The sequence below is a fragment of the uncultured Winogradskyella sp. genome, from assembly GCF_947495255.1.
In the GTDB taxonomy this organism is placed as follows: Bacteria; Bacteroidota; Bacteroidia; order Flavobacteriales; family Flavobacteriaceae; genus Winogradskyella.
The window spans coordinates 461,371-519,041 of record NZ_CANLYI010000001.1 but is presented as its reverse complement, the minus strand read 5'-3'; the positions used below and the strand labels follow the sequence as shown (position 1 = coordinate 519,041).

Genomic DNA, 57,671 nt, shown 5'->3' with positions numbered 1-57,671 from the left:
AATATTAGATGCTCAGGTTACTAGTCCTGCAGAAGGACAAGTGATTTTAGCAAAGTATGATCAATATACTGAGACTCCAGTAGTAGGATTGGCAGACTTAGTTGCTTACAACTTCGCTGGAAGTATGGAAGGCTTTACGATTGGTGAAGAGTTTGGCGCTGATGAAGTTTGGACATCAGAAACAGGTTACGTTCAAGGTAATAGTTATTTTGGTGGACAAGTTGCAAATACGGAATGGTTAGTCTCTCCTTCGATAGATTTATCTTCTGAAAGTGATCTTAAGTTTCAAATTACTCATGAACTTGATTATGCAGGTGATGCATCATTACTTAAAATAATGGTTTCAACCGACTATACAGGTGATGTTTTAACAACAACTTGGGATGAAATTACATTAGCTAATCCTGCAACTGGTGATATGGCTTCTTCAGAAGATTATGATTTTTCTGCATATGATGGTGAAACAATCAATATAGCTTTTAAATATGAGTCTACAGATTCTGATGCTGGAAGATGGAGAATTGAAAGTATGGCTATTAAAACTTTAGGAGCAACAGGTGATACTAACTCTAAAGGAGAATACTTTATGTATTCAGGTGGTTCTTGGGAAGCAGTTGAAGGTGTTTATTACTTAAGCTCTAAAGATTTTGATTCAATGGGTGAAGGTTACAATCAACCAGGTCAATATGACAACTTTGGCAGTTCTGTGCCGCCTGATAACTATTTACCAACATTCTTAAGTTTAAACTTCCCTTATGCACAAGAGGATGAAGAATTATTTGTAATTTATGATTATTACTCTAGTTCTAGTGGAGCACAAAGAAGAGGAAACTTATATACTGTAACTGGTGGTGAATTCGTTGGACATGAGTCAACTATTTCTACGACTTTACAGTTTGGTTTTGAAAACGGTCTTTGGGTACCAGATAATACTATTAGATATACATTAACTGCTGCTGATTATACATTAATAGCTGCTGAATTAGGTGAGACTTATCCTGATGCAACAAGTAGTATGAGTAACTACGGTAATATGGATAGAAGAGCAGGAAACGTTGCAGAGTGGACAGACCCAATGGTTTTAGAAGCAGTAGCTGTTGTTTTAAATGACATTGATCCTTCTGCTGCTGAAGAGCAAAAGTATATCGTTACTATAGAGATATATAACGGAAGTAATACAACAGAAGACTTTGCTGTTATTAAGATGGGCGGAGAATGGGTTTACCAAAACTAAGGTAAGTACTAGATATTATTTTATACATAAAAAAATGCCACTGAATTTCAGTGGCATTTTTTATTACATGTTATTTTTAATTTATTCTTTCCAATGAACACTCTCCATTATATGCTTAATATCCTTTTTTAAATACTCTGACGCAGGATATATAGAGTCATAATTAGGTTTAGCATAGAAGTACAAAGAACCGCTTAAAAAGTGCTTAGTGCTATCTGTAACGTAGAATTGAGATTGTGATGCTGCATCACCTCCAATTTCGTATAACATGCCGTAAACCTTGTTTTCTTTACTCTCAAAATCCTTGTAAGAAATCTCATCAGCCTTAATGGTATGTTTTTGTGTGAGGTTCTGCGCATCTCGCAACAAACTATCTAAATTTCCATTTTTAACCTCTTTATAAGTTAAGTAAATAGTTGCTTTTAAAGCAGGATATTTAATATCAATACCATTAGTAGAACCAGCAGTTTGCACTGTGCTAATTGGTTTTGCAAGCTTATTCTTTTCAAAAGAAAATGGTAATGGAACTATTACCTTTTCATAGCTAGCATTGGGATATTCTAATCTTAAATAACCTTTTGGTTTTGGCAATGGATCATTACCACAACTAAGCATTAATAGACTTAATAAAGGAAGAGCTAATCGTTTCATTTGTTTATTTTTTTGTCCGACATAAATGTTTTATCAGTAATCATTCTTCTTAATAATACTACTTTCAACCTGTCGTTTTATTCTAGTTATTCTAATAATGTAAGTTTAATCTGCTTTATACGCTTGCGCTCCAAAGACTCTATTGTAAATACGTAATTTTCAAAATTTATTTTACTTCCTATTCTTGGGAAACCTCCTGAGATTTCTAATACAAATCCTGCCAGTGTTTCAGCCTCACCTTTTTTGGCTTCAAAAAATTCAGCATCAGTATCAATACCAACTATTTTGTAAACATCTTTTAAAGGTGTTTTACCTTCAAAGCTATAGTTGTTGTCGTCTAGTTTAGTGTATATTAAATCTTCATCATCATACTCATCACTAATATCACCTACAATTTCTTCAATAATATCTTCGAGTGAAACCAAACCAGAGGTTCCACCATATTCATCTACAACAACTGCTAGATGTACTTTTTTGGTTTGAAACTCTACCATTAAGTCATCTAATTTCTTATTTGCAGGTACAAAAAATGGTTCTCTTAGAATGGTAGTCCAATCAAAAGTTTTCTTATTTAAATGTGGAAGAAGATCTTTTACATAAAGTACGCCTATAATGGTGTCTATACTTTCTTCGTATACTGGAATTCTAGAATACCCATTATCAATTATTTCTTTTATAATAGTTTCAAAAGGTGTATCAATACTTAGCGCAAATAAGTCCATTCTAGGACGCATTACTTGCTTGGTATCTGTATTACCAAAGGAAACAATACCTTGTAATATCTTTTGTTCTTCTTGTGTTGTGTCTTCTTGATTGGTTAATTCTAAAGCTTGTGATAATTGATCTACACTAAGGTTAGAACGTTGTTTTCCAAATTTATTCTGAATTTTAATCGTGACATAACGCATCGGAAGACTAAGAGGCGACAACATAAAGTCTAAAACCTTTAAAGGCCTAGACATAAATGAAGAGAATTTTACACTATTTCTACTTGCATATATTTTCGGAATAATTTCGCCAAATAATAAAATTAAAAAAGTAGCTGAAACAACTTCAACTAAAAAACGAACAAGTGTATTTGTAATGCTATCAAAAATGGTTTCACCAATAAAAGCAAATAACAATACAACGGCAATGTTTATAAAGTTATTAGCCACTAAAATTGTTGCTAATAACTTTTTTGGACGTTCTAATAGCTTGGCAATAATTTGCATTGCTGGCGAATCGTTTTCTAAACCTTCATTTAAATCCGATTTGGTAAGTGAAAACAATGCAACTTCAGCTCCTGAAATTAAAGCAGAACAAATTAGTAAGACAATAAGTAAAACAATACTCGATATAAACGAGGTATTGATAATTAGAGAATTTATGAATAAAACCGTGGGTTCTGGGTCCAAGACAATGTTAGTTTAGAAATTAAAAAGGTAAATCATCATCACCTTTTGGTGCTTCATTTATTGGAGCAGATTGTGGTGATTGAGGATTAGAAGCTGGTGTATTTGTTTTTTGTGATTGTTGCTGATCCGTTTTTGGTGTTAAAAACGTAAATTCATCACATTGAATTTCTGTAGAATAACGTTCCATGCCTTTATCATCTGTCCATTTTCTAGTCTTAATACGTCCTTCTATATAAATTTTATCACCTTTAGATAAATACTTCTCACAAATTTCAGCTGCTTTATTTCTTACAACAATATTATGCCATTCGGTATTAGTAATTCTCTCATTAGTTTGTTTACTAACATAAGACTCACTTGTAGCTATAGGGAAACGACCAACACAATTTTTATCATCAAAATAATGCATTTTTACTTCGTCTCCTAAATTTCCGATAAGCATTACTTTATTTAATGTTCCAGCCATAATATTCAAATTTAAGTTGCAAAGTTACTCATTTGTATAATCACTACTTTAAAAGTACTAAAAAAATGTGATTTCTTTTAGATTCTAAAATTTGAAGCTTTCAATGAAGTCACTAATTAGAACAGGAGCAGGATATTTAGTGAGAGAATTAATAGGAATTGCTTCAATAGGTAGCTGTTCTGCCTCGATAATCCAGAATTTAGTATACAGATGCTGATGTGACAATTTATGCACAATATCTGTTTCATTATATAGAGCATAATCTTTAAATGAGGTTTTTAATAAAGTATCTTCAATATTTAAAAGTTGAAATTCATCTGAAGTTAGACTCTTTTCAGATTCTATTAAGGGAAATTGATAGAGGTTTTGCCAAATACCTTTATGAGTTCGTTTTTCAAAGAGTATTTTATTGTTTGAATCAATACAAACTAAAAAGTTGAAATATTTAGTCGTGACCTTCGTTTTTTTCAATTTAACAGGTAGTACATCCACTGTTTTTTTCTGAAGAGCAACGCAACTCGCTCTTAAAGGGCAGCTATCACAGTCTGGATTTTTGGGTTTACATTGTAAAGCACCAAATTCCATAATTGCTTGATTATAAATATCTGGTTGCTCAGTATCTATTAAAGTAGATGCTAATTTTTTAAATTCTTTGATTCCTAAAGTTGAATTTATAGGCGTGTCAATTCCGAAGTAACGCGACAGAACACGGTACACATTGCCATCAACCACGGCAGCAACTTCATTAAATGCAATAGAAGAAATTGCGCTTGCCGTATAATCACCAACACCTTTTAGTTTTAGTAAATCTTTATAATTGTTAGGAAACACACCATTTAGCTCATTTACAATATGTTTTGCAGTAGTATGTAAGTTTCTGGCTCTAGAGTAATAACCTAGACCTTGCCATAATTTTAAAACCTCAGTTTCTGAAGCAGAGGCTAAATCAAAAATTGTAGGGTATTTAGACACAAAAGCTTCATAATATGGTTGGCCTTGTTTTACCTGAGTTTGCTGTAAAATTATTTCTGAAAGCCAAATGTTATATGGATTTTTAGTTTTTCGCCATGGTAATTCTCTTTTGTTTATTGAATACCAGTTAATTAGTGTAAATTTGAAATCCATTTTGCTTTTTAAGGGTTAAAGCAAAATTAATTGTTTATAGGCTTAAATTTTAATTAATTACGTTTGAAATATTGAAATTAAATTACCTATATTTGCAATCCCTTAGAATTTTTATAGTAACCCTAAAACTAATAATAATGACAAAAGCCGATTTGGTAGCAAAAATATCTGACAAGTTAGGTATTGAAAAAGGTGACGTTCAAGCAACGGTTGAAACCTTTATGGAAGAAGTAAAAACATCTTTAGAAAGCGGAGATAACGTTTATTTAAGAGGTTTTGGAAGTTTCATCATTAAAACAAGAGCTGAAAAAACAGGTCGTAATATTTCAAAGAATACTACAATAAAAATACCAGCTCACAACATACCAGCATTTAAGCCTGCTAAAGTATTTTTAGAAGGTGTTAAATCTAATGTTGAGGTTAACTAAGAAAGCATTTAAAACAAAATATTAATTAAAAAGCATTATTTATTATGCCAAGTGGTAAGAAAAGAAAAAGACACAAGGTAGCGACGCACAAGCGTAAGAAACGTAGACGCGCTAATCGTCACAAGAAAAAATAAATTGAAAAAAGTAGTTTTAAAAACTACTTTTTTCAGTTTTAAAGAAACGTTCTTTGATATAGAATTTGCGGCATTTAATAGAGTGAGGCAAATTTGTTGGATATTACATCCTGTGTCAAATAATTTAGTAAACTCCATCTATCTCAATTAAGAGTTAGATATAAATTAACATTATGAACAATGAATTAATCGTAAGATCGAGTTCAGATATTGTTGATTTTGCTTTATTAAAAGATGGAAAACTTATTGAATTACACAAAGACGAAGAGGATAACAACTTTGCGGTAGGTGATATTTTTATTGCCAAAATTCGCAAGGTTATTCCTGGTTTAAACGCTGCGTTTGTTAACGTTGGCTATGAGAAAGATGGTTTTTTACACTATCATGATCTAGGACCGCAATTGCCTTCACTTTTAAAATTCATTAAGCGTGTAAGCACAGGGAAACTTAAGGATTATACCCTTAAGGACTTTCCTATGGAGAAAGATTTAGATAAAAATGGTAGCATAGCAAATGCTATTAAATCTAATCAATCCTTATTAGTACAAGTAGTAAAAGAACCAATCTCTACAAAGGGACCACGCATTAGCTCAGAATTGTCTATTGCTGGAAGATACATTGTCTTAGTACCTTTTTCTAATCGTATTTCAATTTCTCAAAAGATTGATTCGCAAGAAGAAAAAGATCGCTTAAAAAGACTAGTAAAAAGTATCACACCTAAAGGTTTTGGAGTTATTATTCGTACAGTAGCAGAAGGCAAAAAAGTTGCCGAGCTCGATAGTGATTTACAAAATTTGCTGGATCGATGGACAGCAATGTGTAAAAAGTTGTACAAATCACATCACCCAACTAAAGTACTGGGAGAAATGAACAAAGCATCCTCAATTCTGAGAGATATCTTTAATGATTCATTTTCTGGTATTGTTGTAGACGATGAAGAAATGTATGTACAAGTAAAAGATTATGTGCAACAAATTGCACCAAACAAAGAGTCTATAGTGAAATACTATAAAAATGGTGTTCCTATTTTTGAAAAATTTGGCATTGAACGTCAAATAAAAACATCATTTGGACGAACCGTATCTATGGCAAAAGGCGCCTATTTGGTTATAGAACATACTGAAGCCCTTCATGTTGTAGATGTAAACAGTGGTAATCGCTCTAACAAAGAGAAGAACCAAGAAGATACTGCCTTAGAAGTCAATATGATTTCTGCTCAAGAAATTGCTCGCCAATTACGTTTACGTGATATGGGAGGAATTATTGTTATCGATTTCATTGATATGGGCAAAGCAGAGAACAGAAAAAAGCTTTTCAATTATCTTAGAGATGAGATGAAGGATGATAAAGCAAAGCACAAAATATTGCCGCCGAGTAAGTTTGGTTTAGTGCAAATAACCAGACAACGCGTTAGGCCAGAACGCAATATTAAAACGAAAGAAGAAAATCCTAACCTCGTAGGAGGCGATGAAATCGAAGCACCAATTAAGGTGATAGAACGTATTAATCAAGACCTAGAGCGCATTTTCAAAAAAGACTATAAGAAGGTAACACTTAATACACACCCTTTTATAGCAGCCTTTTTAACCAAAGGGTTTCCATCAGTACGTTCAAAGTGGTTTGTTGAACACAAAAAATGGGTAAAAGTTTTACCTAGAGATGCTTACACTTATCTTGAATACCATTTTTATGATAAAGATGGTAACAAAATCAAATAATATCTATTAGAAAAGCCCAATTGAGAAATCAATTGGGCTTTTTATTTTTATAATAATTCTTTTATTATTTATATCGTCTTCTAGTATTCCAAATCAATGAACTTGTATTACTAAATATTTTAGTTTTTGTTCCGACCTTATTTTCTCCTACTGTTTTGATACTATTTTTCATGCTGTCTTTATTAAATCTATTTTAGCTTTTGCTTTTAAAACTGAGCTTGTATTTATTTGTAACGTCTTTTTGTATTCCAAACCATTGCACTTGAGTTACCAAATTTTATTGTTCTTGTTCCAACTTTACTTTCTGCTACTTTTCTATTACTTGTTTTCATAATCTATTTTATTTTTAATCTATTTGGGGTTCATTTTAAATCGGGTGCAAATTTACGTACCATATAAGCCTTAGAAAACAATAGATTTAATAGATATATGCTCTATATTAACCTTGTTCGCTTTTTTTTAACAAAAAATCGGTCAAAATAAAATAACTCAAACAAAAAGCCCAACTAAATTTAGTTGGGCTTTTTGTTTAATATATAAATTGTGATTAATCTCTAGACATAAATATTCTTAAGATATACCAGAATAATAACATCAATGAAGCAAATAACCCTAATGCAGCAGGTATATAATCTTCTACACCATATTTCTTAACTAAGTTCGATGTTTGGTATAATATAGAACCTCCAGCAAGTAAACACATACCTACAGAAAACCATAAACCTAAGTTAAAACCAAAAAGACTTCCAGCTATAATTAATCCAATAGCAATAAAGAAACCAATAGTTAAACCTGTCTTTAAGAATGAAAAGTCCTTTTTAGTTAATAACACAGCTGCAGATAGACCTGAGAACAATGCTAGCGTTACAATAGAAGCTTGATATAGAATTTCTGTACCAGAATCCATATATACCGCAGCAATGTAAATCATTGGTACAAAAATAAGAGCTTCAAAAAAGATATAGATACCATAAGCTAAATATTGTTTGTTTTTATCTGTTGTGCGTAATGCCATACTTTCGGCATAATTAGTAGCTAACATAAATCCACCAAGCATAATCAACCATTTATAACCTTGAGTCATAGAAAGCATAAATTCGATTAATGTTTCACTTTGCAATAATAAATATTCAAAAAGTATAAATACAAGGACGCCTCCAGCAACATGCGAATATGTTTTTTTATAAAATGCTACACGTTCTACTTCAGATAGGTCGCCTATTAGTATTTTTGATGATGAGTGGTTTGGGGTTTGGTTTTCCATAATAAATTAATATGATTAGTTATATAAATGTAGGTGATTTCGGAATTTAAAACAAAATAAAAGCCTTGAAAATCAAAGCTTTTATTGTTTATTGAAATAATATAGATTGTAAAATCTATAGAATTTTATCGTCTGTTTAGGAATATGCTAACAAAATAAAGTAGGGTTGCTAAGGATCCTAATGCAGCAACTAAATACGTTCTTGCAGCCCATTTTAAAGCATCCTTCGCACCAGCTTGTTCTTCTCTTGTTACCATGTTTTTATTCTCTAACCATGCTAATGCTCGGTTACTGGCATCGTATTCTACAGGAAGTGTAATAAATGTGAATAATGTAGTAACACCAAATAGAGCAATACCAATTAAGAATACAGTGTTGCCAAATACTGTACCAGAGGCAGATAAAAATAGTCCAGCCATAATAACAATATTAGATAGTTTACTACTAATACCAACTGCAGGTACAATTGCAGATCGCATCTTTAACCAACTGTAGGCTTGTGCATGTTGTACTGCATGTCCAACTTCGTGAGCGGCAACAGCAGCAGCAGACGCATTACGCTGATTATACACAACTTCACTTAAGTTAACTGTTTTATTTTTTGGATTGTAATGGTCCGTTAATTGGCCTGGTGTAGAAATAACTTCTACATCATAAATACCATTATCAGCCAACATTTTTTCAGCAATTTCTCTTCCGCTTAATCCGTTTCTTAAACTAAGTTTAGAGTAGTGCTCAAATTTGCTTTTTAATTTTTTACTTACAAAAGAACTTACTAAAAAGATAACTCCTGCAATGATATAATATCCCATCATAATTTTAATCGACTTTGATTTACAATTGTAAATATAGCAAATAGTAAGCCAAATTTTGGTTAGGCAAAATTGTCAGTAAAATTATGACGGGAAATGTGTTTATATAGCATCTACAGACCAGTTAAAGGCTTCTGCAATTTCTTCATATACAATTTTACCATCAACAATGTTTAAACCTTTTGCTAACATTTCATCTTTTTCACAAGCTTTTTCCCATCCTTGGTTGGCTAAACGAAGCACATAAGGTAAAGTGACATTAGTTAAGGCTAAAGTAGAAGTATAAGGAACTGCTCCTGGCATATTTGCAACACAGTAGTGTACAACATCATCTATAATAAAAGTTGGGTCTTCGTGAGTTGTAGCTTTGGTAGTTTCCATACAACCACCTTGATCTACGGCAACATCAACCAATACAGTTCCTGGTCGCATGTCTTTAAGCATATCTCTCGATATTAATTTTGGTGCTTTTGCACCTTTTAGTAAAACACCACCAACAATTAAATCATGATCTTTTATACGTTTTCTAATATTGTATTCACTTGAAAATTCAGTGACTACGTGGCTTGGCATCACATCGTTTACATAACGCAATTGTTTCATGTTAATATCCATCACTGTAACATGAGCTCCTAAACCTGCAGCCATTTTAGCAGCTTGTATACCTACAACTCCTGCTCCTAAAACTAAAACTTTTCCTGGTGGCACGCCTGGTACGCCTCCTAATAATACACCACGTCCTTTAATAGGCTTTTCTAAGTATTTGGCACCTTGTTGAATGGCCATTCTACCAGCAACCTCAGACATTGGTGTTAATAATGGTAAAGAACCATCTTTATCTTCTACCGTTTCATAAGCAATACAAACGGCTTTACTTTTTAACATGGCTTTGGTTAGAGGTTCGCTAGAAGCGAAATGAAAATAAGTAAATACCACATGATGCGATTGTATTAAAGGATACTCCTCAGCAATAGGTTCTTTTACTTTTACAATCATATCACTAGATGCATATACGTCTTCAATTGTGTCTAAAACAATTGCTCCTGCATCTATATAATCTAGGTCCGAAAAGCCACTGCCAAAACCAGCATCTTTTTGCACGTAAACGACATGTTTGTTTTTTGTTAATTCAAAAACTCCAGCTGGTGTCATACCAACTCTGTTTTCATTGTTTTTGATTTCTTTTGGGACTCCGATTTGCATTTTTTCGTAGATTTTGTGATTAATAGCTTTCGAAAATTACTATTAATAAATCTGTTGTTCCAAATTTCAATGTTAATTTGAAATCACTTTTACGGAATTAATATATTTATGTTAATATTTTGAAAATTCCTGAAAACAGTTCTGATTTTCAGTGTAATGTGATATTCGACAAATGTATAATACTTTCGATAATTTGAAATAGCCTATGAAATGACGTAAATATTTTAATAAAGAAAAAGTGAAAAAAGAATGATTTGGTATAGCAAGGGTCTCGATACAAAATTGTAGAAAAAACAATTTCACTCGAACTGACGATTTATAAATTTAGTTTTTAGTGCATTGTGTTACTTCGAGTAATTTGTAAGGAACGAGCAAATTGTATAGAGAAGCTGAAAACTATTAATCCTTACTCGGAGTTATTAAGGTTTGAATGACTCGGTTATTTTTAAAAATTATACTAAGCTGTTTAATGTCGCCATTATCATATATGTCTCTCTCGCCTACATAATAATTAAATTGGTTTACTTCGTTATAATTAGGTTCTTTTGGATAGCCTAATTGCTTAATCACCTCTCTTTTTGTGTCATTAATAAATAGATTTCTTTCAATAATGTCATCTAGCATTTCATAACGTCCCATAGGACTTTGTTTCCAGCGTTGTTCTGAAAAACGATTTTCAAAAAAGTAATGTAAAGAGCTGCTAATTATAAACGCAGAAAAGAGTATTAAACCTATTTGATTTACCTGATTATTTCGAAAATCAAAATAATCCTTAAGAGGTTTACGCTTGTTTTTAGGTAATGGTTTGTCTAATGTTGGTTTATCCGAAATCATGAGACTATTCTTTCACGAGTTCAGCATAACTTAAAAAATAAGCTTCTTCGCAAGGTGTCATGGCATGCGGATAATTTGGAATAAGAATAATGCCTTTAGGTGTTAAACTCCATGTTTTGTATTGCCAATAACTGTTATCAATAAAAGTTTCGCACTCTTCATCTTGTACGTCATTTTCAGATTCTTGATATTTGCTTTTTAATTTTTGAAAAAAATCAACTTTTGGGTATAATGCTTCAATCTCATCTACAACCTCTAAAGTTTCGAGATTAAAATTATAACCAACATTGCCATGAGAAGGGTGCGCACCACCACAATAAACGCTGTAATATTTTAAGTAGCTTATAAATTTATCATTGACTAGGTTGATTTCGTATGAAATTTCAAACCAAGAACTACAATCTAAATTATCTTTAGCATCAACAAGATGAATAGCATCTAAAATAGGATTGAAAACAGCTCTTTGTTCTTTTGTAAATCCATTACCTAATCTAAATAAGGGTAGTTTAGAATATTTTTCGTGAAACCAAACCAATTGTTTGTCCTTATAATTGGCGATGCTATCTTTAATAAAGGTCAGTTTAGGATTTCTAAAGTCTTCTAAGGGTTCTTGTTCTGTTTCGGTTAAGACGACTTTGTAAGTTTTATCTTTTAATTTAAAATTACCTACGAGTTGATTGCCTTTTTTTGTTAATTCAAAAACTTCGTCTGCATCAATAACCTTTTCAGGCATAAAATAATAACCATCTATTAAAGTGATTTTATCTTTTTTGAAATCACCAGATATAGGAATACTTAAAAGTTTAGAATCGTAAAAATAATAGCCTTCTAATTCGCCAGCAGTGGAATCTTTTTCGTGAGGATAAACATTAACTTCTAAATGGATAGGATAATTACCAATAGTACCATCATACGCTTGAGACCAACTAATAATTGGTAAGCATATGATGATATATTTTAGTAGTTTACCCAACAATATTTACAATTTTACCAGGCACTACAATTACTTTTTTAGGTGTTCTACCATCTAATTGTGCTATAGTTTTCTCATGAGCCATTACTGTTTTTTCAATCTCGTCTTTAGGCATATCCATTGGTAATTCTAGTGTAAAACGCATTTTACCATTAAATGAAATAGGATATTTTTTGCTGCTTTCTACTAAATGACTGGCATCAAAAACTGGGAAAGGCGCAGTAGAAATAGTATCGTTATTTCCTAATTGACTCCATAATTCTTCTGCAATATGTGGTGCATAAGGTGAAATTAAAACTAATAATGGTTTAAGTATTTCTTTACTTGTACACTTTTGAGCGGTTAACTCATTTACGGCAATCATAAAGGTAGAAACAGACGTATTGAAAGAGAAATTCTCAATATCTTCTTGTACCTTCTTTATGGTTTTATGTAATGTTTTTAAGTTGTCTTTTGTTGGCTCAGCATCATTTACTTTTAAACCATTTTCACCAACATATAATTTCCATAGTTTCTTAAGGAAATTATGTACTCCTGTAATACCAGCTGTATTCCAAGGTTTGTATTGTTCTAATGGTCCTAAGAACATTTCGTAAAGTCTTAAGCTGTCTGCTCCGTAATCTGCAACAATGTTATCGGGATTAACCACATTGTATTTTGATTTGGACATTTTTTCTACTTCGCGACCAACTTTATAAACACCATTTTCAAGAATAAATTCAGCATCTTTAAAATCTTCACCAAATTCTCCATCCGTTTTTAAACCTTCAATATCTAATTCATCGGAAGCATTTACATATTGTACTTTTACGTGAAGTTTATCAATGTTTGCAACATGAATATTAACGCTCTCGGCTGTATTGTGATTTTCTTGGTATGATTTGATTTTTTCTAAAACTTCTTTAGTTTCATACTTATCTAAATAGTTTTCTTTAAAATATTCATCAACCTCAATAAGAGATTTTTCTTTGACTAAATTTTCAGAAATATATAAAGATGGTAAAATGTTACTTATTTCTTCAAGATGTTTTTGTTGTTCTTCTTTATTAGCTATTCCTGCAGAATTTAAAGAATGATTGACACTAAATTTCACCCTATAAACAAAAGCACTAGTCCCAAGTATCATCCCTTGGTTAATCAACTTTTTAAAAGGCTCTTCAACATTTACAAAACCTCTATCTTTTAATAATTTCACCCAAAAACGAGAGTAGAGTAGGTGACCTGTAGCATGTTCGCTACCACCAATATATAAGTCTACATTCTCCCAATACTTCAGTGCGTCTTCACTTGCAAAAACACCATCTCTATTAGCAGCATCTTCCATATAACGGAAGAAATACCAAGAACTTCCTGCCCAACCTGGCATGGTGTTTAGTTCTAGAGGGTGAATAGTTGTATGGTTTATCTTATCATTGGAAACCACAGTATTACTTTCAGTGTCCCAAGCCCAAACGTCTGCACGTCCTAAAGGTGGTTCACCTCCTTCGGTTGGTAAATATTTTTCAACTTCTGGCAATACAATTGGTAAATGTGCTTTGTCTATCATTTGCGGCATGCCGTTAACGTAATAGACTGGGAATGGTTCTCCCCAATATCGTTGTCTAGAGAATACGGCATCACGCAAACGGTAATTGGTTTTGCCTTCGCCTTGTCCTAATTGCTCTAATTGATAAATAGCGAGTTTAGACGCTTTTTTATACGCTAATCCGTTTAAGAAATCACTATTCGCGATTTTTACATTGTCTTTAGATGCATAAGCTTCTTTAGAAATATCAACACCTTCAAATATATTTGGAATAGCAATATCAAAATGTTTTGCAAAATCGTAATCACGTTGGTCTCCACAAGGAACTGCCATAACTGCACCTGTTCCATAGCTTGCTAAAACGTAATCGCCAATCCAAATTGGAATTGGTTCTTTAGAAAATGGATGCTCAGCGTATGCACCTGTAAAAACACCAGAAATAGTTTTTACATCTGCCATACGATCGCGTTCGCTTCGCTTTGCTGTTTTTTCTATGTAAGCTTCAACTTCAGCTTTTTGTACTTCGGTTGTAATTTTTGATACTAATTCGTGTTCTGGTGCTAAGGTCATAAATGATACTCCAAAAATAGTATCTGGTCTTGTGGTAAAAACGTCAATGATATCATCATGACCATTCACATTAAAAGAAACCGAAGCTCCAACCGATTTTCCAATCCAATTTTTTTGTATGTCTTTTAAAGCATCTGTCCAATAGAGATCATCTAAACCTTGAAGTAAACGTTCTGCATAGGCAGAAATTCGCATGCTCCATTGGGTCATTTTTTTTCTAACCACAGGATGTCCTCCACGTTCTGAAACTCCGTTAACTATTTCGTCATTAGCTAAAACAGTTCCTAATGCTGGGCACCAGTTTACTTCCGTTTCGGCTAAATACGTTAATCTATATTTTAAGAGAATTTCTTGTTGTTGTTCTGATGAGTAGTTATTCCAATCTTCAGCTGAAAAAGACTCAATATCATCATCACAAGCTGCATTTACAGTTGTGTTTCCTTCAGAAGCAAACTTCTCAACTAACGTGTCAATATGTTCTGCTTTGTTAGAATCGTTATTATACCAAGATTCAAACAATTGAATGAAAATCCATTGGGTCCATTTGTAATATTCAGGATTTGATGTTCTTACTTCACGGCTCCAATCGAAAGAAAACCCAATTTGGTCAAGTTGACGACGGTACGTTTTTATGTTCGCTTCAGTAGTTACTGCTGGATGCTGACCTGTTTGAATCGCATATTGTTCTGCAGGCAATCCAAAACTATCATAACCTTGTGGATGTAAGACGTTAAACCCTTTGTGACGTTTGTAACGCGCATAGATATCACTAGCAATATATCCTAATGGATGGCCAACATGTAAACCTGCTCCAGAAGGATAAGGAAACATATCTAATACGTAGTATTTTGGTTTGTCGCTTGTGTTTGAGGCTTTAAACGTTTGGTTTTTTGCCCAATAGTCTTGCCACTTTTTTTCTATAGTGTTAAAATCGTATGTCATTGTCTTGTTTTCCTTGTAATAATGGCGCAAATTTAATAATAACCATCTAAACAGCCTATTTTTAGAATCAATAGGTATTAGAAAAGAAAAAGCATCTTACTGTAGTGTAAGATGCTTTTTAAATTTATGGTCTATTTAGGTTAGAATTTATAGCCTAAAGACATCTGAAATACACTGTTTTTTATGTCTGGATTTTCTGTAACAGTGGTAATCCCATAGTTATATCTTGCTTGAGCAAATAGATTAGAAGTGATGTTGTAGCCTATACCAGCGTTTAAACTAAAGTCAAAACTAGAGGCATCTGTGTCTTGATCCGGAATTGAGCTATCGTTATATTCTCCTTTGTCATTAATTAAAAAAGACATTTGTGGACCTGCCTCAAAACTAAATTTTTCAGACAAATAATATTTTGCCATAATAGGAACAGCTAAGTAATCAACTTTGATTTTAACGATATCTTGTGCCTCTGACCCTTGTCTTGAATATAAAAGCTCAGGTTGAAGGGAGAATTTGTCGCTGAGTTTTACTTCAGCAATACCACCAACATGAAAGCTAACTAAATTATTTCTATCAGCTTGTCCTCCAATAAAATTTGAAATATTGAGTCCGGCTTTAGCTCCAAATTTAACCTCTTGAGCATTGGTATTTATGGTTAGTGCTAACGTAATACATAATAAAAGAATGTGTAATTTTCTCATAATAGTTTGTTTTTAAGTTTAAATTGATTGTTATGGGTTTTGCAAGAAGTATGCCATAGCAAAAATGAATTAATTTTTTTCAAATAGACTTGTCTAAAATACTTTATAACACAAGTTGTAGTTTTATTCAATTGCCTATTTGTTACAGCTTTTGCAACACTATTAAAAGTTAGGCGTTGTAATAGTAAGCATAAGCAAATTCTTTATTATTTTTACAGCATAAATTCACATTCATTTATGGCATCATCTTTTGACAAATATCAAAAACGTAAACTGATATCTTCTTACGTATCTGTGGTGATAAGTATCGCATTGGTATTGTTTCTTTTAGGCTGTTTAGGGCTTTTAGTAATTAACTCTAAAAAAGTAGCTGACCACTTTAAAGAACAAGTGGTAATGACCATTTATCTAAATGACACAGCGAAAGAAGTTGAAGTTAATCAGCTAAAAAAGAGTTTAGCGATGGCAGATTACACCAAAGATGCAATATATGTATCTAAAGAAGAAGCTGCTGAATTTATGAAAGCTGAAACAGGTGAAGATTTTATGGATTTTGTGGGTTACAATCCGCTTAAAAATTCAATAGATGTACATTTAAAAGCCGACTTTGTTACCACAGAACAGTTAACAGAAATTACCGAAAGTCTTTCTAATAAAGCGTTTATCGAAGAAATTAGATACGATAATGATTTGGTAGAGTTAATGAATGATAACGTTAAGAAAATCACCTTTTGGGTTTTACTTATAAGTGGCTTATTTACGTTAATTGCTGTTTTATTGATTAATAGTTCTATCCGTTTAGCCGTTTATTCTAAACGATTTATCATTAAAACCATGCAAATGGTTGGTGCAACAAAAACATTTATACGTAGACCTTTTGTTTGGAAAAGTGTACAATTAGGAATCATAGGTGCTTTAGTTGCTTTAGCTGGTATGGCAGTTGTTTTGTACTATTTAGATATTACATTTCCAGAATTAGAGCTATTGAAAAACACTGTTTTAATTGCAGCATTATTCATTGGTATATTCCTTTTAGGAATCCTTATTACATGGATAAGTACATTTATAGCGACGCAACGTTTCTTAAATTTGAAGACGGATCAGTTGTATTATTAGATGTTAGGAAAATATTAATGTGAACTTATTTTACAAATAAAACTGTTACTTTGCAAATCACTAAATTATAGCTGACAAGACCATGGGAGAGCAAAAAAGAAAAGACGAATCTAAGTCCGAGTTTATCTTCGGTAAGAAAAACTATAAATTCTTATTTATCGGTTTAGCATTTATTGTTATTGGGTTTATCCTAATGTCAGGTGGAGGAAGCGATAATCCTAATGTTTTTGACGAGTCTATTTACAGCTGGAGACGTATTCGTTTAGCACCAACTTTAGTGCTTATTGGTTTTGGTATTCAGGTCTATGCTATTCTTTTAAATCCTAATAAGGAGTCCAAGAAATAATTCGCTTTTTATTTACTTTTACTATGTAACTTTCTGATAATTGATACTTTTGTCTCATGGAAATTATTGATGCTATTATTTTAGGAATTATTCAAGGACTTACAGAGTTCTTACCTGTATCGTCGAGTGGTCATTTAGAACTCGGTAAAGCAATTCTTGGAGACAATTCCGTCCCAAAAGAAAGTTTATTATTTACGGTAGTACTTCATTTTGCAACTGCGTTAAGTACCATTGTTATTTTTAGAAAAGATATTCTATTAATTATAAAAGGAATTTTAAAGTTTGAATGGAATGAAGACTTACAGTTCGTTTCAAAAATTGCCTTGTCCATGCTACCAGCTGTTGTAGTAGGTGTCTTTTTCGAAAAAGAATTAGAACAACTTTTTAATGGTAATATTCTTTTAGTTGGTTGTATGTTAATTGTAACAGCAGTTTTGCTTTATATGGCAGACAAAGCAAAAGACACACAGAAGAAAGTGTCATTTGCTAATGCTTTTGTGATTGGGGTATCACAAGCCATTGCAATGCTACCAGGAATTTCACGTTCTGGAGCAACAATTTCTACATCAGTATTATTGGGTAACGATAAAACTAAAGCAGCTCGTTTCTCTTTTTTAATGGTTGTGCCTTTAATATTTGGAAAAATTGCTAAAGACCTTTTAGGAGGTGAATTGACTTATGATAGTTCTAACTTTACAGCATTGAGTATTGGGTTTATCGCAGCATTCATTGCAGGTTTATTTGCGTGTACTTGGATGATTTCTTTAGTAAAAAAGAGTAAATTATCTTACTTCGCAATCTATTGTTTAATTGTTGGTGTTGCAGCAATAATCTGGTCTTTAAGCTAATGATAACTAAAGAAGAATTTTTAGCCGGACAAGTTTTATTAATAGACAAACCATTAACTTGGACGTCGTTTCAAGCCGTAAATAAATTACGTTGGGAAATTCGTCATGCCTTCAATATTAAAAAAATTAAAGTTGGTCATGCTGGCACTTTAGATCCCTTAGCAACAGGTTTGTTAGTGATTTGTACAGGGAAAATGACCAAGCAGATTAATATTTTTCAAGGTCAAGAAAAAGAATATACTGGGACATTTGCTTTAGGCGGAACTACACCTTCTTTTGATTTAGAAACAGAGATCAATGAAACCTTTCCTACAGAACATATTACAGACGAATTGATTCACGCTTCAACAAAACAGTTTATTGGGAAAATAGATCAGTTTCCACCTGTATTCTCTGCCATTAAAAAAGATGGTAAACGTTTATACGAATTTGCTAGAGCAGGAGAAGCGGTTGAAATTAAATCGAGGCAAGTTGAAATTACTGAATTTGAAATTACTAAAATCAACAATTTAGAATTGCATTTTAGAGTAGTATGTAGCAAAGGAACTTACATTAGATCTTTGGCTAACGACTTCGGAAAAGCATTAAATTCAGGCGCACATTTATCCTCATTACGTCGTACAAGAATCGGTGATTTTAAAGTAGACGATGCGCTTACTCCAGAAGAATTTATAGGTAGTTTAACCTCCAAAAGATTGATTTAACACGGGTTTGTGATTGGCATTTCAACTATTTCGTTGTTATATTCGTATATCTAAAGCACGTAATCTATTCTATTGAAATTAATTGAACAACATAAAGCATTAATCATTACAATTCTTCTTTCAAGTATTGTGGTGCTTGTTTTGTTTAGTGCACAATTAAAATTAAAAGGAAACCTTATAAGTGAAAGTTACTATCTGTTAGAGCCAGAACCTGAAAAAACAGAAGAAGAACTTCAGAAGCTAGAAGAATTAAATGCAGAATCTACTAATAAGGCCTTCAATGAAGATGAAGAGTACAAGGAAATGATGCGTAACTTTAAATCAGTTAGCGCAAATGATTTTGAGCGTACTACAAAAGCGATAGAAGAGGCAAAAGTAAGTAACGTAGAAGAGGTGATAGACGAAACAAGTGTTGCTAAATCTTATGCTAATAGTGGCGATTATGCTTTAAATACAAAGGAAACCGAATCTTATAAAAAGCTGCAAGAAGAGCTTCAACAACGTTTAAAAAATAAAAAGCAAGCAGACGAGCATGCTAAAAATAAAGGAACACTTACATATTCTTTAAAAGGAAGAACATTAACGCATTACAAGATTCCACGTTATCTCTGCGAAACAGGTGGTAAAATAGTAGTTAACATTAAAGTTAACGAATCTGGAGACGTTTATGACGCCTACGTTAATGGTTCTTCTAACTCCAATAACAAATGTTTAGTTGATCATGCTATTGCGTACGCAAAGTCGGTAGAATTTGATACGTCTACTAGAAATGACCAATTAGGCACAATTACCTTTATGTTTAAAGGAAAATAGATTCTTTAAATGTTGCGGTAACGCGATTCCTCTCTGTGCCTTATTAGTAATGACAAAGTATTTATTAAATGGAAGTTTATCCCAATAATTTTACTAAATCTTCAACAATAGATTGCCCTTTGTCTTTATTATACCAACGTTGTAAATCTTCTTTAAATTCAGGAGTAATTACACCATGTTCTTCTTTGTAAGCCTTAACCATGTTGGTCGCAACTATTGGTCTTGGTCCAAAAGTATTTAGTACTTCATTGGTTTCAGAATCTAACATAATTAACTTCGGAATCGCTTTTCCGTCATTGGTTAAAAACTGATTCATTAACGCTTCGTTTTCATCTCTAATTACTACTTTGTAATCAATATTATCATTAAGCTGAGCTGCTTTATTGATAATAGGCATAATATGCGCAGCATCACCACACCAACTTTCAGAAATAACCAACCAAGTTACTTTTTTGTCAAAGTTTTCAATCTTAGTTTTTAGGTCTTCAGCAACTTTACCGGTTTTATCCCAACGTCTCATACGCCTGTCGTTAAGCTGTGTGTAATTCACCATAGCTTCAGATTTATCGTTTCCGGTAGTTGAATTTTCTTCAACCAATTTTATAACTAAGTTTCTGTATTCAGCGTAAGTCATACTGTTTTTAAGACTTTCTGAAATAATATCTTTTATTGTAAGTGTGTCTGTTTCCATAAAACAAAAATAAGTTTCTATTGCCATTTTTTATGCAACTCTTGTTACATTAGTAGCACTAAATAAAATTCCTTACAAATGAATAAAAACCGATGTGGTTGGTGTGCAGGAAATGAGTTATATGAAGCTTATCATGATGAAGAATGGGCAGTACCAGTCTATGATGATGCGACTTTGTTTGAATTTTTAATTCTCGAAACGTTTCAAGCAGGTTTAAGTTGGATTACCATTTTAAAAAAGCGAGAAAATTTTAGAAAGGCATTTGATAATTTTGACTACAAGAAAATTGCAAAATATAATTCTTCTAAAGTTCAAGCATTATTGCAAGATGCTGGTATTGTAAGAAATAAACTAAAAGTAAATGCTACCATAACTAATGCGCAAGCGTTTATGAAAGTGCAAGAGGAATTTGGTTCGTTTTCAAAATATATTTGGGACTTTGTAGACGGAAAACCATTAAAAAATAAAGTTGAGAATTATAAAAATGCACCAGCAAATACAGATTTAAGCGATGCTATAAGTAAGGATTTAAAAAAACGTGGATTTAAATTTGTTGGTTCAACAGTCATTTATGCACACATGCAAGCTACAGGTATGGTTAATGACCACGAAGTCTCTTGTTTTAGATATAATGAGGTTTAATAGGTTAAAGAAATTTAAGAAATTCTGCTCTACTTATATTTTTAGCGCCTAAACTCTCTAAATGTTTAGTGTGTAACTGACAATCTATAAGTTTAAAATTAGAGTTTTGAATAAAGGTAATAAAGCCAACTTTACTCGCATTACTCACTTTTGAAAACATACTTTCACCACAAAAAACATCGTCATTAATGGCAATACCATATAAACCACCAACTAATTCTTCATTTTGCCAAACCTCTATAGATTTTGCAAAACCCAATTGATGTAATTTGTAGTAAGCCTGTATCATGTCATCACTTATCCAAGTGCCATCTTGGTCTGTGCGTTTTGCTAAAGCGCAATTTTCTATAACAGCTTTAAATGCTTTATTCTCTGTGACTTTAAAATTTCCTTTTCTTAATACTTGTTTCATGCTTTTTGAGACTTTTAAATCTTCAGGAAACAATACAAAACGAGGGTCTGGAGACCACCAAAGTATAGGTTCTTCATCTTGAAACCAAGGAAATATACCTTTAGAATAAGCATGGAGTAGACGTTGTGGTGATAAATCGCCTCCAATGGCTATGAGGCCATCTGCAGAAGCTTCATATACGTCTGGAAATTCGATTTTTTCTGTTAGAAAGTGCATTGTTGAGAAAAGTAATAACCTACTAAGCTGTTAAATTAAGTCTTTAGCTTTGATACTAAAAGAATTTTCGTGATATTTGAGTTGACTTTTATAAATTAAATTTTTGTTCATCATTGCTTTTTTTTTAATTTATTTATAGAAGTCAAACCTAAAACCACAATACTAAGTCCTGACTAACCATCAGGACTTTTTTAATTTTAAGAAACTGATAAGCATAAAAAAAGACCTGCTTTATATTAAAGCAAGTCTTTTTTATATCGTTTACTTACGATTTAGAATGGTAAATCGTCGTTATCACCTTCGTTTAAATCACTTACAGGCTCAAAAGCTTCTGTTGGTGGTACAGGTGGCATATCTCCACTTGCAGCTGCTTGTACAGCTTCAATTCTCCAACCTTGAATAGAGTTGAAATATTTAGTTTCACCTTGTGGATTTACCCACTCTCTACCTCTTAAGTTGATGTTTATTTTAACTTGCTGACCAGCTTTGTAACTGTTTAATAAATCACATTTATCTTGAACAAATTCCACCATAATATGCTGTGGATACTGCTCTTCTGTAGTGACTACAATCTCTCTTTTTCTAAACCCATTACTCCCAAAAGTTTGAGTCTCTCCTACCATTTTAATACGTCCTTGTACTTCCATTTTTGCTTAATCTATAATTTAAATAATTCTATTTTTATTTTCAGGCTACGAAAGTAATAACTTCCAAGCACTTTTTACGTCTCCAAAGCTCAAATAATTTTGAGCCAATTTATGTTTTTCTCTATGAGATGCCGTTTTAATATCAGGATAACGTTCTGAGATATCATTTACAAATTGATCCACTTCATCTTTATTAGGTAAAGCTTCAACATTGGCTAACATGCCAAGATTATTTCCTGTTAAAATCATACTATTTTTAACATGCTCTGGCATATTATCTACACCAATTCCCATCGTTGATAATGGTTTTGGGATTTCAAAAAAGCCCTTTTTAGCTCTACTGTAATAACTTCCACCAGCTCTAGCTACCAAATCTAATGCTTCTTGGTTTACAGTCTGATTTTCATTTAAAACCTCTTCAGAAATGTGAAGTTTTACCACCTCACAGATAACCAAATTACCAGCACCTCCTTCGGTTCCTAAATGTATAATCTCATTTACTTTACATTCTAGTTGTATAGGAGATTCAGCGACTCTAAAAGGTTTTATTTTGTCTGAGGGCAACATGGTTAAACCAGCTTTTTCAAATTCATTAGTGCCTTCAGGATATTCTGTGCTTGTTAAAGACATTTGCTGAACGATATCATAATTTACCACATTAATCACCACTTCTTTGGTTGCTTCAACGTTTTCTAAAGTGTGTTTTATAGTGTTATCTCTAACTCGTCTAGCAGGAGAAAATATTAATATTGGCGGATTAGCACTAAACACATTAAAAAAGCTAAATGGAGATAAATTTGGATGACCATTAGCATTCATTGTACTTGCAAAAGCGATTGGTCTTGGTGCTACTGCACTCAATAAATAGCTATGTAAAACGCCTGTTGTAAGATCCTGAGGGTTGAATGATGCCATGTATTTATCTGGTTTTCAACAAATATAATTATATTGAGTTGCTACTGAAAGGATTTTATAAACATTAGCGTGCAATATTATTAACAGTTTTGCATTATATTTAAAATTGAATTAAAACTAACTAATGACTTTTAGCTTAAACCGAAATGTAATCCGTTGGATTATAATTGTATCTTCTTTTATTATTATTTCTCTTATTCTCTGGAATACTTATACGTTTTTTCAGAATTTTAAAGTTGAAGAACGGTCAAAGATGAAAACTTGGTCTGTTGCACAGATTGATCTAAATAGTATGGATAATTTAGATTCTGACGTCAATCCGGTGACATCACATGTCGTTACAGAAACCATTATAAGTACGCCTGTAATAGTGCTCGATGAAAATGGAGAAGTAAATAGAGCGAGAAATATAGATAGTTTAATTTTAAATAATCCGAAGAAATTAAAGGCGCTTGTTAGTCAGTTTGAAAGTGAAAATCAACCTATACCTGTAATTATGGGTGCAAAGGTTAAACAAACTATTTATTATGGCAATTCACCATTATTAAACAAATTAAAATATTACCCTTTAGCCTTATTACTTATTATTTTGCTTTTTGCAGCTGTGGTTTATTTCTTTTACCGAAGCACTAAAATTGCTGAACAGAATAAACTTTGGACAGGTATGGCAAAGGAGACTGCTCACCAGATTGGTACACCATTATCTTCTTTAGTGGGTTGGGCAGAAATTTTAAAGACCGAAAACGTAAATCCTGAATACATTGTTGAAATTGAAAAAGACATTGATAGATTACAAACCATAACCGAACGTTTTAGTAAAATAGGTTCTGTGCCAACACTTAAAACGATGGATATTGTAGCAGTAACTAAATCATCTTATGAGTATTTAAAATCACGTTCTTCTAAGCTTATAAATTTTGAAATTGTAATTCCTGATAGAGAAATTCCTGTAAGTATAAATGAACAACTTTTAAGCTGGACGATTGAAAACCTTGTAAAAAATGCCATTGATGCCATGAAGGGTAAAGGTGATTTAAAACTAGAATTAACACAATTAGAACGACAAGTTTTTATTAATATTTCTGATACAGGTAAAGGCATACCAAAATCATCTTACACTAAGATATTTGAACCTGGTTATACCACAAAGAAAAGAGGTTGGGGACTTGGCTTGTCTTTGGCAAAACGTATTGTTGATGATTATCACAATGGCAAAATAAAAGTGTTAACTTCTGAATTAGAAAAAGGAACAACCATTCAGATTATGTTGAAACAGGTGTGATTTTTGTCATTCAGCGCAAAGGGAAGAATCTCAATTTTAAATAAAAAGTAACAGTATTAATACTTTTTAGTTACTGCTTTTCTTTTGGTTGATAACGTCTTATAATTTGATAATCAAAATTTTAACGTAAATTTGAGTATGAGTTCATCACAGTTTTTTACCTTAAAGCAAGCTAGGATAAGTAATAATTGTCCGGAATGTTATTCTAATGATAGCTTAGAACTTACGTTTAAGCAAAAATTATCTGAAACTCAATTTTATAAATCCATCACTAACGATATTGTAAGTGAAATTTGTTGTCTTAATTGTGATGTTCAAATTTTTCCTATACGATGGACTGATGATATTGAGCAAGTAGTAGATTATCACAAAAGAGGACTTAATAGCAAACCGAAGTCTGTAAAACTAAAGCCTATTTCTTGGGCAATAATTACGTTTTTTACTGTGATTCTTATTGCAGTTGCTCTAATCTCTTCAGGATTAATTGCGTTTTAATTACAAATACGATGCAATCTTTTCTGCAATGGCTTTAAATTCTTCGGGCTCTAATTTTTGTTTATTAGAAAACCGAGCGTCATCCATAGTATGTAAAGGAATTAGGTGCACATGAGCATGTGGAACTTCTAAACCAATTACAGACATTCCTATACGTTCACAAGGCACTGCTTTTTCTAAAGCTATAGCAACTTTTCTAGAGAACTGCATTAATCCAAGGTATAATTCTTCATCTAAATCAAAAATCTTATTGACTTCTTTTTTAGGAATACAAAGTGTGTGCCCTTTAGAGTTTGGATTAATATCTAAAAACGCAAAGAAATCTTCGGTTTCAGCAACTTTATAAGATGGAATTTCTCCTGAAATTATTTTAGTAAAAATTGTTGCCATGATTATATTGGATTAAGTCTTTTATAAATATAAAAAGATTCCTTTAAATAGGAATCTTTTTGAGTTATTACTGTTTTATTATTGTGTAATCTCTGCTTTTTTATCTAGAAATCTCTAAAATATCAAATCTCATTGCTCCACTTGGTACTTGTATTTCGGCAGTGTCACCAACAGATTTTCCTAATAAACCTTTCCCAATAGGAGAGTTTATAGAGATTTTACCCGATCTAATATCTGCTTCACTTTCTGCAACCAAAGTATAAGTCATTTCCATACCATTTACTTGGTTTTTTATTTTTACAATAGATAATGCTAGTACTTTAGAAGTATCTAACTGCGACTCGTCAATGATTCTTGCTCCAGATAGAGTTTCTTCCATTTTAGAAATTTTCATTTCTAACATACCTTGTGCTTCCTTTGCAGCATCATATTCTGCATTTTCACTTAAATCTCCTTTGTCTCTTGCTTCTGCAATAGCTTGAGATGCCTTAGGACGCTCTATGTCCTTAAGTTGGTTTAACTCATCTCTTAACTTTTTTAAACCTTCAGCTGTGTAATAAGATACTTTACTCATAATTCCTTCGTTTATAGTCTAAGATGCTGAAATACAATCAGCATAAAAAAAATCTCGCGCTGACGAGATTACTATACAAATATATAAAATATTTACGGCAAACTTCAAATAATTGTAAATTGCCTTTTTAAATTGAAGATGAAAAAAACACTCTTAGCCCTTAGTTGCATTTTAATTTTTGCTTGTAGTAATACTGATGATATTAACAACTGTAATTTCTTGTTTGACGCTAACGTTAACTTAACAGTAAATACTAATTTTCCTCAGTATAGCCAACTGCAATTTAATGGAAATAGTGTCTATGTTTCTGGTTATGGCAATAAGGGGATTTGGTTATATAGAGCAAGTTCTAATATACTATATGCTTGGGATGCATCTGATCCAAATCACGTGCCATCTTCATGTTCTACCTTAACAGATTCAGGTATTGGCGATATTGTAATTTGTGGTTGTGATGATGGTAATCAATATAGTTTAGCAACTGGTTTTGGTTTAAACGAAAACTCTCAATCCTGTACGTTGCAGCCATACAGAGTTGAGAGTCTTGGGAATAATACTTATTTGGTGAGTAATTAAAACTTTAAAGTTACACCTGCTAAAAAGTTAGTTGTGGCTTGAGGGTAAAAACCTGCACCTTCAATCGTTGTTGTTGCATTAGGGTCTGACCAAGTATCATCATAAGTATAATAATAGCCATTAGATATGTATTTTTTATTGAAGATATTATTAACTAAGCCTGTAAATGCAATAGACTCAAAAACAGGTTGAGATTCCTCATTTCCTCGGAATGACAGTACGTAACTAATATTAAAGTCATTAATAAAATAACTGTCTAATTTAGATGATTTAGCTTCGGTATTGCTCATAAATTGTTCGCCAACAAATTTGCTTAATAAAGACATCTGAAGATTGTCTACAGGTCGGAAAACGATAGCATTTGCAGCTACTAAATCTGGAGAAAATGAAATGTCTGTTTTGCCTAAGTTCTGTAATTCGCCATCAAACGGAATGATGGTCTCATCATTTTTGTTGGTACTCAAGGTTAAATTAGGCTGGATTGTTACTTTAGAGGTAACAGGAATTATAGCTTCTAACTCTAAACCTAAACGGTAACTTTTACCACTATTAGTTCTTATTGGGTTACCTACATCGTCTAGTTGTCCAGACAAAACCAATTGCTCATTATAACTCATGTAGTACGCATTGGCATTAAATGTAAAGTTTCCTTTTTTGTGTCTCCAACCTAATTCAAAATCATTTAATTGTTCTGGCTCTATAGATTCGTTGCTTTCAAAATCCGTTCTATTTGGTTCTCTATTGGCTCTTGCATAAGAGAAATATATATTATTGTCCGTGTTTAACTCGAAGGTAATTCCGGCTTTTGGATTAAAAAACGTGAAGTCTTCATCAATTGCAAATTCTACTATATCAGAAGTCGTTCCAGTAGTTTTATATGTTACATTTCTAACCTGTAAATCACCATAAAGGCTTATTTTTTCATTGAGTTGATAGTTTGCTTTGGTGAAAATAGAAAGATCATTCTTTTTACTATTACCATCGTAATAACGATCTCTAATTTCAGACTGACTTGCATATTCGGCCCAAATAACTTCCCCAAAATGGTCACCATCATAATGACTATAAGATCCACCAAAAATAAGATTGATGTTATTATTTTTATAGTTCGCATTGGCATTAAAAACGTAAAAATTATTATCTAACCAACGTCTTCTAATTAAATCTGTTTCATCTATTATTTCACCACTGAAATCTAAAGGTTCAAAACCATAATCAGCAAAATCCTCGCCTTGTTTGTACTGTTCAAAATAACCACTACCTTTTGTGTAATTTAAACCAAGTGTTGTTGACCATTGATTGGTATAACGCTGATTCCAATGTAATTGATAGTGATCTTGATTGTAATTATCTACCTGATTGTCATGAAAACGAGTAACACCTTCATTATCTGTGTATTCTCCAGCAGTGTTATAAGTTCGATCGTTTTCTAATTTGTATAAATCTTCAAGTCCATTCCAAGATTGGTAAGTGACTTCCTTACCACCAAAAGTGATAGCTTTTATTAAAGTATTATCATCGATATAAGACCCTTGTAAAAAGTAAGATTTTAAATCTGAAGACGCACGATCAATATAACCGTCAGAAGCAATTTTAGATAAACGACCTGCAATTTCGATATGGTCATTCATAAGGCCAGTACTAAATTTTACGGTATGTTTTCTAGTGTTATAACTACCAAAAGAATTAGAAATTTCGCCAGAAGATGCTGTAGAAACTGCATCTGTTAAGACATTAATACTTGCACCAAAAGCACCTGAGCCATTGGTAGAAGTTCCAACACCTCGTTGTAGTTGTAAGCTTTCTACAGAAGAAGCAAAGTCTCCTAGATTAACCCAAAAAGTACCTAAGGATTCGGCATCATTGTAAGGAATTCCGTTAATAGTAACATTAGTAGATTGTGAGCTAATACCTCTAACTCTAATACCTGTATAGCCAACACCTGCGCCTGCATCTGTTGTGGTTACTACTGAAGGTAAAAAATTAAGTAACATTGGGATGTCTTGTCCTAAATTACGTTTTGCCAATTGTTCTTTACTCACATTACTGTGTGTAATTGGCGATTTAGCGTCTACACGGACAGCTTTTACTAAAACCTCGTCTAGTTTTTCAACTTTAGTAGAATCTTGTTGTTTCTCTTGTCCATAAGCTGAACACATTGCTAATAAAAAAAATGAAAGTGTTAATCTCTGTCGTTTTGTTTTTGAGAGATTGTTGAATAAAATTTTCATACGACTATAATTTATAATCGAATAAAAAGAGGTCATTATTCTTGGTTAATAATTAATTGTTTGAGCTACAAGCAACTTTAATATTTAAAAATGTTGTTTCTTTCTGTTTGAATCAATAGCCAGTAAATTAATACAAGATATAACCCAGAGTAGAAAAATAAACATTGATAACTATTGCGTTCGCCAAAAACATCTATAAGATATTTTCTTTACGCTCGTTTCCTAAACAGCATTACCTGTTCTAGGTTCAATGGGTATGATCTCAGCCGATAATAGGCACCCCTTTATTGAGAACGCGGCAAATATATAACGGATTTTAGAATTATGAATTATGAATGATGATTTTTTTGAATTGAAATTTAAACGTTAGTTCGAGTGAAATTCTTTTTTTAGAATTTTGTATCGAGAACCTTTTGGAAATTGATTTAGAATATGCTTCTCGATACGATTCCTCATTCTTCGGAATCACTCGAAGTGACGGTAGTGGTTATTCTAATTCTGGTCGTTTCCGGTTTGCTTTTTTATCAGCATTAATACGTTTGTTTTTTAAACGTTTCTTTTTTACACTTCTCGGAATTCTTGTTGCAATGCGTATTTTTTCTTTTTTTAAACCATCTTCAATTAACCCTAAGAAACGCTGCGTAACTAAAGCTTTATTTCTAAATTGACTTCGGCTGTCAGAACAAGCAATCATTAAAACACCGTCTTTGGTTAAACGATTATTAAAGAATTCTAAAAGCATCTGTTTTTCTTCCTTATTAAAAACATTAGAATTTTTAAGGTCAAAATACAATTCGGCTTTAGACGATACTTTATTAACGTGCTGTCCGCCACTTCCTGAGCTACGCACGTATTTATAGGTTAATTCAGATTTTAATAAGCTAGTATCCACTATTCTTTAATTTGGTGTGGTCCTTTTAATAAATCGTTTACAGTTTTAACAGGATTAAACGTAATGATTGGTACTTCAACAAAAATGGTCGTCCAATCTGCCATACTTCCGTTCCAAAGTCCTGGTAATTCTAAAGCTTTTAAATCTTTACCATTTTTTGTTTTTTGAGTAATAAAAGCTGCATTGTGGTCCACATAGTTTTCTAAATCAAACTTTTCGCCCTTATAGTTTTTTACACCACAAACTAAATCAACAGGATTAAAATGCGTTGCATTTTTAAGAATTTCAAATTGCGTTTTATTATCTAAGTCAATTTGTGCAGATTCAACAATTTGAAGGGATTGGTTAGATTTCTGGTCTTTAACCCAAAATGGTCCTCCTCCAGGTTCGCCTTCATTTTTTACCATACCACAAATACGAATAGGTCGGTTTAGTTTTTCTTGCAGGTATTCAACTTTATAGCGGTCTGCATATTTTTTATACTCATCAGATATTTTAATATTTAAGCCTGAAGTTAAAAAGTCTTCTATGGTTTTAAATGTTGATTCTGAGATATCGTCTGTGTCTAATACATGTAAATATTCGAATGTTTTAGATTGAAGTTTAATAAGAATACCAGCTAATACTTTTTTGTATTTAGCAACCTCTTCTTTGTATTTGTAAACGACTACGTTGTCTATATTTTTTACAAAAATAATATCTGAATCTAAGGCATTAAGATTTTTTATTAATGCACCATGACCGGAGGGTCTAAATAATAGAGAACCATCAGTTTCTTTAAAGGGTTTATTCTTTAAAGTTACAGCAATAGTATCTGTTGATTGTTGTTGGTAAGAAAACGAAATATCAAAAGTAACACCTGTGTTTTGTTCAATGTTTTTCTGAATATTTTTAAATTCTTCTGTGAATTTATCTTTATGAATTTCTGAAATTGTAAAGTGTAATTTAGCCAAACCTTTTGACGAAGCATACATTGCTGCTTCATACAAATGCTCTTCAAAAGCTGTAGAAACATGGTCTTTTTTATACTCATGAAACGGTAATATTCCTTTCGGTTGATTTCCAAAATTTAATTCGTTTTCATCTAACATTGTTTTAGCAAAAAGCCAAACTTTTTCTTGATTTGTTAAAGCTTCAAACTTTATCCCCTTAGATTTAAGGAGTTCTAGTATTTGTCTGTAAAACGGAAATTTTTCCATCCCAACCATAAAAAGAGACAATTCCTTTATTTTATTTTTATTGATATATGAATTTAGAGACTGCTCCTTAGAATTATATTGGCTAACAAATTGAAATAAAAATTTAAACATTCTTGTTGCTGCTCCAGATGCAGGCACAAATTTTAATAGAGACTTATTATCTTTTTCAGATTCAAAAAGCTCTACAAACTCATTTATGCTTTCATCATTTAGTGCAATAATTCCACTACCAATAGTTGCAGCTTCAGATATGTTTGTAAACGGAATCCCAGTTTTAAAAAGGTCTATTTGTTTTAAAACCTCTTCTTGGCTTAAACCTTTGGATTCTATTTGTTTTATGTCTTTTTTAGAAAATTTCATGTGTTAAGATTTGTTAATTTTTTGGGCAATTCAATTTATGTTTTGTTCTCTAATAGTTTGTCTATATGTTTTATAGCGGTCTCTAGTCGTTCCTTTTTATTTCCTTTTAGTATTACATACGGTTTATTGTAGGTTTTTAAAGCATTTTCAAAAGCCTTGAACATACGTTCTCTTTCATCAGGCTTGTCTCTGAGGTCATCAGCTTCCCAAGGCGTGTCAATATAGGTTAAAAAGTAGAGGTTATAAAAGTTTTTTAGAGCATATGTCTCTAAAATCGGGTCACATGTACCTTGGTAATAGGCTTCGCTATATACTTTAGTTTCAAGTAAATCGGTGTCACAAATTAAAACGGAATCTGTTTTTTGAGCCAAATTATTTTCTAACTTCATTTGCCCAATGGCTATAGGTAGTAAATCTTTAGGCTCGCAAGTTTTACGCTCATTATTCCATTTGTCTTGTAGGTACGCTCTTGCGTGTTCAGGTACCCAAACAGAATTAAAATGTCTTGCCAGTTGGCGAGATAATGTTGTTTTTCCTGTTGATTCAGGACCAAATAAAACCACTTTTATGCAGTTTGAAGACTGTTGTCTAAGCTTTTTTTCCATGCTAAATATCCAAATATGGCAATCACTGTAAATCCTAAATATTGGAAACTCGTAAATGTAAATCCTTTATAAAAGTATAGAGGAATAGAGATGAGGTCACCTATAATCCAATAAATCCAGTTTTCTATTTTTCGTTTTGCCATTAACCACATTCCAACAAAAAAGGTAGCGGTTGTAATGGTATCTACATAGGCAACCCAACCATTCCATTTGTCAAAGGTTTTGTATACTACAAAAACAAAAACTAGTGTTGCTAAAAATATAGCTATACTTATTTTCTTTTCTTTTTGGGTTGTTCTAGAGATTGGTGTTTCATGTTTAGCATCTACTTTACGCGTCCAGATGTACCATCCAAATACACTCATTATAAAATAATAAGCATTAATCATCATGTCACCTAAAAGTTGCCATTTTAGCAATAAATACACAAAAATGCAAGTACTTATCATTCCTGTTGGAAACACCAAAATATTGTTCTTTTTAGAAAACCAAACTGACAGAAAACCAAAAATGACAGCAACAATTTCTAAAACGATATCTGTAGTTTGATAATCGGTATACTGACCGAAGAAGAAATCAAAAATGTGGTTCATAATCGCTTCTATTTGTTTTAACCACCTTCATAGTTAATACCGAAATGTCAACAGCTTCAAAAGACCGTTTTATTTCCTGATTTAAAAATGGCATGAGCGCGTCATAGTCCCCAAATATCTGTGTACTTAAAGGGTTTTCTAAAACTTTAAAAGGAGAATCACGTAATGCTTTTATAAAGTTAATCACATGTTTTTCGTAATCATTTTGTAAAGGCGAAAGTGTTAAGTCTACTGATATTTCCATGGTTGATTTCCGTGAATTCGGAATTTTATTTTCAATTAATATTCTATATTATAAGATGCTAAATCAAGTTAATTGTCACAATTTAACTCCGTAAATGGTCAAAAAATGTTTCATCTGTTTCAAAAGCTGTTCCAATAACAATTAAATTGGCTCCAGCTTTGTAAGCCAATTCTATTTCTGTTTTAGTTCTTATGCCGCCACCAACAATGAGTGGTATACTCAATTCTTGTTTTACTTCAGAAATAATATAGGGTTCAATGGCATGTGTTGCTCCACTACCAGCTTCAAGATAAATGAGTTTCATACCCAATAGTTCTCCTGCTTTTGCTGTGTCCACAATTTGTTGAACCTGATCTCGTTCAATGGGTTTTGTTTGACTTACACGTTCTACAGAAGTTTGCTTTCCGTTCTGAATAAGTAAATAGCCTGTTGAAATTACTTCTAGATTTGAATCTCTTAATTTTGAAATAGCCTCTACATGTTTGCCAATTAAATAGTCTGGATTTCTGCCTGAAATTAAAGACAAAAATAAAATACCATCCGCTTTATCTGTAATTTGAGTAACATCACCAGGAAACAAAATCACAGGTAATGTTGCGTGTTTTTTTATTTCTAGGACTAAAGTTTCAGTTAAACCCTCGTTAACATCACTTCCTCCAACAAAAATATGAGTTGCAATAGATTGATTCACCTTTGAGATAAAACCCGAAACATTTGCGAGTATCATCTTATCTGGGTCAATTAAAACCGCAAGCAGTTTTTTATTTTTTGCTTTTGCAGCAATTATATTTTGGTAGATGCTATTCATTACGGAACGACGTAAGCACACATAAATTCATCAAATTCAAAAAATGCGGTATTGTACTTGTATTTTTTGTTTTTATAATCAATCCAAGCTACTGTTTCGCCATCTTTCATCATAAAAGGAATGACTAAAAAATGCTTATTAAATAGCATTCCTGGTGTTGCAAAAAGCTTATACAAGGATTCTTTAATTCCCCAAATTATAGTAAGTCTATTAATGTAATCTTTGTCTGTAGGTTTGATGTAATTAAACTCATAATCTACAAATTTATGGGCAATTTTAACGATTTTATCGCGTCGCTTTTCAATATCAATTCCAACTTCTTTATCGCTAACAATAACACCAGAGAATGTAAACGAATGTGTAATGGAAATATGTTTACCATCTTTAAGATGTGGTTTTCCATTATGGTCATAAAACAAATCTTGATCGGTATAACCAAACTCACGCAACAAATGCCTCACACTTAAAAAACCACGTTGATGTAACTCACTTTTCATGCTCAAAACACGAGATAAACTTTGCGGTTTTAAGTCTAAGGGTTCAAATAGAGCATCATACGATTCTTCTATCTTCCAGATTTTAACAGTAGTTTGTGAGTTTACACTAATGGATTTGTATAGTGGCATTTAGTATTCTGAATGTTATTGATTATCTTTGCAGCGCCTTTGGCGAAGTTGGTATTTATTTATAGGCGAATTTAACTATTTAAGTGCTAAACCCAAAGGTGTTTCATAATATATAAAACTAAGAAAAAGAAGATGAGTACAAAAACTGTTGCTTACGTACCAAATAAGGTAAAAGACATGTCGCTTGCGGCTTGGGGAAGAAAAGAAATTAATTTAGCCGAAGCAGAAATGCCAGGTTTAATGAGTTTACGTGAAGAATACAAAAATACACAGCCATTAAAAGGAGCACGTATCGCAGGATGTTTACATATGACGATTCAAACTGCTGTTTTAATTGAAACATTACAAGCTTTAGGAGCAGAAGTTACTTGGAGTTCTTGTAATATTTTCTCAACTCAAGATCAAGCTGCTGCTGCAATTGCAGATGCAGGAACTGCTGTGTACGCATGGAAAGACATGACGGAAGAAGAATTTGATTGGTGTATTGAGCAAACCTTATTCTTTGGAGAAGATAGAAAACCATTAAATATGATTTTAGATGATGGTGGTGATTTAACTAATATGGTTTTAGATAGGTACCCAGAATTAGCTGACGGAATTAACGGTTTGTCTGAAGAGACTACAACTGGAGTTCACAGACTTTACGAGCGTGTAAAAAATGGAACATTACCAATGCCAGCAATTAACGTTAATGATTCGGTTACTAAATCCAAATTCGATAACAAATATGGTTGTAAAGAATCTGCAGTAGATGCCATTCGTAGAGCAACAGATATTATGTTAGCAGGAAAACGTGTAACTGTTTGTGGTTATGGTGATGTTGGTAAAGGTACTGCTGCTTCTTTTAAAGGTGCAGGTTCTATTGTTACTGTTACTGAAATCGACCCAATTTGTGCATTACAAGCTGCAATGGACGGTTTTGAAGTAAAGAAATTAGAAACTGTAGTTGCCAACTCTGATATCATTATTACAACAACAGGAAATAAAGATATCGTAAGAGCTGAGCATTTTGAAGCAATGAAAGATAAAGTTATTGTTGCAAATATTGGTCACTTTGATAATGAAATCCAAGTTGGATGGTTAAATGAGAAGCATGGTCATACTAAGGATACCATTAAACCTCAAGTTGATAAATACAACATTAACGGTAAAGATATTATTTTACTTGCCGAAGGACGTTTAGTAAATTTAGGTTGTGCAACAGGTCACCCAAGTTTTGTAATGAGTAACTCATTTACAAACCAAACTTTAGCACAAATTGAACTTTGGAACAACAAAGAAGCATACGGAAACGATGTATATATGTTACCAAAGCATTTAGATGAAAAAGTAGCTAAATTACACTTAGAGAAAATTGGTGTTGAGCTTACTGAGTTAAAAGATTACCAAGCTGATTATATCGGTGTAACAGTTGAAGGTCCTTATAAACCTGAGCACTATCGTTACTAGATTATTCGATTATTAGAAGCACTTTGCTTTTGGATATATAGATTTAAACCCTTACAGAAATGTGAGGGTTTTTATTTTAATTATCTTTCGATAAAATTAACCAGAATGAAGACATTAGATATTGCAGTTTTACAAAAGGCATTAAATGATATTGAGAGTTATTTACCGAATATTGAGGCTATGAACTCTAAGGTTTCAAAAGTTAATGTGTCTTGGCATTTAGATCATAGCTTAAAAGTAATTAATAATGTTTTAATAAGTATGAAGAGTTCTGAACCTAGTACTTATGTAGATAACTTTTCTATGATGGGACGTATTGTGTTTGCACTAAAATATATACCTAGAGGTAAAGCAAAGGCACCAAAGCATGTGACACCTTCCGAGACGATATTAATCGATGACATTAAAACACAATTAGCAGAAGCTAGAGATCATATAGAAGTAATTCCAAACTTAAATAAAAATGCTTATTTTAAACATCCTTTATTTGGTAACGTTAACAAATCTAGAGTTATCCGTTTCTTGGATGCACATACCAATCACCATTTAAAAATTGTGAAGAGTATATTGAAGTAACTGTATTTCATATCTAAAAAAAAACCTCACGAGTTCTAATAACTTGTGAGGGCTTAATGTTTTATATATTGGCTATTGCCTACTTCTTTTTACTCTTTCGTCTTTTCTTTTTCTTCTTACTATTATTCTTTTTAGGATGAACCAATGTCATTTCATCAATTAAATGGGTGGCACCAGCATATTTATCAACTATAAAAAGTACGTAGCGTAAATCTACCATAATGTTTCGACAGATTTCTGGGTCGTAATTCATGTCGCTCATGGTGCCTTCCCAAACGCGGTCAAAGTTTAAGCCTACTAAATTTCCTTCTGCATCAATGGCAGGACTTCCAGAGTTTCCACCAGTTGTGTGATTTGTTCCTAAAAAGCAAACAGGTACTTTTCCGTTTTTATCAGCATATTGTCCATAATCTTTTGCTTCATATAGGTCTATTAATTTTTGTGGTACATCAAACTCATAATCGCCAGGAATATACTTTTCAATTACACCATCTAAATAACTCACAGGGTTGTAATATACCGCATCTCTAGGTTCATAACCTCTTACTTGTCCGTAAGTTACACGAAGCGTACCATTAGCATCCGGAAAATAACGTGCATTTGGTAGCGCTTCCATTAATGCAGTCATATACTTGGTTTGTAATGCCGTAATTGGTTCGTTTTTTTGTTGGTATTCAGGATTAAGAGTGTTAAAAAACTCATCAATAATTGGTTTTGCATACGCAAAGGCAGCATCATTGTTTAGGTTTTTTATAACGGTTGCTGCATCGCCTTCAAGTAAGCTTAAAGCAGAATCTAAATTAGTAAATGCGGTTTTATCATAGATAGTAGCATCAACCTCTTTACCATATAAAGGCATCACGTTGAGGTAGACGCCTTTATCTAAATCTGCATCATAATTTTTATGAATACCTCTTAGTTGACCCGTTAAAACTTCCTTTCCTCTTTCTAAATTTTCAGGGTTGGCAATTAAAGCTTGTTCAACTTGGTAAGCTCTAAAGGTCATTTGCATCAACTCATTGGTGATTAAAAAGACTTCAATGAAATTTCTACGTTTAATGTTTATAGGTGCAAAATCTTTATAGAGCCTATCAAATTCTGGAAGTATGTTTCCATATTTATCCTCTAGTCCTTTTTCTTTTAAAGCTTTTGTAAATGTAGCTTCAAATGCTTTGCGTTTTTCAACGGCATTACTTTTTTCGATACCTAAATTTTCACCAATCCATTTTTTCCATGCGTTAGCAATTCGTGCTTGTTTAGATGCATATTTAATTCTTACAGCATCACTTTCTTTCATTTTTTGGTCAATGACTTTTAAAGCGGCTTCTCGGATGGCAATATTTGTAGGATTAAATTCTTTTGTAATATGCTCAATGGCAACAGCAGGTAGATACTCGCTTGTTGTGCCTGGAAAACCAAAAACCATTGTAAAATCGCCTTCTTCAACACCATCTAAAGATACTGGTAAGTAATGTTTCGGTTTGTATGGCTTATTGTCTTTACTGTATTTTGCAGGTCTATTATTAGCGTCAGCATAAATACGAAACATTGAAAAATCGCCAGTATGTCTCGGGAAAACCCAGTTGTCTGTGTCACTTCCAAATTTACCAATACTTGTTGGAGGTGCACCAACTAAACGAATATCGTCAAAACGTTCTGTTACAAACAAAAAGTACTGATTACCTTCATAAAACGCCTTTGTTTTTACATCTTGCCAAGATTCTTTTGGCCAAGTTTTTAAAGCTGCGTTTGTGTTTTTAGAAATTTGAGATTGCTTTTCAGTTTCCGTCATGCTATCAGTGATACCTTTTAAAGCAACTTCTGTTACATCGTGAATACTCACAATAAACTCAATAAACAAACCTTCGTTTGGTAATTCCTCTTCAAGAGACATTGCCCAAAAACCATCTTTTAAATAATCGTTTTCTAAAGATGAATGTGATTGTATTTGTCCAAAACCACAATGGTGATTAGTTAGCACTAAACCTTGGTCTGAAATCACTTCACTTGTACAGCCACCATTAAAATGACCAATGGCATCCTTTAAGCTAGAGTTGTTAACATCGTAAATATCTTGAGCCGTTAATTTACTGCCCAAACTTTGCATTTCTGTTTCATTCATCCCTTCTAAAAGCGAAGGAATCCACATACCACCTTGTTGGGCAGAAACTTGAAAAACAAAGAATAATAAAAGAATTTTTATAAAGCGCATAACCTACATTTTATTAGTTTTTGTAAAGATAGAAAAGCTTGTTTTATATCTTTAGTGTTTTAGCACTTAAAGCGTACTTTTTTATGAATTTTAACTCAAAATTACCCAATGTTGGGACGACCATATTCACAATAATGAGTGCTTTAGCAAACGAGCACAAGGCCATCAACTTATCACAAGGCTTTCCTAATTATCCAAGTTCTCAAAAATTGAATGATTTGGTCACTAATGCTATGAACACTGGTTACAACCAATATGCACCAATGGCTGGTAATTTAGATTTGCGTTTGGCAATTGCTCACAAATATGAGTTGTTGTATAAAAGTACCTATCATCCTGAAAAAGAAATTACGGTTACAGCTGGTGCAACCCAAGCCATTTATACTATAATTTCGGCATTTGTAAGACTAAATAATGAGGTTATTATATTTAAACCTGCTTACGATTGTTATGAACCTGCTGTTGAAATTAATGGTGGTAAAACAGTTGCTATACAATTATCTGCACCAAATTATGGCGTGAATTGGGATGAGGTCGCTTCAAAAATATCACCTAAAACAAAGATGATAATTATTAATTCACCTCACAATCCTAGTGGAACCATTTGGTCTAAGGAAGATATGCTTCAACTTCAAAAATTAACCAAAGACACTAATATTATTGTGTTAAGTGATGAGGTTTACGAGCATATTGTGTTTGATGATATGCAACACCAAAGTGCTTGTTTATTCTCAGATTTAAAGCAACGTAGTTTTATAACCGCATCTTTCGGAAAGACATTTCACAACACAGGTTGGAAAATTGGGTATTGCTGTGCTCCAGATTATTTAATGTCCGAATTTAGAAAAGTGCATCAATTTAATGTGTTTTCGGTGCATCATCCTGCACAAAAAGGGATTGCAGATTATATGCAAGATGCAGAAACGTATTTAGGTTTAAACACTTTTTTTCAACGGAAACGCGATTTGTTTTTAAGCTTAATTTCAGATTCTAGATTTAAGTTTCAACCATCACAGGGCATATATTTTCAGGTTTTAGATTATTCTGATATTACGGATGATTACGACGTGAATTTTGCCAAACGATTAACTAAAGAATTTAAGATTGCATCCATTCCATTGTCTGTTTTTAACGACAATAACAAAGATGATAAGGTCTTGAGATTTTGTTTTGCTAAGACCGATGAGACATTAGTTAAAGCCGCTGAAATATTATGTAAAATTTAATCAATTTAGGTGTTACTTTTTGTAAATTCATGTGTCTTAATATTGAACAATAAAAACATAAATACAATGAAATATTATATCATCTTATTATTCTTAAGTCTATCGCTTACATCATTAGCGCAAGAGGTAACTAAAGAAGGGAAAATCTATGAAGTTAAAAATGAAAAAATATTTTTTGACGGCATTGATGTTACTCAACTACTAACGCTCGAAGAAAGAACTTTTATTTTTAAGGAAGCTGCTTTAATTTCTGAAAAAATGAAGCTTACGGAAGCTGCAAAGCTTAAAGCTCAACAAGCACTAAAAGTAGCAGATCAAGCAAAGTTAGAAGCGCAAAAAGTTAAGGACGCTGAAGAGAAAGCAAAGTTGGAAGCCGATAAGGTTAAAAAAGCAGAAGAGAAAGTCTTAAAAGAAGCTGAGAAAGCAAAAAAGGCTGAAGAAAAGTCTATTAAAGAGAAGGAAGAATTAGCAGATAAATTAGAAAAAGAGACTAAAAAAGCGGAGAAAGCACAGAAAAAGTCTGAAAAAGCTCAGAAAAAAGCCGAAAAGGAAATAAAGAAAAAAGAAAAACTTCAAAGTAATTTTGAGAAAGCAGAGAGTAATCTTGAAAAAGGAAAAAAGAAATACGAGAAGTTAAAAAGAAAAGGGAAATTATCACCTCAAGACGAAATAAAATGGCTTGATAAAATTGATAAACTTACAGAGAAAGTAACTAAAGCAAAAAGGAAGCTGTAAGTATAAGTCAGCTTTAAATTATTTAAGCAAGCTATAAAGTAAATTCATAAATGTGATTACTTTTTGGCTTGCTTTTTTTATGCCATATTTTGAAATCAAATTTGTAATTTTATAATATGAATTCAGATTTAAGAGTTGCCATCATTCAAACTGATTTGGTTTGGGAAAACCCAGAAGAAAATAGACGTTTGTTAGAGGCTAAAATCAATGCCATGTCTACTGACGTGGACCTTATTGTTTTGCCCGAAATGTTTACCTCTGGTTTTACCATGAATCCGGACGCTGTAGCAGAAACTATGGAAGGCAAAACCATAGCTTGGCTTAAAGACATAACGAAAGCAAAACAGATGGCTATTATGGGAAGTCTTGTTGTTTCTGAAAACAACAACTTTTACAATCGTATGGTTTGCGTTGAACCTTCAGGAACTATAACCACCTACGATAAACGACACACATTTACTTTAGCAGGTGAACATAAAGTTTATACAGCTGGCACTGAAAAAGTACTTTTTAATTATAAAGGTTGGAAAGTTTGCCCATTGGTTTGTTATGATTTACGTTTCCCTGTTTGGGCTAGAAATGTTGAAGATTATGACCTGTTAATCTACGTAGCTAATTGGCCAAAAGTAAGAATTGATGCTTGGGATACTTTACTAAAAGCTAGAGCTATTGAAAACATGACCTATTGTATTGGTGTCAATAGGGTAGGACTAGACGGGAATAATTTTGAGTATTCTGGTCACTCAACGGCATATGATGTTTTAGGCAATAGAATAGATACTTTATCTGAAAATGAAGAAGCTATTCAAATTGTCACCTTAGAAAAAAGTGCCATAAAAAAATACCAACAAAAATTAAATTTCTTAAATGATAGAGATGATTTTAATCTGAAAATTTAAAGTCAATTATCCAATCAAAACTGGCTCTGACTTCTTCTATAGGTTCGGAGTAAATAACTCTTTCAGGCTGTATGCCTAATAAGAAATTTCCTGTGTCGTATTTACGATTCTCATTTGTGTCTAAAATAACACGCAGTCCATATTTTTTAGGAACTAAATTGGTGAAATCAACTATAGGAGACTCTTTAGCATAAAGCTCATATAGAACTTCACCATTAGTGTTTACCAATTGAACAATCATTGGGAGTTTCGCGTTTCTAAGATTAACTCTAATATTTCCGTATTCAGATTTTAATTTCGTTCTAATAGAATAACTCATAGTATCTATGTTAGTTCCATCGTAGAAATCAGTAAATGCACCTGGTAGTATAGTGAATTTGTACTTTTGGTCCTCTTGCTTTTCAATAGGAAACTTATAGGTGTTGTAAATGGAGTCGTATTTAACCTTGACAGGAATTCTAAGAGAGTCTTTATCTATTATTGAAATCTTAGTGGTGTCAATTTTAGAAAAAGGAATATTGCCTTCTATAGCAAAATCTTCTTCATATCTAATAACACCATTAATTAAAGATTTTAACTTTAATGAATCGCCTTTTATGGTTCTAAAACGATGTTTAAAAGTATCAATTTTTTTTCCGTTAGTAACGGTGAAAAATGTGGTGTCGACGTCAAATTTTGGTTTATACCAATAATATAAAGTGTCTGTTTCCCGATCTTTTAAAATACGTGTTTTATAGCCCTCAGGTTTCTCGTCTATAACATTAATTCGCATGTTTTCGTAACTGCCTTCGTACGGGAAAATGATTCTTGTTTCGCCATCTTGTGACGGTTTAATAGCTTTAAAATTCACTTTCTCATTAAACAATTTCAATTTATAAGTAGAATCTGTTGGTACAGTTATAAACCCTTCATGAAACCCTATTTTATCTGTTTTTTGATTAAATCTGTAGTTAGAGTTTTTATCCTTTAAGGCAATCAATTTATACGTTCCAGCTTTTATATTATCAATGCTAAATGTTGTAACGCTATCTAGTGTATTGGTAATGTATCTTGGCTTTTCTTTATAAACAATGGAGTCTGAATACGTAGAATCCTTTTCATATAACATCACAGAAATAAAAGTGTCTGGCTCATTTAGTAAAGCATCTTCTACAAAACCTTTTACAGAAAGAGAATCTATGGTATTACCTGTAGAAAAAACATAACGATAGTAAGAAAAAGGGTTTCCTTCATTATTATCTACAATGCTCTCCCCAAAATTAAAAGCATAAGTTGTATTGGCTTCTAAAGTGTCTATGATTTTAATACTAATTGTTTTACTCGCACCGCTTGCAGGTGTTACAATGGGCTGAGTATCCATTGGAGGCGAAATAATAAGCTGTTTTGTTAAATCTTTTATTTTAACATACTCATTAAAACGAATAATAATTTCATCGCCTTTAAAATTGGTCGAGAAGTTTTCTGGTAGCGATTGAGTGATTTCTGGCGGTGCAATATCTTTTTCTCCTCCTGTTGGAGTGCCACGATTAGCGCAACTCGCAAGAGTTATTGCAATAAAAATAAAACTTAAAATTCGCATTAAATGTAAACGCATCTATTCAAAAATATTTAGCACAAAGAAACAATATAATTTAATTAGAAACGAAAAAATCAATCTGCAATTGCCATTGTAACAACACTTAACTTAATATTATCAATTTTTAACAAAACAGTAGCACAAGCTTCTACAGTTGCACCTGTTGTAATAATATCATCTACTAGTAAAATATGTTTGCCTGCTAATTGTTGTTTGTCTGAAATATCAAACAAGGCTCCATCGTCATTCCAACGCTTTAAACGTCCTTTAAAAACTTGTGTTTTAGTTGATTTGGTTTTTATTAAAACAGAGTCATTATAATCGGCATTGAGTGCTTTGGCTATTTCTTTTCCAAATTTTGCAACCTGATTGTAGCCGCGTTCTCTCAATTTTGTTTTGTATAATGGCACAGGTACAATCACATCAATATTTTTATAATTATCTAAAGTTGCTAGTTCTGTACCAAACCACTTACCAAAGAAAGTACCGATATCTTCATGACCTCTATATTTTAAATTATGAAGAATTTGCTGTACAATTCCTTTTTTTGAAAAGTGTAATAATGCAGATGCATTTTCTAGTTTTACTCGCCCATAAAGTACTTTTTTTACGGCTTCTTCATTGTCAAAATGATAATTAGTAACTGGTAAATGATGTCTGCAAGAAGTGCATAACATATCCTCATTATCAGATAAAGCATAGTTACAGGCTTCACAAACCTTTGGGAAAATCAAGTTTAACAAGTATTTCATCACTTAATCGATTAAAACAATAGTGCTATGTAAATAATTATAATTTCGCATTAAATTAAGAAAATTATTAATGATAGTTAACCCTCAATTATTTAACTACAGATTAATTATAAGTTCTTTATTAGTCGTTTTAACAGTTTTAGGAATATATAGCTACAGTAAATATAAGTCCAATGAATCCTACGAGGCGTTCCTAAAACAAGAAAAAGTTTTGATAGAAAGTGAACTATCAGAGTTATTATCAAGTTATGATGATTTAGGCAAAGACTATAATCTTATCGCTTCGCAGCTCCTAGAAGCGAAATTAGAAACTAAGAATGCCTTAGATTCTTTAAGATTATTAAATAGTGATTTATCAATTATCGCTAAGTTTAAAGAGCAACTTATAGTTTTAAAGTCTAAAAGCAAGGTGCTTCTTAGTACTATAGATTCTTTGAACACTGCAAATATTAAGTTGCAGACAGAAAATCGTTATGCTTTAAGCACTATTGAAAAGAAAAAACTACAGATTAATAATTTAGAAGAAACAAATGGCGATTTAGTCGCTGTTAATGATTCTTTAAATGTATCAATTGACAAAGCTGCAATCCTAAAGGCGAGTAACCTTATTGCGCAATCCTATAAATTAAAATCGGGTAAAAAACGATTAACAGCACGTGCAAAGCGAGCTAATGCAATAGATGTTTGTATTACTTTAAATGAAAACCCTTTAACTTCTAAAGGAGATAAAGATATTTACATACAAATTGTTGGGCCAGATGGTAATGTAGTTTCTGATAAAGGGGAAGCGACTTTTGGTGATACAACTTTAATTTACAGTAAAAAAGAAGTGATTAACTATAATAATCAGAGTTTAGAAGTTTGTACCGAAATTGTTGCTGATGAAGATGATAAACCTTTTCAAAAAGGCTATTATTTTATTAGTGTTTTTCACAGAAATGATAGGTTAGGTGGTACAAGTATTGAACTAAATTAAGATAAGTATATAATTAACTATATAATTTTTGTAAAACCGTTCTGTTAATCAGAGCGGTTTTCTATTTTTGCATCATTATGGCAAACGACGATCAATTTAAAAAAGTAATCTCTCACGCAAAGGAGTATGGTTACGTGTTTCAGAGTAGTGAAATCTATGATGGACTAAGCGCAGTATATGATTATGCTCAAAACGGAGCAGAATTAAAGAAAAACATTAGAGACTATTGGTGGAAAGCCATGGTGCAAATGCATGATAATATTGTAGGTATTGATGCCGCAATATTAATGCATCCAACCACTTGGAAAGCTTCTGGTCACGTAGATGCTTTTAATGACCCTTTAATTGATAATAAAGATTCTAAAAAGCGTTACAGAGCTGATGTTTTGGTAGAAGATTTTAGAGAGAAGATCAATCAGAAAATAAATAAGGATGTTGCTAAAGCGCAAAAACGTTTTGGAGATGCCTTTGATGAAAAAGAGTTTAGAGCTACAAATGGTAACGTAATTCGTCGTCAAAAACAAATTGATGAGATTACGGTTCAATTAACTAAGGTCCAAGAGGAAAATGACTTAGAAGGCTTTAGACAACTTATTGTAGATTTAGGTATTGTTTGTCCTGTGTCAGGTACTTCAAATTGGACAGATGTTAAGCAATTTAACTTAATGTTTGGTACTAAACTTGGTGCTTCTGCAGAATCAGCGATGGACTTATATTTAAGACCAGAAACAGCTCAAGGTATTTTCGTGAATTTCTTAAACGTTCAGAAAACTGGACGTATGAAGATTCCTTTTGGTATAGCACAAACAGGAAAAGCGTTTAGAAATGAAATTGTTGCAAGACAATTTATCTTTAGAATGCGTGAGTTTGAGCAAATGGAAATGCAATTTTTTATTAAGCCAGGCACACAAAAAGAATGGTTTGAATATTGGAAAGAAACACGTTTAAAGTGGCATAAATCACTTGGTTTAGGCCAAGAAAATTATCGTTTCCATGATCACGATAAATTGGCACATTATGCAGATGCTGCTACAGATATTGAATTTAACTTTCCATTTGGATTTAAAGAATTGGAAGGAATTCATTCTCGTACAGATTTCGATTTAAAGCAACATGAGAAATTTTCAGGTAAAAAGTTACAATATTTTGACCATGAAGATAACGCCAATTATACGCCTTACGTTTTAGAAACTTCTATTGGTTTAGATAGAATGTTCTTAGCTGTATTTTCAAATTCTTTAGTTGAAGAAGAACTAGATAACAATACAACAAGAACCGTTTTAAAATTACCAGCAGTTTTAGCTCCAACAAAAGCCGCAATTTTACCTTTAGTTAAAAAGGATGGGTTACCAGATGTAGCTAAGAAGATTGTAGAAGATTTAAAGTGGGATTTTAACGTAACTTACGATGAAAAAGATGCAGTAGGTAGACGTTACAGAAGGCAAGATGCTAACGGAACACCATTTTGTATTACAGTAGATCACGACACTTTAAATGATAACATGGTAACGATTCGTCATAGAGATACCATGGAACAGACACGTGTAAAGATTGAAGATTTAAAAGATATTATAAAAGCTGAGGTTGATGTTAAGCATTGGCTACAGAAAATGAAATAATAGATTACTGCAAACGCAGGAATCTATTTTACAAAAAACGCCCAAACTATTAAGTTTGGGCGTTTTGTTATTTATGAAGAACTTTGATTAAAATCGATATCCAAAATTAACTCCAAAACGTAATTCAACATTACTTAAATAATCAGTATCAAAGTTTCCGATATTTCTTGCAACATCAGTTTTTAGTGTTAGCGTAAATTTATTACTAAACATCCACTTATGGCCAATACCAAAACCAGCTGATACACCAGAGACATCATAAGACTCCTTTTCTGTTACTTCTGTATTAGAATCGAAATCGTAGTAAAAGTAATCTTCAATTGTTACCTCTCCAGTTCTTGCTCTTAACTGTGGATAAAAGAAAAAACCAGAGTGATCTTTATGTTTTGAAAAATATAATAAATAGGAAGCGTTAAAAGTCATTGCAGTACTTTTATCAATATAGCCAGCATCATAATAACCGTAAGTATCAAAAAGGTTTACACCAACGAGTAGTGATTGGTTATTATCAAATAAACGTTCGTAATTAACATTTAAGGTGCCAGAGATAACCATGTCTAAAAGGTTAGTTGAGATTTCTGATTTTTTAGGTAATTCTTCAGGTTGTGTTTGAGCATTCATGGTTATTACTGAAAATAGCATGACGAAGGCAATAATTGATTTTTTCATATGTGTATTTGATTAATGATTATTGTTGATAACAACAATTATACCATGTAGATGATCAATATGCCAAAAGGTTGCGTTTCTAAATCAAATAACTCAATTAATGGCTGTGTCCTCCTTCGCTGTCATTAAGCAACATGCCTATGCTTTTTATCAATATTTGATTGTTCATTAACATTTCAGGATTTAAAACTTCAACAGCATTTTCTGTTTCTTTGCCAATGCTTAGTTTTACTTTCTTCAAATTGTATTTATCATTATTTTCTTCTTCTAAGACTAAAGCATAGGTGCCATCTTCTAATATTACCAAAGCTTCTTTTGGTAAGCCCATTTTTCTGGCACTTTCAGTAATTATCTCAGCTTCTACAAACATGCCAACAATAAAGTTTGCATCTTCATTATCTACATGTCCATGTACTTTTACTTGTCTATTTTCATCATCAATTGTAGTACCAACTAAATGTACTTCAGCAGTAAAAGTGTCTTCTGAAGCTTCAGGAATTTTAAATTTAATTTTTTGCCCTTTCTTAACATTCATAATATCCTTTTCAAAAACAGAAAGTTCTAAATGGATATGGTCTGTGTCCACAATTTCTAAAATGACATCACTTGGCGAAACATAGGTACCGTTACTCACATTGACTTTAGTAACATAGCCTTCAATTGGTGCATATAAATTAATACTAGATGAAATTTGCCCTTGCTCTACACGTTTCGGACTAATATTCATCATCTGTAATTTTTTACGCAAGCCGTTGTAATGTGCCAAATTGCTTTTATAGGTGCTTTCAGCTTTTAAGTAATTTTTTTCCGAAGTTATTTGCTCATCAAATAAGGTTTTTTGTCTGTTGAATTCAGATTTTAAATAATTTAATTGCTCTGCAACTTCAAGGTAGTTTTGTTGAATTTCTACATATTCAGGATTTTGAAGCGTCACTAAAAGCTGTCCTTTTTTTACTTCATTACCTATTAATAAAGGTGTTTTTGTAATATAACCACCTATAAATGTTGAAATACTCGATTTGTTTTGAGGTGGTACATCAATCATTCCGTTGACGTTAATGCTCTCATTAAAATCGAATTCACTTAGGTTACCAAACACCATTTTTTCGCTATCAAATTGTGCTTTTGTAATAGTAATATGGTCGTGGTCTTCTTTGGTTGATACCACTTCAGTGTCGTTATTTTTTTCGTTTCCGCAGGCTAAAAAAACCATTGAGAACAGTATTATATATAATTTTTTCATCTTTAAAAAATGTTTAAAATAAGGTGATTAATGTTGATTACAGTTTGGTTATAAGCGTTTAAATTCTCTAAATAATTGAGCTCAATATCTTTTGCTGTTTCTAAACTTTGGATATATTGAAAAAAGTCAATTTCGCCTTCCTTAAAAGTTCGGTTGGCGGTTTTAATAATTTCATTTTTTAAACGTTCGCCTTGGGTATCGTAGTAATTAACGGCTTCTTCGTACTTACTTAATGTGGTTAGAAGTGATTTATATTCTGAATTTAATTGCACTTCATAATCTTGTTTTTGTTCAGATATGATGTCTTTTGCAATTTTAGACGCTTTTATTTTAGACGAATTTCCGAAGAACAACAGCGGAATCTTAATCCCGAATTGATAGCCTTTAATATTTGTGTTGAGGTTATCATTTGTACCTTGAAAATATTCGAAATTAAGGTCTGGTAGTAAATTCTGCTTTTCAGATTGGTAAACAGCATTTTGATAATTTTTAGCATTTTCAAAATAGAGTAAACCCGAATTATTTTGCATCGAAGGACTAATTAGTTCTAGCTTTTCTAAATCTTGGTCAATAATCTCTAAAGTATCAACCTGAACAATGGCTTTTAACTGCTCTTTAGAAAATTCAACATCTTGCAACGCCTGTTTATATAAGGTTTGAAGTTGTTTCTGTTTAGATTCGGCTGTAATAGTTTCTAAATAATTGGTTTCGCCAAGCTCAAACCGTCTTGCTGCTTTTTGTGAAAAATCTTGATACAAACTATCTAAAAAACGATAGGTTTCAGCTTTCTGTTTGGCATAACTTAATTGATAATAATTAGAGTAAACCTTCTTTTTAACTTTTTGAAATTGAATATTATATTTAGATTCTTCCAAATTTACCATCGCCTTATTCACTTTCTTTTCAGCAAAATAAACCGTAGGAAATTTGAAATCTTGAGCTATACCGAACACTTTTAAGGGCTCATTATTAATGGCTAAATTGTTTTCATCATAATTATAATACAATGATGTTTTATCAAAACTAAAAGCACTTCCTACAAAAGCATCACTCTTTTCAATCTGTAAATTTGAGGCTTTTAAACTGGCATTGTTTGCAATGGCTAAGTCCAACGTTTGCTCTACAGTGAGTTGAGATTGTGCATTAATATTCATCATAAAAAAGAATCCAATAACCGTAACGATAGCTGTTTTATTCATTTTAATCTCTTTTTTTTCTTCAAACCATGCGTACAATACAGGTAAAACTATTAATGTTAAGATGGTTGCAGTGACCAAACCACCTATAACAACAGTAGCTAAAGGTCGTTGCACTTCTGCACCAGCATTTGTTGAAATGGCCATAGGTAAGAAACCTAAAGCTGCTGCTGCTGCTGTTAAAACAACAGGTCTTAGACGCTCTGAGGTACCACGTTTAATGCGTTCTTCAATATCATCAATACCTTGTGATTTGAGTTCTTTAAAATGCTCAATAAGTACAATGCCATTTAAAACGGCAATTCCGAAAAGTGCAATAAAGCCCACACCTGCTGAAATACTAAAAGGTAAATCGCGCAACCATAGTAATAAGATACCACCAACAGCCGAAAGCGGAATAGCAGAATACACCAATAAGGCTTCTTTAACAGAATTAAAGGCAAAATAGAGTAGTAGAAATATTAAGGCTAAAGCAATTGGTACAGCAACTGTTAATCGTGCTTTGGCACTTTCTAGATTTTCAAATTGTCCACCATAAGTAATGGTGTAACCAACAGGTAATTTAAGTTTGCTGTCAATAATAATTCTAACATCATCTACAACAGATTGCAAATCTCGGTTTCTCACATTAATACCAACCACGATTCTACGTTTGGTATCATCTCTAGATATTTTTGCTGGTCCAGTTGTATATGTAATCTCTGCTAATTCGCTCAGCGGAATTTTAGTGCCACTTGGTGTATCTACATACAAGTTTTTTAGGCTTTCTATGTTTTTACGGTTCTTTTCATCTAAACGAATCACTAAATCAAAACGTTTTTCACCTTCAAAAACACTACCAACGGTTCCACCTGCAAATCCCATTGAAATCAATTGATTAACATCTGAAATATTTAAACCATAACGCGCAATTTTACTTCGATTGAAGCTGACACTCATTTGCGGTAGCCCTTCGACTTTTTCAATAATAATATCTGAAGCGCCTTCAACATCTTGAATTAGACGTTTTATGTCATCTGCTTTATTGGCTAAAACGGATAAGTCGTCACCAAATATTTTAATAGCAATATCTGCTCTAACACCTGTAATTAATTCGTTAAATCGCATTTCAATAGGTTGGGTGAATTCTACTTCCATACCTGGAATTATAGTCAATGCTTCTTTAAATTTATCTGCTAATTCATCTTTGCTTTTTGCAGAAACCCATTCTTTTTTAGGTTTCAGTTTTATGATAACATCGCTTTCTTCCATAGACATTGGGTCTGTTGGGACTTCCGCGGCACCAATTCTACTCACTACTTGTTCAACTTCTGGAAAACTATCTAATAAGACTTGCTCAATTTTAGTGGTGATTTCTATGGTTTTACCAAGTGAAGTTCCTGTTTTTAAAACCGGTTGAATTACAAAATCACCTTCGTCTAAAGTCGGTACAAATTCACCACCCATTCTGCTGAATAAGTAAAAACTAGAAACTAATAAAAGCATTGCTAAACCAATCACTAATTTTTTGTGATGTAATGCCCAACTGATGGAAGGTTTATACCAAGAGTTTAAAACCTTCATCAATCTCACGGAAATGTTATTGTCACTTTGTTTATTCGGTTTTAAAAATAATGAAGCAACTACAGGAACATAGGTTAAACATAAAAGCATGGCTCCAATTAATGCAAAGCTAAAAGTTAAAGCCATTGGTCTAAACATTTTACCTTCCACACCACTTAAGGATAAGATTGGAATGAAAACGATTAAAATGATTAATTGTCCAAAAATGGCAGAATTCATCATTTTTGAAGCACTTTTTAGTGTAATTGCATCAATTTCTTCTTGTTTTGCCTCTTTTGTAAGTGCTTTTAGATTGTCGCTTTGTGTTATAATTCTATAAGCAATAAACTCGACAATAATTACGGCACCATCTATTATAATTCCAAAATCGATGGCACCAAGACTCATTAAATTGGCATCGACACCAAAAAAATTCATTAATGAAATCGCGAATAATAAACTCAACGGAATCACAGAAGCAACTACTAATCCAGAACGTAAATTACCTAATAATAAGACTACAACAAATATGACGATAAGCGACCCTAAAATTAAATTTTCGGAAACCGTAAACGTGGTTTTACCTATGAGCTCGCTTCGTTCTAAAAAGCCATTAATAAAAACACCTTCGGGTAAACTGCTTTGCACAGAAGCAACACGTTCTTTTACTGCATCAATAATGGCTTTAGAACTACCATCTTTGAGCATCATAATTTGACCCAATACTTTTTCACCTTGTCCATTTCCTGTAATGGCACCAAAACGTGTTGCGCTACCAAAACCGACATTTGCAATGTCTTTGATGTAAATAGGTACGCCTTCATTCTTCACTACAATATTACCAACATCTTCGAGAGATTTTACTAAACCTTCACCTCTAATAAAGAAGGCTTGGTCTGTTTTTTCAATATATCCACCACCTGCAACACTGTTGTTTTTTTCTAAAGCGTCATAGATTTCGGAAAGCGAAATATGCATGGCATTTAGTTTGTTTGGATTGATGGCAACTTCATATTGCTTTAAAAACCCTCCCCAAGTATTCACTTCTACCACTCCAGGAATTCCAGAAAGTTGTCGTTTTACAATCCAGTCTTGTATGGTTCTTAAATCGGTTGGTGAATAGCGGTCTTCATAACCAGGTTTTACATCTAATATGTATTGATAGATTTCACCCAATCCAGTAGTGATTGGTCCCATTTCTGGACTTCCAAAACCTTCTGGGATTTTTTCTGAAGCGGACTTTATTTTTTCGGCAATGAGTTGTCTTGGAAGGTATGTGCCCATATTGTCTTCAAAAACAATGGTTACAACAGACAAACCAAATTTAGATACGGAACGAATTTCTTCAACTCCAGGTAAATTTGCCATTTCCAATTCCACGGGATATGTAATAAACTGCTCAACATCTTGAGTAGATAAATTACGAGATGTGGTAATGACTTGGACTTGGTTATTGGTAATATCTGGAACAGCTCCAATAGGGATTTGGGTTAAGGAAAAAATTCCAAAACCAATAATAAATGCTGTAAACAGGAATATAATCAGCTTATTCTTTAAGCTGAACTTAATAATGTGCTCTAACATAATTCAAAAAAATTAAGAAATAAAGAATGCCTATTTATAAAGAAATAGGTTTAAATCTAAATTGAATTATGCGTGTTTGGGTGGTTGGAAAATAGAGGATTTCTCGAAGTTAGTAAAGGTGTCTTCGTAATGAAAATTAAAAGGAATTTCTATAAACTCTTGATATTGGAAATCAAAATTATTAGTAATGCTTATGAAAGAAGTATTTGTATGTGTTAACATGTGTTGCGCATCTTTAAACGGTAAGTCTTTGTGTTCTTCATGATTATCTTCATGGTTCACTTTAGAGTCGCCATAATGTTCTGCTAAAAACTCAAAAAACGTATCACCATACTTTTCTTTATGAAATTCGGCATGTTTCAATAACACACTAAACTTAGAGAAGTCTTCTAAGTTAATGTTGAAACTCTGAATAAGAATCAAAAATGAATACGTAAAAGCAATTAGTTTACTCATAACTATGCGAAGATACGAAATTTCGCCTTTGATGATATGTGATAAAAGTTACACGTCTTAAAAATAAGCCTTTAACTGAACAGTTCCGGTATGTATCATTTTAGAAGTTTCAGATTTTCTGCCGAAGTAATTCAGATTTAAATCTAAATATTTTGTCAATTTCTTTTGTGCTAATAAACTCCATGTAAAGTTTTTTCCTGGTTGTAAACCTTCTAGCATTTGGTAACCAACAGGTGTGTTAGAATCGCCTTCAAATTCATTTTTGAAATAGTTAAATTCACCTGTTAACGCTATTTTTTGTGCTTTATTAAACGTGAGAGACAAACCATAATTATTTTGCGCTAAGGATTCTAAACTTCCAATAGTGTTTTCTTTTGAGGTGTATTGATAGAATATATCAAACTGTGCGTTTTCACTAAATAAATAACTTAGTTTGGGTTTAAACTGGTAGTTGTCAATAGTGTAATTTCGGTTGGTGTAATTCTCACTTTTACTATCGTCTTTACCCAAACTTCCCAATGTGTTTAATAACCAACTGGTATTGAATTTATGATTAAAATTAACTTGATGGCTACTGGTTTTGTTTTGCTGAAAACCTATAGAAAGTAAATTTCTGCTTTTGTTATTTAAATACGTATAAGACGTGGTGTAGCGTTGCTTACCTCTGTTGAGAAATAATACATTCCTCACACTATAATTTAGAGATACAAAGTCATCAGTGTCTAAATCATCTTTTAAAGCTTCAAAGGGATTTAAATTAAAAGAATTACTATCCTTAAACTTTTTACTATCTACAATAAAAGAAGTTTGGTCATAGAAATGCGACCAAAATTGTTTCGATTTATTTTTAGAAACACTCCAGTTTTGAGGATTTATAGTAACCGTTTGTCCAAACCGATTTTGATGCGTTTGCACATAAACCTGATTGGGTAATAAAACTCTTATGTAACTACCTTGATCTGCAAATTGAGCAATTTCAAACTCGTCTAATTCTTGAATGCTGTTGTTATTATAATCAATCCAAGTGTAGGCACCTTGGCCAGCTTCAACCTCTACATAGGTGAAATCTTGTTGGGCTAAGGTTCCGGAATTAGTTTCGAAACTAGAATTTAAAATAATAAGGTTCTTAAATAATTTCTGATTAAAATTCAATCTACTATTTAAGCTTTGCTCATCGTCTATACTATTATCTTCCGATTTTAAATCTCTATAATTAGCATACAATTGAAGTGTTGTATTTTTATTCTGAATTAATCTCGATTTTAAATAATAGGTGTTAGAATTATTAACACGTTCTAAACTATTATTTCGTAAACTATCATTAAAACGCTTTATGTAACCTACTTCTGCATAAACTTTGGTACTGTCTCCAATGCCAACAAACGTTTCGTAGGCATTAAATTTTTGACTTAATTCTGTTAAGGAATCGCTCGCAATTGCGCGTTGCTCGTTATCTTCAGTTGTAAATTTTACACCAGCCCATTTGTTGTTTTTACCATAGACTACGCGATTAAAAGACCTTAAAAATGTAGATTGATTTATAGAACTTTCATTGTTTAAAAAACTAGAATTTGAATACATAGTAAAATTACCCAAGCGTAAATTAGCAGAAATACTGTGCCTATTTCCATTGAAGTTTTCAGAATAATTTAAATGTTCAAAATTGTAAGTTGCTACACCTTTTTTGGAATGTGCTAATCTCAATCCTGAAGTAAATAACAATTGGTTGCCATAATCGATAAGGTCTCCCGTATTTTCTGAAGTATCTAAATTCCAATCTCTGTTAAATTCTGCTCTGTATAATCGTTGAATAGAATTGAAGTTTTTCTGAATAAAATCAGTGTCAACGGAAGCTGTTAAATTCCAAAGACTATCAGATTGTATTAAATTTTGCTTCAAGGTAAATTTCCCTGCATAGCCATCATTATTACCATCGTCTAAATTTGAAAATAAATTAGCGTCTTTTTTACTACCTGCAAATTCAAAAAATACATCTGTTTTTTTACTGGGTTTGTACTGTCCGTTAACCACAGCAATTTGTAAACGTTCTGGCGCAACTAATTGTGTAATGGGTTCGTAATTTCCTTGTGGTACACCTGCAATTGGTGCTACATATTCATATATATTGTTAATTGCATTGGTGTTGCTCAATATGTAATTTCCTTGATTAGTACCAACTAAAGTAAAGCTTACACTATATAATTGGTCTTCGGCATTAGTAGAAAATACAAATATTTCTTCTGCTCCAATAAATTCCTTTTTATATAAAATACGGTTTTCAGAATATGTGGTTTCTGAAGCAGAAGGCGCAATCATTAAATCTTCATTATCACCAGCAGCTGCTAATATTTGAGTTTGTTCTGTAGATAAATTTTGTTGTAAAGGTTGGTTTTTAGCATCACTTTCAGAATAAACGGATACATTTAACTTTAAGGTTTTGGTAGTGTAGTTTGCGCCTCCAAAAACGGTAAATCTCGAATAATTACGCTCGCTAAATTGGTAATCTACTGTAATTCGCATTTCGGAAGTAATCGGAAATGTAGAGTTAAAAATAATTTCGCCAGCATTATAATCTATAATGTAATCGTTGTTTTCGCCTCGTTCTAAAGGTACACCATTAACGTAAACCGTTTCACTGCCAGATACTATGAGCACATAAAGTTCATTGTTAGAACCACTAAGTTTGTATGGCCCTTGGTTACCTTCTTGTGCTGTAAATTGTGTTGTTGTAAATTGTCCTCTAACCAAAGCACCTGAAGCAAATACTGAGGTTTTGTTACTTATATTAGCATTAACCAGCAAGCCTTGTACACGTTTAGAGAAATTAGCGAAATAGCTTTTTGTGTCTATTAAATCAATATCACCAGCTCTTATATTCCAATCATCACTAAATAATTCAATAAAAACTTGGTCAAATTCATCTAATCGTTGAGAATAACCACTTTCTTGCAATGGTATATTCGCATCTTGAATCGAAGCTCTTAACGACACTTTATCGCTCAGTTTCCCAGAAATCTGTAAATCGAGTTCACTGTTTAAAACGGAATTTTGATTGTTGCCTATTGTGACACCTCTAGAAATACTTCCAGAAGTGGTTAAGCCATCAAAAGGAGTAAAGGTGTTGTTTGACGCGTTATTTTCAAGTCTATATAATTGCTGAAACTGTGAAGAACGATCCACTATAACAGCATCATCTAATTGTTTGTAAACCTTGGTTAGAAATTTTGGATAACGTAAATACTCGATTTGAATAGTATCTATTTTCGTAGGTTGTTTAAAGCGTAAAATGGCTTTTACAAAATCAACAGAATATAATGTAGAATCAATGATTTTGTTGTCTTTTGTTTTAACTTTAAATCTTGAAGGATTAATACTTACGGAATCAATTTTAATAGAATCCTTAACGGCTACTTTTTTTTGTCTAAAATTACTATCCTTCTCTTGGGAGAAGCCCAAAAAAGTAAATAGGATTAGAATAAAGGAAATAGCAATTTTCATGTAAAGTTATAACTGCTTAAAGCAAAAAATATTTTATCGTTAAAACAAGCTTAAAATAATGGTGTAAAAGTAGCGTATTATTTAATTTAGCAGTTAATCAGAATATGTCAACATGAAAATAGTTTCTTATAACGTAAACGGAATTAGAGCGGCTTTAAAAAAAGGCTTTATAGAATGGTTAATGGCTACAGATGCGGATGTAGTATGCTTACAAGAAATTAAAGCCATGGAAGAACAACTCGATTTAGATTTGTTTGCAGAAGCTGGTTACGAATACAATTATTGGTTTAGCGCACAGAAAAAAGGCTATAGTGGAGTTGCAGTATTGTGTAAAACCAAACCTAAGCATATAGAATTTGGTACAGGAATAGAATCTATGGATTTTGAAGGTAGAAACATCAGAGTAGATTACGATAACGTTTCTGTTATGAGTATGTATTTACCTTCTGGAACCAATGCGGCAAGATTAACCCACAAGTTTGAATATATGGATTTAATTCATAATTATTTGAATGAATTGCAAACCCAATTACCTAATTTGGTAATTGTTGGCGATTATAATATTTGTCATGAAGCTATAGATATTCACAATCCTAAGATGAAAGGTGTTTCAGGATTTTTGCCAGAAGAGCGTGAGTGGTTAGGTGAATTTATTGATAGTGGGTTTGTTGATAGCTTTAGATATTTACATCCAGAACGTCAAGAGTATTCTTGGTGGAGTTATAGAGCAAACTCTAGAGCAAATAACAAAGGTTGGCGTTTAGATTACGCTATGGTAAGCGCACCTCTGCAAGAAAAAATTAAACGTAGCGTTATTTTAACAGAAGCAGTGCATAGTGATCATTGCCCTATTTTATTAGAATTAGATTTATAAATTAACTTAACCTAGATATAATTATTATGATTAAAAAACTTTCAATATTAGCATTAACGGCAACCTTATTTACATCTTGTGTGTCTAAGCAAATTTATACAGACCTTGAAGATAAATATGCCAATTTAAAAAAGGAAAACAGAAGTCTCACTGATGACCTGGCAGAATTTGAAAAGGAAAAAACAAAAATATATAATGATTTAAATGATTTAGAATCGGCTTATGAGGCTGTAGTTTCAGAACGCGATAAACTTCAAGCAGATTATGCTGCTGCAAAATCAAATCTTGAAAATTTAAAAGCATCTTACAAAGCTTTAGAAGAAAATAGTTCTGCATCTATTGCTAAAAATTCTCAAAAAAACAGAGAGCTTTTAGCACAACTAGAAGCAA

General features: G+C 32.4%; 53 protein-coding genes and 1 pseudogene (2 of these 54 only partly in view). 21 read left to right on the top strand and 33 right to left on the bottom strand.

Annotation, left to right across the window (positions count from 1 at the left end):
- A protein-coding gene (locus Q0807_RS02255; RefSeq protein ID WP_299105884.1) for a choice-of-anchor J domain-containing protein crosses the window boundary here: on the top strand, positions 1-1,234 show its 3' portion. Its footprint begins 410 nt before the window's first position; only the last 1,234 of its 1,644 coding nucleotides appear in the window; its start codon lies off the left edge, out of view; the stop codon is at positions 1,232-1,234.
- 81 nt (positions 1,235-1,315) lie between these two features.
- Here the strand turns inward: Q0807_RS02255 and gldD are convergent, their stop codons facing one another.
- From gldD to mutY, 4 genes are all read right to left on the bottom strand, one after another.
- Positions 1,316-1,885 carry a gliding motility lipoprotein GldD gene (gene gldD / locus Q0807_RS02250; protein WP_299105881.1) on the bottom strand — a complete coding sequence of 190 codons (570 nt, stop codon included), beginning with the start codon at positions 1,883-1,885 and terminating at the stop codon, positions 1,316-1,318.
- 86 nt (positions 1,886-1,971) lie between these two features.
- Entirely contained in the window at positions 1,972-3,282 is a 1,311-nt protein-coding gene (locus Q0807_RS02245) for a gliding motility-associated protein GldE (protein ID WP_299105879.1), read from the bottom strand.
- Positions 3,283-3,301: 19 nt separating this feature from the next.
- Positions 3,302-3,748 carry a single-stranded DNA-binding protein gene (locus Q0807_RS02240; RefSeq protein ID WP_299105876.1) on the bottom strand — a complete coding sequence of 149 codons (447 nt, stop codon included), beginning with the start codon at positions 3,746-3,748 and terminating at the stop codon, positions 3,302-3,304.
- A gap of 84 nt (positions 3,749-3,832) precedes the next feature.
- The gene (gene mutY / locus Q0807_RS02235; RefSeq protein ID WP_299105873.1) at positions 3,833-4,873 is read right to left on the bottom strand and encodes an A/G-specific adenine glycosylase; all 1,041 of its coding nucleotides are present in this window, start codon (positions 4,871-4,873) and stop codon (positions 3,833-3,835) included.
- A gap of 137 nt (positions 4,874-5,010) precedes the next feature.
- Here mutY and Q0807_RS02230 point away from each other — a divergent pair, with 137 nt between their 5' ends.
- Positions 5,011-5,301: an HU family DNA-binding protein gene (locus Q0807_RS02230; protein WP_008270198.1), complete on the top strand. Its 291-nt coding sequence runs from the start codon at positions 5,011-5,013 to the stop codon at positions 5,299-5,301.
- 307 nt (positions 5,302-5,608) lie between these two features.
- Entirely contained in the window at positions 5,609-7,153 is a 1,545-nt protein-coding gene (locus tag Q0807_RS02225) for a ribonuclease E/G (protein WP_299105870.1), read from the top strand.
- 547 nt (positions 7,154-7,700) lie between these two features.
- On the opposite strand, the gene Q0807_RS02220 is transcribed toward Q0807_RS02225, so the two are convergent.
- The 7 genes from Q0807_RS02220 to Q0807_RS02190 all read right to left on the bottom strand — a co-directional run bounded on the left by Q0807_RS02220 (position 7,701) and on the right by Q0807_RS02190 (position 15,974).
- Positions 7,701-8,417 carry a Bax inhibitor-1 family protein gene (locus tag Q0807_RS02220; protein WP_299105867.1) on the bottom strand — a complete coding sequence of 239 codons (717 nt, stop codon included), beginning with the start codon at positions 8,415-8,417 and terminating at the stop codon, positions 7,701-7,703.
- Between the two features lie 125 nt (positions 8,418-8,542).
- A complete protein-coding gene (locus tag Q0807_RS02215) occupies positions 8,543-9,232 on the bottom strand; it encodes a zinc metallopeptidase (RefSeq protein ID WP_299105864.1) in 690 nt (229 codons plus the stop codon).
- A 99-nt stretch (positions 9,233-9,331) separates the two neighbouring features.
- A complete protein-coding gene (gene ald / locus Q0807_RS02210; RefSeq protein ID WP_299105861.1) occupies positions 9,332-10,432 on the bottom strand; it encodes an alanine dehydrogenase in 1,101 nt (366 codons plus the stop codon).
- A gap of 399 nt (positions 10,433-10,831) precedes the next feature.
- Positions 10,832-11,266: a hypothetical protein gene (locus Q0807_RS02205; protein ID WP_299105858.1), complete on the bottom strand. Its 435-nt coding sequence runs from the start codon at positions 11,264-11,266 to the stop codon at positions 10,832-10,834.
- Between the two features lie 4 nt (positions 11,267-11,270).
- Positions 11,271-12,239, bottom strand: coding sequence for a hypothetical protein (locus tag Q0807_RS02200; protein WP_299105854.1), 969 nt, complete (start codon positions 12,237-12,239; stop codon positions 11,271-11,273).
- Positions 12,232-15,276, bottom strand: a complete 3,045-nt coding sequence (locus tag Q0807_RS02195) for a leucine--tRNA ligase (protein ID WP_299105851.1) — start codon at positions 15,274-15,276, stop codon at positions 12,232-12,234. The genes Q0807_RS02200 and Q0807_RS02195 overlap by 8 nt, the downstream gene beginning before the upstream one ends.
- A gap of 140 nt (positions 15,277-15,416) precedes the next feature.
- Positions 15,417-15,974, bottom strand: coding sequence for a porin family protein (locus Q0807_RS02190; protein WP_299105848.1), 558 nt, complete (start codon positions 15,972-15,974; stop codon positions 15,417-15,419).
- Positions 15,975-16,211: 237 nt separating this feature from the next.
- Here Q0807_RS02190 and Q0807_RS02185 point away from each other — a divergent pair, with 237 nt between their 5' ends.
- The 5 genes from Q0807_RS02185 to Q0807_RS02165 all read left to right on the top strand — a co-directional run bounded on the left by Q0807_RS02185 (position 16,212) and on the right by Q0807_RS02165 (position 19,801).
- A complete protein-coding gene (locus tag Q0807_RS02185) occupies positions 16,212-17,090 on the top strand; it encodes an ABC transporter permease (RefSeq protein ID WP_299105845.1) in 879 nt (292 codons plus the stop codon).
- A gap of 82 nt (positions 17,091-17,172) precedes the next feature.
- Positions 17,173-17,436, top strand: a complete 264-nt coding sequence (locus Q0807_RS02180) for a DUF3098 domain-containing protein (RefSeq protein ID WP_299105842.1) — start codon at positions 17,173-17,175, stop codon at positions 17,434-17,436.
- A 56-nt stretch (positions 17,437-17,492) separates the two neighbouring features.
- Complete coding sequence (locus Q0807_RS02175) at positions 17,493-18,284, top strand: undecaprenyl-diphosphate phosphatase (RefSeq protein WP_299105839.1); 792 nt, start codon at positions 17,493-17,495, stop codon at positions 18,282-18,284.
- A complete protein-coding gene (gene truB / locus Q0807_RS02170) occupies positions 18,284-18,988 on the top strand; it encodes a tRNA pseudouridine(55) synthase TruB (RefSeq protein WP_299105836.1) in 705 nt (234 codons plus the stop codon). Before Q0807_RS02175 ends, truB begins: the two co-directional genes overlap by 1 nt.
- 72 nt (positions 18,989-19,060) lie before the next feature.
- Positions 19,061-19,801 carry a hypothetical protein gene (locus tag Q0807_RS02165; RefSeq protein ID WP_299105833.1) on the top strand — a complete coding sequence of 247 codons (741 nt, stop codon included), beginning with the start codon at positions 19,061-19,063 and terminating at the stop codon, positions 19,799-19,801.
- Between the two features lie 76 nt (positions 19,802-19,877).
- Here Q0807_RS02165 and Q0807_RS02160 read toward each other — a convergent pair whose 3' ends face one another.
- A complete protein-coding gene (locus tag Q0807_RS02160) occupies positions 19,878-20,519 on the bottom strand; it encodes a thioredoxin family protein (protein WP_299105830.1) in 642 nt (213 codons plus the stop codon).
- A gap of 51 nt (positions 20,520-20,570) precedes the next feature.
- Here Q0807_RS02160 and Q0807_RS02155 point away from each other — a divergent pair, with 51 nt between their 5' ends.
- The gene (locus Q0807_RS02155; protein ID WP_299105828.1) at positions 20,571-21,134 is read left to right on the top strand and encodes a DNA-3-methyladenine glycosylase I; all 564 of its coding nucleotides are present in this window, start codon (positions 20,571-20,573) and stop codon (positions 21,132-21,134) included.
- Positions 21,135-21,138: 4 nt separating this feature from the next.
- Here Q0807_RS02155 and aat read toward each other — a convergent pair whose 3' ends face one another.
- The 3 genes from aat to Q0807_RS02140 form a co-directional block, all read right to left on the bottom strand.
- On the bottom strand, positions 21,139-21,762 hold the full coding sequence (gene aat / locus Q0807_RS02150; RefSeq protein WP_299105826.1) for a leucyl/phenylalanyl-tRNA--protein transferase: 624 nt from the start codon (positions 21,760-21,762) through the stop codon (positions 21,139-21,141).
- Positions 21,763-22,034: 272 nt separating this feature from the next.
- Positions 22,035-22,409 (bottom strand): DUF3127 domain-containing protein, encoded by a 375-nt coding sequence (locus Q0807_RS02145; RefSeq protein WP_299105823.1) that lies wholly within the window; start codon positions 22,407-22,409, stop codon positions 22,035-22,037.
- Between the two features lie 45 nt (positions 22,410-22,454).
- Positions 22,455-23,324, bottom strand: a complete 870-nt coding sequence (locus tag Q0807_RS02140; RefSeq protein ID WP_299105821.1) for a flavin reductase family protein — start codon at positions 23,322-23,324, stop codon at positions 22,455-22,457.
- Between the two features lie 124 nt (positions 23,325-23,448).
- Here Q0807_RS02140 and Q0807_RS02135 point away from each other — a divergent pair, with 124 nt between their 5' ends.
- Both Q0807_RS02135 and Q0807_RS02130 read left to right on the top strand, forming a co-directional pair.
- The gene (locus tag Q0807_RS02135) at positions 23,449-24,606 is read left to right on the top strand and encodes a HAMP domain-containing sensor histidine kinase (protein ID WP_299105819.1); all 1,158 of its coding nucleotides are present in this window, start codon (positions 23,449-23,451) and stop codon (positions 24,604-24,606) included.
- Positions 24,607-24,744: 138 nt separating this feature from the next.
- On the top strand, positions 24,745-25,101 hold the full coding sequence (locus Q0807_RS02130; protein ID WP_299105817.1) for a hypothetical protein: 357 nt from the start codon (positions 24,745-24,747) through the stop codon (positions 25,099-25,101).
- Here the strand turns inward: Q0807_RS02130 and Q0807_RS02125 are convergent, their stop codons facing one another.
- Both Q0807_RS02125 and greA read right to left on the bottom strand, forming a co-directional pair.
- Positions 25,102-25,491 carry an HIT family protein gene (locus tag Q0807_RS02125; protein WP_299105815.1) on the bottom strand — a complete coding sequence of 130 codons (390 nt, stop codon included), beginning with the start codon at positions 25,489-25,491 and terminating at the stop codon, positions 25,102-25,104. It abuts the gene before it with no gap.
- Between the two features lie 100 nt (positions 25,492-25,591).
- The gene (gene greA, locus Q0807_RS02120) at positions 25,592-26,065 is read right to left on the bottom strand and encodes a transcription elongation factor GreA (RefSeq protein ID WP_299105813.1); all 474 of its coding nucleotides are present in this window, start codon (positions 26,063-26,065) and stop codon (positions 25,592-25,594) included.
- Positions 26,066-26,203: 138 nt separating this feature from the next.
- Between greA and Q0807_RS02115 the strand changes: the two genes are divergently transcribed.
- A complete protein-coding gene (locus Q0807_RS02115; RefSeq protein WP_299105811.1) occupies positions 26,204-26,641 on the top strand; it encodes a hypothetical protein in 438 nt (145 codons plus the stop codon).
- On the opposite strand, the gene Q0807_RS02110 is transcribed toward Q0807_RS02115, so the two are convergent.
- The 8 genes from Q0807_RS02110 to Q0807_RS02075 form a co-directional block, all read right to left on the bottom strand.
- Complete coding sequence (locus Q0807_RS02110) at positions 26,638-28,872, bottom strand: TonB-dependent receptor (RefSeq protein WP_299105809.1); 2,235 nt, start codon at positions 28,870-28,872, stop codon at positions 26,638-26,640. The two genes, Q0807_RS02115 and Q0807_RS02110, sit on opposite strands and share 4 nt — an antisense overlap.
- Positions 28,873-29,359: 487 nt before the next feature.
- Entirely contained in the window at positions 29,360-29,764 is a 405-nt protein-coding gene (arfB, locus tag Q0807_RS02105; protein ID WP_299105807.1) for an alternative ribosome rescue aminoacyl-tRNA hydrolase ArfB, read from the bottom strand.
- Positions 29,764-31,323: a DUF4301 family protein gene (locus tag Q0807_RS02100; protein ID WP_299105805.1), complete on the bottom strand. Its 1,560-nt coding sequence runs from the start codon at positions 31,321-31,323 to the stop codon at positions 29,764-29,766. Before Q0807_RS02100 ends, arfB begins: the two co-directional genes overlap by 1 nt.
- Positions 31,324-31,358: 35 nt before the next feature.
- A complete protein-coding gene (locus Q0807_RS02095) occupies positions 31,359-31,928 on the bottom strand; it encodes an ATP-binding protein (RefSeq protein ID WP_299105802.1) in 570 nt (189 codons plus the stop codon).
- On the bottom strand, positions 31,889-32,521 hold the full coding sequence (pnuC, locus tag Q0807_RS02090) for a nicotinamide riboside transporter PnuC (RefSeq protein ID WP_299105800.1): 633 nt from the start codon (positions 32,519-32,521) through the stop codon (positions 31,889-31,891). The genes Q0807_RS02095 and pnuC overlap by 40 nt, the downstream gene beginning before the upstream one ends.
- Positions 32,505-32,765 carry a hypothetical protein gene (locus Q0807_RS02085; protein WP_299105798.1) on the bottom strand — a complete coding sequence of 87 codons (261 nt, stop codon included), beginning with the start codon at positions 32,763-32,765 and terminating at the stop codon, positions 32,505-32,507. Before Q0807_RS02085 ends, pnuC begins: the two co-directional genes overlap by 17 nt.
- An 82-nt stretch (positions 32,766-32,847) precedes the next feature.
- Positions 32,848-33,573, bottom strand: coding sequence for a geranylgeranylglyceryl/heptaprenylglyceryl phosphate synthase (locus Q0807_RS02080; protein WP_299105796.1), 726 nt, complete (start codon positions 33,571-33,573; stop codon positions 32,848-32,850).
- Positions 33,573-34,199 (bottom strand): 4'-phosphopantetheinyl transferase superfamily protein, encoded by a 627-nt coding sequence (locus tag Q0807_RS02075; protein WP_299105793.1) that lies wholly within the window; start codon positions 34,197-34,199, stop codon positions 33,573-33,575. Before Q0807_RS02075 ends, Q0807_RS02080 begins: the two co-directional genes overlap by 1 nt.
- 132 nt (positions 34,200-34,331) lie before the next feature.
- Here Q0807_RS02075 and ahcY point away from each other — a divergent pair, with 132 nt between their 5' ends.
- Together ahcY and Q0807_RS02065 are read left to right on the top strand one after the other, a co-directional pair.
- Entirely contained in the window at positions 34,332-35,648 is a 1,317-nt protein-coding gene (gene ahcY / locus Q0807_RS02070; protein WP_299105791.1) for an adenosylhomocysteinase, read from the top strand.
- A 105-nt stretch (positions 35,649-35,753) separates the two neighbouring features.
- Entirely contained in the window at positions 35,754-36,224 is a 471-nt protein-coding gene (locus tag Q0807_RS02065; RefSeq protein WP_299105789.1) for a DUF1569 domain-containing protein, read from the top strand.
- 79 nt (positions 36,225-36,303) lie between these two features.
- On the opposite strand, the gene Q0807_RS02060 is transcribed toward Q0807_RS02065, so the two are convergent.
- A complete protein-coding gene (locus tag Q0807_RS02060; RefSeq protein ID WP_299105786.1) occupies positions 36,304-38,436 on the bottom strand; it encodes a S46 family peptidase in 2,133 nt (710 codons plus the stop codon).
- Between the two features lie 83 nt (positions 38,437-38,519).
- Between Q0807_RS02060 and Q0807_RS02055 the strand changes: the two genes are divergently transcribed.
- From Q0807_RS02055 to Q0807_RS02045, 3 genes are all read left to right on the top strand, one after another.
- Positions 38,520-39,662, top strand: a complete 1,143-nt coding sequence (locus Q0807_RS02055; protein WP_299105783.1) for a methionine aminotransferase — start codon at positions 38,520-38,522, stop codon at positions 39,660-39,662.
- Positions 39,663-39,728: 66 nt separating this feature from the next.
- Positions 39,729-40,397, top strand: a complete 669-nt coding sequence (locus Q0807_RS02050) for a hypothetical protein (protein ID WP_299105781.1) — start codon at positions 39,729-39,731, stop codon at positions 40,395-40,397.
- Between the two features lie 116 nt (positions 40,398-40,513).
- On the top strand, positions 40,514-41,296 hold the full coding sequence (locus tag Q0807_RS02045) for an amidohydrolase (protein WP_299105779.1): 783 nt from the start codon (positions 40,514-40,516) through the stop codon (positions 41,294-41,296).
- On the opposite strand, the gene Q0807_RS02040 is transcribed toward Q0807_RS02045, so the two are convergent.
- Positions 41,280-42,890, bottom strand: coding sequence for an Ig-like domain-containing protein (locus Q0807_RS02040; RefSeq protein WP_299105777.1), 1,611 nt, complete (start codon positions 42,888-42,890; stop codon positions 41,280-41,282). The two genes, Q0807_RS02045 and Q0807_RS02040, sit on opposite strands and share 17 nt — an antisense overlap.
- 56 nt (positions 42,891-42,946) lie before the next feature.
- Positions 42,947-43,624: a ComF family protein gene (locus Q0807_RS02035; protein WP_299105775.1), complete on the bottom strand. Its 678-nt coding sequence runs from the start codon at positions 43,622-43,624 to the stop codon at positions 42,947-42,949.
- Positions 43,625-43,694: 70 nt separating this feature from the next.
- On the opposite strand from Q0807_RS02035, the gene Q0807_RS02030 reads away from it, so the two are divergent.
- Both Q0807_RS02030 and Q0807_RS02025 read left to right on the top strand, forming a co-directional pair.
- Complete coding sequence (locus tag Q0807_RS02030) at positions 43,695-44,600, top strand: hypothetical protein (RefSeq protein WP_299105773.1); 906 nt, start codon at positions 43,695-43,697, stop codon at positions 44,598-44,600.
- A 77-nt stretch (positions 44,601-44,677) separates the two neighbouring features.
- Positions 44,678-46,219, top strand: a complete 1,542-nt coding sequence (locus Q0807_RS02025; RefSeq protein ID WP_299105770.1) for a glycine--tRNA ligase — start codon at positions 44,678-44,680, stop codon at positions 46,217-46,219.
- Positions 46,220-46,306: 87 nt separating this feature from the next.
- Here the strand turns inward: Q0807_RS02025 and Q0807_RS02020 are convergent, their stop codons facing one another.
- The 5 genes from Q0807_RS02020 to Q0807_RS02000 all read right to left on the bottom strand — a co-directional run bounded on the left by Q0807_RS02020 (position 46,307) and on the right by Q0807_RS02000 (position 56,407).
- On the bottom strand, positions 46,307-46,888 hold the full coding sequence (locus tag Q0807_RS02020) for a DUF3575 domain-containing protein (RefSeq protein ID WP_299105768.1): 582 nt from the start codon (positions 46,886-46,888) through the stop codon (positions 46,307-46,309).
- A 97-nt stretch (positions 46,889-46,985) separates the two neighbouring features.
- The gene (locus Q0807_RS02015) at positions 46,986-48,131 is read right to left on the bottom strand and encodes an efflux RND transporter periplasmic adaptor subunit (protein WP_299105766.1); all 1,146 of its coding nucleotides are present in this window, start codon (positions 48,129-48,131) and stop codon (positions 46,986-46,988) included.
- Positions 48,132-48,133: 2 nt separating this feature from the next.
- Entirely contained in the window at positions 48,134-52,453 is a 4,320-nt protein-coding gene (locus Q0807_RS02010) for a CusA/CzcA family heavy metal efflux RND transporter (protein WP_299105765.1), read from the bottom strand.
- Between the two features lie 66 nt (positions 52,454-52,519).
- Positions 52,520-52,909, bottom strand: a complete 390-nt coding sequence (locus Q0807_RS02005) for a hypothetical protein (RefSeq protein ID WP_299105763.1) — start codon at positions 52,907-52,909, stop codon at positions 52,520-52,522.
- A gap of 57 nt (positions 52,910-52,966) precedes the next feature.
- The gene (locus tag Q0807_RS02000; protein ID WP_299105761.1) at positions 52,967-56,407 is read right to left on the bottom strand and encodes a hypothetical protein; all 3,441 of its coding nucleotides are present in this window, start codon (positions 56,405-56,407) and stop codon (positions 52,967-52,969) included.
- 112 nt (positions 56,408-56,519) lie between these two features.
- Between Q0807_RS02000 and Q0807_RS01995 the strand changes: the two genes are divergently transcribed.
- Positions 56,520-57,281: an exodeoxyribonuclease III gene (locus Q0807_RS01995; RefSeq protein WP_299105758.1), complete on the top strand. Its 762-nt coding sequence runs from the start codon at positions 56,520-56,522 to the stop codon at positions 57,279-57,281.
- 26 nt (positions 57,282-57,307) lie between these two features.
- Positions 57,308-57,671: pseudogene (locus Q0807_RS18910) on the top strand (OmpA family protein); its annotated part runs 473 nt beyond the window's last position; the annotation flags it as partial.

Coding starts and splice junctions, on each gene's coding strand:
- Q0807_RS02055 (WP_299105783.1), top strand. CDS start 38,520: ATGAATTTTAACTCAAAATTACCCAATGTTGGGACGACCATATTCACA.
- Q0807_RS02155 (WP_299105828.1), top strand. CDS start 20,571: ATGAATAAAAACCGATGTGGTTGGTGTGCAGGAAATGAGTTATATGAA.
- truB (WP_299105836.1), top strand. CDS start 18,284: ATGATAACTAAAGAAGAATTTTTAGCCGGACAAGTTTTATTAATAGAC.
- Q0807_RS01995 (WP_299105758.1), top strand. CDS start 56,520: ATGAAAATAGTTTCTTATAACGTAAACGGAATTAGAGCGGCTTTAAAA.
- Q0807_RS02050 (WP_299105781.1), top strand. CDS start 39,729: ATGAAATATTATATCATCTTATTATTCTTAAGTCTATCGCTTACATCA.
- Q0807_RS02045 (WP_299105779.1), top strand. CDS start 40,514: ATGAATTCAGATTTAAGAGTTGCCATCATTCAAACTGATTTGGTTTGG.
- Q0807_RS02040 (WP_299105777.1), bottom strand. CDS start 42,890: ATGCGTTTACATTTAATGCGAATTTTAAGTTTTATTTTTATTGCAATA.
- Q0807_RS02175 (WP_299105839.1), top strand. CDS start 17,493: ATGGAAATTATTGATGCTATTATTTTAGGAATTATTCAAGGACTTACA.
- Q0807_RS02015 (WP_299105766.1), bottom strand. CDS start 48,131: ATGAAAAAATTATATATAATACTGTTCTCAATGGTTTTTTTAGCCTGC.
- pnuC (WP_299105800.1), bottom strand. CDS start 32,521: ATGAACCACATTTTTGATTTCTTCTTCGGTCAGTATACCGATTATCAA.
- Q0807_RS02205 (WP_299105858.1), bottom strand. CDS start 11,266: ATGATTTCGGATAAACCAACATTAGACAAACCATTACCTAAAAACAAG.
- ahcY (WP_299105791.1), top strand. CDS start 34,332: ATGAGTACAAAAACTGTTGCTTACGTACCAAATAAGGTAAAAGACATG.
- Q0807_RS02010 (WP_299105765.1), bottom strand. CDS start 52,453: ATGTTAGAGCACATTATTAAGTTCAGCTTAAAGAATAAGCTGATTATA.
- Q0807_RS02190 (WP_299105848.1), bottom strand. CDS start 15,974: ATGAGAAAATTACACATTCTTTTATTATGTATTACGTTAGCACTAACC.
- Q0807_RS02095 (WP_299105802.1), bottom strand. CDS start 31,928: ATGGAAAAAAAGCTTAGACAACAGTCTTCAAACTGCATAAAAGTGGTT.
- Q0807_RS02180 (WP_299105842.1), top strand. CDS start 17,173: ATGGGAGAGCAAAAAAGAAAAGACGAATCTAAGTCCGAGTTTATCTTC.
- Q0807_RS02080 (WP_299105796.1), bottom strand. CDS start 33,573: ATGAATAGCATCTACCAAAATATAATTGCTGCAAAAGCAAAAAATAAA.
- Q0807_RS02185 (WP_299105845.1), top strand. CDS start 16,212: ATGGCATCATCTTTTGACAAATATCAAAAACGTAAACTGATATCTTCT.
- Q0807_RS02100 (WP_299105805.1), bottom strand. CDS start 31,323: ATGAAATTTTCTAAAAAAGACATAAAACAAATAGAATCCAAAGGTTTA.
- greA (WP_299105813.1), bottom strand. CDS start 26,065: ATGAGTAAAGTATCTTATTACACAGCTGAAGGTTTAAAAAAGTTAAGA.
- mutY (WP_299105873.1), bottom strand. CDS start 4,873: ATGGATTTCAAATTTACACTAATTAACTGGTATTCAATAAACAAAAGA.
- Q0807_RS02160 (WP_299105830.1), bottom strand. CDS start 20,519: ATGGCAATAGAAACTTATTTTTGTTTTATGGAAACAGACACACTTACA.
- Q0807_RS02060 (WP_299105786.1), bottom strand. CDS start 38,436: ATGCGCTTTATAAAAATTCTTTTATTATTCTTTGTTTTTCAAGTTTCT.
- Q0807_RS02240 (WP_299105876.1), bottom strand. CDS start 3,748: ATGGCTGGAACATTAAATAAAGTAATGCTTATCGGAAATTTAGGAGAC.
- Q0807_RS02020 (WP_299105768.1), bottom strand. CDS start 46,888: ATGAAAAAATCAATTATTGCCTTCGTCATGCTATTTTCAGTAATAACC.
- Q0807_RS02085 (WP_299105798.1), bottom strand. CDS start 32,765: ATGGAAATATCAGTAGACTTAACACTTTCGCCTTTACAAAATGATTAC.
- Q0807_RS02220 (WP_299105867.1), bottom strand. CDS start 8,417: ATGGAAAACCAAACCCCAAACCACTCATCATCAAAAATACTAATAGGC.
- Q0807_RS02135 (WP_299105819.1), top strand. CDS start 23,449: ATGACTTTTAGCTTAAACCGAAATGTAATCCGTTGGATTATAATTGTA.
- ald (WP_299105861.1), bottom strand. CDS start 10,432: ATGCAAATCGGAGTCCCAAAAGAAATCAAAAACAATGAAAACAGAGTT.
- Q0807_RS02025 (WP_299105770.1), top strand. CDS start 44,678: ATGGCAAACGACGATCAATTTAAAAAAGTAATCTCTCACGCAAAGGAG.
- Q0807_RS02065 (WP_299105789.1), top strand. CDS start 35,754: ATGAAGACATTAGATATTGCAGTTTTACAAAAGGCATTAAATGATATT.
- Q0807_RS02000 (WP_299105761.1), bottom strand. CDS start 56,407: ATGAAAATTGCTATTTCCTTTATTCTAATCCTATTTACTTTTTTGGGC.
- Q0807_RS02145 (WP_299105823.1), bottom strand. CDS start 22,409: ATGGAAGTACAAGGACGTATTAAAATGGTAGGAGAGACTCAAACTTTT.
- Q0807_RS02030 (WP_299105773.1), top strand. CDS start 43,695: ATGATAGTTAACCCTCAATTATTTAACTACAGATTAATTATAAGTTCT.
- Q0807_RS02115 (WP_299105811.1), top strand. CDS start 26,204: ATGAAAAAAACACTCTTAGCCCTTAGTTGCATTTTAATTTTTGCTTGT.
- Q0807_RS02215 (WP_299105864.1), bottom strand. CDS start 9,232: ATGATGGGATATTATATCATTGCAGGAGTTATCTTTTTAGTAAGTTCT.
- Q0807_RS02005 (WP_299105763.1), bottom strand. CDS start 52,909: ATGAGTAAACTAATTGCTTTTACGTATTCATTTTTGATTCTTATTCAG.
- Q0807_RS02225 (WP_299105870.1), top strand. CDS start 5,609: ATGAACAATGAATTAATCGTAAGATCGAGTTCAGATATTGTTGATTTT.
- Q0807_RS02140 (WP_299105821.1), bottom strand. CDS start 23,324: ATGGCATCATTCAACCCTCAGGATCTTACAACAGGCGTTTTACATAGC.
- Q0807_RS02230 (WP_008270198.1), top strand. CDS start 5,011: ATGACAAAAGCCGATTTGGTAGCAAAAATATCTGACAAGTTAGGTATT.
- Q0807_RS02035 (WP_299105775.1), bottom strand. CDS start 43,624: ATGAAATACTTGTTAAACTTGATTTTCCCAAAGGTTTGTGAAGCCTGT.
- Q0807_RS02195 (WP_299105851.1), bottom strand. CDS start 15,276: ATGACATACGATTTTAACACTATAGAAAAAAAGTGGCAAGACTATTGG.
- Q0807_RS02130 (WP_299105817.1), top strand. CDS start 24,745: ATGAGTTCATCACAGTTTTTTACCTTAAAGCAAGCTAGGATAAGTAAT.
- aat (WP_299105826.1), bottom strand. CDS start 21,762: ATGCACTTTCTAACAGAAAAAATCGAATTTCCAGACGTATATGAAGCT.
- Q0807_RS02125 (WP_299105815.1), bottom strand. CDS start 25,491: ATGGCAACAATTTTTACTAAAATAATTTCAGGAGAAATTCCATCTTAT.
- Q0807_RS02075 (WP_299105793.1), bottom strand. CDS start 34,199: ATGCCACTATACAAATCCATTAGTGTAAACTCACAAACTACTGTTAAA.
- Q0807_RS02110 (WP_299105809.1), bottom strand. CDS start 28,872: ATGAAAATTTTATTCAACAATCTCTCAAAAACAAAACGACAGAGATTA.
- gldD (WP_299105881.1), bottom strand. CDS start 1,885: ATGAAACGATTAGCTCTTCCTTTATTAAGTCTATTAATGCTTAGTTGT.